A 50248-nucleotide genomic window follows, 5' to 3' on the forward strand; every position below is an offset into this window, starting at 1 on the left:
CCGCCGGCTTCGCGGCGAGCGCCGCCGGCGGTCGCGCGCGCCGCTGACGTCGGCGGGGCCGGATCGTCTGCCGCGCGGGCAAACTCGCTAGAATGAAGCCTTTCCCGCGCCGAGCGGGCGCGCGAGCCGCCGGCGAGCGGCGGCCGCGCGCCCGCCACGTCTCCACGATGACCACTGCCGACTACCGTTTCTGCCCGCGCTGCGCGCGCCCGCTGACCGAGCGCGCCGATCCCGAACACGAGGGCGGCCGCATCCGCCAAGCCTGCCCGGACGACGCGTGCGGCTACGTGCACTGGAACAACCCGCTGCCGGTCGTCGCCGCGATCGTCGAGCTCGACGGCAAGATCCTGCTCGCGCGCAACGCGGCCTGGCCGGAAGGGATGTTCGCGCTGATCACCGGCTTCCTCGAGAACGGCGAAACGCCCGAGGCCGGCATCGCGCGCGAGGTGTTCGAGGAAACCGGGCTGAAGGCCGAGCAGGTCACGCTCGTCGGCGTCTATGAATTCATCCGCAAGAACGAGCTGATCATCGCGTATCACGTGCGCGCATCCGGCGCGGTCGCGCTGTCGCCCGAACTGCTCGAATACAAGCTCGTCGATCCGCCGCTGCTGCGTCCATGGCGCGCCGGCACCGGCCACGCGCTCGCCGACTGGATGCGTGCGCGCGGCCTCGATTTCGAGTTCGTCGACCGGCCGGGGCAGTGACGCACCGGCCTGCACCGCGAATGCCGATATCGACCGCCGCGGGCCGCCGCGCCGCACGCGATCGCGATACGGCGGCTCGCGCGGCGCACCCCTGCGATACCGCAACACCGCCGCGTTTCCCGTTCTTCGTCCCGATACCGCTACCGACATGTCCGACAAACCGCAGCCGCGTCTTCGCGACGCGTACCGCCACTTCCTGCCGATCACGACGCGCTGGATGGACAACGACGTCTACGGACACGTGAACAACGTCGTCTACTACAGCTACTTCGATACGGTCGTGAACGAGTATCTGATCCGCGCCGGCGTGCTCGACGTCGAGCACGGACAGACGATCGGCCTCGTCGTCGAGACGCAGTGCAACTACTTCGCGCCGCTCGTGTTTCCGCAGGCGGTCGACGCGGGGCTGCGCGTCGCGAAGCTCGGCACGTCGAGCGTGCGCTACGAGATCGGACTGTTCGCGGCGGGCGCCGACGCGCCGGCCGCGCAGGGGCACTTCGTGCACGTGTACGTCGATCGCGGCACGCGCCGCCCGGTGCCGCTGCCCGACGCGCTGCGCGCGGCACTCGCGCCGCTCGCTGGCTGACGGGCATCGCCGCGATGCATACGTTCGCGCTCGACGCGTTCAACGGTCTGAGCTACGGCTTGCTGCTGTTCATGCTGTCGGCCGGCCTCACGCTGATTTTCAGCGTGCAGGGCGTGCTGAACTTCGCGCATGCGAGCTTCTACATGCTCGGCGCGTACGTCGGCTACGGCATCGCCGCGCGGGCCGGCTTCTGGTGCGCGCTCGTGTTCGCGCCGCTCGCGGTCGGGCTGATCGGCGCGGGCTGCGAGCGCTGGCTGTTGCGCCGCGTGCAGGCACGCGGCCACACGAGCGAGCTGCTGCTGACGTTCGGCCTCGCGTATCTGATCGGCGAGGGCGCGAAACTCGTCTGGGGGCTCGCGCCGCTGCCCGCGCCGGTGCCCGCGTGGTTCGACGGCGCGCCGGTCGTCGCGTTCGACGTCGCGCTGCCGCGCTACCGGCTGTTCATGATGACGATGTCCGCGACGATGCTGATCGCGCTCGGCGTGCTGCTGCGCGTGTCGCGCGTCGGACTCGTCGTGCGCGCGGCGCTCACGCATCGCGCGGCGGTCGAGGCGCTCGGCTACGACGTGCCGCGCGTGATGACCGGCCTGTTCGGCGCGGGCACCGCGCTCGCCGCGCTGGCCGGCGTGATCGGTGCGCCGCTCGCGGTGATCGAGCCGGCGCTCGCCGAGACGGTCGGCTCGGTGGTGTTCGCGGTCGTCGTGATCGGCGGGCTCGGTTCGCTCGGCGGCGCGTTCGTCGCGTCGCTCGCGGTCGGCTTCGCGCAGACCTTCGCCGCGTCGAGCGACACGTCGCTGCGCGAGCTCGCGCTGTGGGCCGGCGTCGCGCTGCCCGACGGCGTCGGCGCGATATCGATTGCGCAGCTCGCGCCGCTGGTGCCGTACCTGCTGCTGGTCGCGGTACTGGTCGCACGTCCGCGCGGCCTGTTCGGCGAGCGTGCCGATGCGTAGCCGCAGCGGGTCCGGCATCGTCCGCTGGGCGCTGTTCGCGGCGTGCGTCGCGCTGCCCGCATGGCTGTGGCCGCACGGCGCGGTGCTCGGCTATCTCGCGCAGACGGCTGCGCTCGTCGTGCTCGCGCTGTCGTACAACCTGCAGCTCGGCACGACGGGCCTGCTGTCGTTCGGACATGCGGCATTCGCCGGTCTCGGCGCGTTCGCGGCCGCGCACTGGTTCAACCGCTTCGGCGGTCCGCTGCCGCTGCTGCCGCTCGTCGGCGGCGCGGCCGGCGCGGGCTTCGGCTTCGTCGCGGGCCTGCTCGCGACGCGGCGCGCCGGCACCGCGTTCGCGATGATCACGCTCGGCCTCGGCGAATGCGTGGCGGCCGCCGCGTGGAGCGTGCCCGCGTGGTTCGGCGGGATCGGCGGCGTGCCGATCGACCGCGCGAGCGGCACGCCGTGGGGCGGCTGGCATTTCGGCGCGCCGGCGCACGCGTATGCGGTGATCGCCGCGTGGTGCATCGCGTCGGCCGTCGCGATGCATGCGCTCACGCGTACGCCGTTCGCGCGCCTCGCGAACGCGGTGCGCGACAATCCCGCGCGCGTCGCGGCGCTCGGCACCGATCCGCGCCGCGTGCGGCTCGCGATGGTCACGTGCGCGTCGTTCTTCGCGGGGATTGCCGGCACGCTGACGCTGATCGACGTCGAGATCGCGACGCCCGACAGCGTGTCGATGGCGCGTTCGGCGACCGTGCTGATTGCCGCCGTGATCGGCGGCACCGGCTCGTTCTTCGGGCCCGCGGCCGGCGCCGCGGTGCTGACCGCGCTGAGCGTCGTCGTCGCGAGCGTGTCGCGCGCATGGGCGCTGTATGTCGGCGTGCTGTTCGTCGCGATCGTCGTCGCGGCGCCGCACGGGCTGGCAGGCATCGCGGCGGCTATCGCGCACGCGCTGCGCCGCGGCGCGCCGGCCGTCGAGCGGTGGCGCCTGCTGTGCGGCGTCGCCGCCTGCGCGTTCTGGGGCGTCGCGCTCGTGTGCGCGGCCGAACTCGGCTACGCGCTGCGCTTCGCGCAGGACGGCGGGGCCGGGTTCGCGTTCGGTGCGGCGCGCATCGACGCGGACACGCCGCTCGGCTGGGCCGTCGCCGCGTGCGCGGCCGGCATCGGCACGCTGCTGTGGAGCTGGCGCACGCGGCTCGCGCACGATGGGCGGCATGCGCAGCGTGACGAGCGGGAGCGCATCCGATGAACGGCAACGCGATCGCGCTGCACGGCATCGTGCAGCGCTTCGGCGCGCAGACGGTGCTCGACGGCGTCGATCTCGGCGTCGCGGCCGGCGAGCGCCACGCGCTGATCGGACCGAACGGCGCCGGCAAGTCGACGCTGTTCGGCGTGATCGCCGGCGCGATCCGGCCGACGCGCGGCCGCGTCGTGCTGCACGGCGTCGAGCTGCGCGGGCGCGGGCCGGTCGTCGCGAGCCGGCTCGGCATCGGCCGCAGTTTTCAGCAGACGAGCGCATTCGCGCGGTTGACCGTGTTCGACAACCTGCGCTGCGCGGCGCTGCATGCGCCGGACGAGCGGCGGCGCTGGTGGAGCCGGCTGCGCGAATCGGCGTCGGTCGATCGCGCGGCCGCGCGCGTGCTGCACGACATCGGCCTCGACGCGCAGCGCGACACGCCGGCCGGCGAACTCGGCTATGCGGAGCAGCGCGCGCTCGATCTCGGGATCGCGCTCGCGAGCGGCGCGCGCACGCTGCTGCTCGACGAGCCGACGGCCGGCATGAGCCGCGCGCAGGCGGCGCGGATGATCGCGTTGATCCGCGCGACGACGCAAGGCCGCACGGTGCTGATGATCGAGCACGACATGGACACGGTGTTCGGCTTTGCGGAACGCATCACGGTGCTCGTGCGCGGCGCGGTGGTCGCGAGCGGCGCGCCGGACGCGATCCGCGCCGATCCGGCGGTGCGCGCCGCGTATCTCGGCGAGGGCCGCCGATGAGCGCGCTGCTCGACATCCGCGGGCTGCGTGCGTGGTACGGCGCGCAGCCGGTGCTCGACGGCGTCGATCTCGCGCTCGCGCCGGGCGAGACGCTCGCGCTGCTCGGCCGCAACGGCTCGGGGCGCTCGACGTTCGCGAAAGCGGTGATGGGGCTCGTGCGCACGGCCGGCTCGGTGCGCATCGCCGGCGCCGAATGCGCGGGCGCGCGCCCGTTCGAGATCGCGCGGCGCGGCGTCGCTTACGTCGCCGAAAGCCGCGACGTGTTCCCGCTGCTGACGGTGCGCGACAACCTGCGGCTCGGCTTGCGCGGTTTGCGCGGCGCGGCCGAGCGCGCGGCGCTCGAGCGGCTGTTCGCGCGCTTTGCGCTGCTCGCCGCACGCGCGGACGTGAAGGCGGGACGGCTGTCGGGCGGCGAGCAGCAGGTGCTCGCGCTGGTGCGCGCGCTCGCCGGCGGCCCGTGCGTGCTGATCGTCGACGAACCGGCCGAAGGGCTCGCGCCGCTCGCGGTCGACGAAGTCGGCGCGTGCCTCGCCGCGCTGCAGGCCGACGGCGTCGCGATCGTGCTGATCGAGCAGCGGCTGCAGCTCGCGCCGCGGCTGGCCGCCCGCGTCGCGGTCATGGGGCGCGGGCGGATCGTCTACGACGGATCGCTCGCGACGCTCGGCGGCGACGTCGCCGACGCGTGGCTGAGCGCCGGCTGACGGCCGGCCCGTCGATTGTTCGGCTGGCCGCGCCACTCAATTCGGCTCGGGCCGCTTTATCGCCGCTGCGCGAGCGCCTACATTTGCCAGCAACGCCGGTGCGCCGCACGCGCGGCATCCGGGGCCCATCCATCGAAAGTCTTCAGACTGAGGAATGAAATCATGAGCAAGCTGGCAGGCAAGGTCGCAATCGTCACGGGCGGATCCAAAGGCATCGGCGCCGCGATCGCGAAGGCGCTGGCCGCCGAAGGTGCGGCGGTCGTCGTCAACTATGCGAGCAGCAAGGCGGGCGCGGATGCGGTCGTCGGTGCGATCGTCGATGCGGGCGGCCGGGCGGTCGCGGTGGGCGGCGACGTGTCGAAGGCGGCCGACGCTCAGCGCATCGTCGACACCGCGATCGACACGTACGGCCGTCTCGACGTGCTCGTGAACAATTCGGGCGTCTACGAATTCGCGCCGATCGACGCGATTACCGAAGCGCACTACCGCCGCCAGTTCGATACGAACGTGTTCGGGCTGCTGCTCACGACGCAGGCCGCCGTCAAGCATCTCGGCGAAGGCGCGAGCATCATCAACATCAGCTCGGTGGCGACGAGCGTGACACCGCCGGCGAGCGCCGTCTACAGCGGCACGAAGGGCGCGGTCGACGCGATCACCGGCGTGCTCGCGCTCGAACTCGGCCCGCGCAAGATTCGCGTGAACGCGATCAATCCGGGAATGGTGGTGACCGAGGGCACGCACACGGCCGGCATCGTCGGTTCGGATCTCGAGAAGCAGGTGCTCGCCGACACGCCGCTCGGCCGCCTCGGCGAGCCGGACGACATCGCGTCGGTCGCGGTGTTCCTCGCGTCGGACGACGCGCGCTGGCTGACCGGCGAGCGCATCGTCGCGAGCGGCGGCCTGCGCTGAGCGCGGCGCGCGACGCGATCGTGCGACAGCGTGCTGCGGTGGCGCCGCTACGCGATCAGTGCCGCCGCCTGCGCGCCGACGTGCCAGCGCAGGCTTTCGACGACGAGCGCGTGATTGCGCTCGGAGTCGAGCCCCGCGATCGTCATCGCGCCGACCATCCCGGCGCCGTCGAGCCGCAGCGGCACGCCGCCGCCGTCGAGCGCGTAGTCGTCGTCGGACAGCCCTTGCGAGCGCAGCGACCAGCCCGCGCGGCGAAACTGCGCGCCGACTTCGAGCGAACTGAGCCCGAAGCGCAGCACCGTGTTCTGCCGGCGCCGAATCGCGTCGCTGTCGGCCGCATCGCTGCCGTCGAGCGCGCAGTAGAACAGCGGCGCATGCCGGCCGACGATGCACACCGCGATCGGCAGCCCACGCCGCGATGCGACGTTGATCGCGATTTCGCCGAGCCGGCGTGCGACGTCCGCGTTGAAGCACGGCAGCGTCGGCTCCGACACGTCGCCGTCGAACGGCTCGTGTTCGATGCGCAGGAAGGTCGTCGCCATCGCAGCTCCGTATCGTTGCGTTCTCCGTTGCGTTCGTCGCGCGTCCGGCGTCGCGCGTCCGTTCATCGTGCGTTCAGCGCGTCGGCGCGTCAGCGAGCATCCATTCGTGCGCGGGATCGTTCTTGAACGCCCACGCACGGGTCGGCCCCGCCATCACGTTCAGGTAGTACAGGTTGTAGCCGTGCGGCGCGACGACCGGGTGATAGCCGCGCGGCACCATCACGACGTCGTGGTTCTCGATCGCACAGGCTTCGTCGAGGCTGCGGTCGTCCGTGTACACGCGCTGGAACGCGAAGCCCTGCGGCGGATCGATCCGGTGATAGTACGTTTCCTCGAGCGACGTTTCGTCGGGCGCCGCGTCGCGGTCGTGCTTGTGCGGCGGATAGCTGCTCGAATGGCTCGCGGGCGTGACGACTTCGACGACGAGCAGCCGATCCGCGGCCGGGTTGTCGCCCATCAGGATGTCGCACACGTAGCGCGTATTCGTGCCTTGCCCGCGCACCGAGCGGCGCATCCGCTCACCGTCGAGCCGCTGCACGGTCTTGTCGCCGCTCGCGTACGGCGCGGTGCACAGCGCGACTTCCGCGTCGCGCGACGCGACCAGCGTCACGCGCTTGCCGCCCGGCACGTACAGCGCGTCGGGCGACACGTCGTCGAATACGCTGTCGCGCCTGCCGAGCGCGTCGTACGTGCGGCCATCGACTTCGGCGCGCACGGTGCCCGTCAGCACGACGACGCACAGTTCGCGCGTGCCGGTGTCGACCGTTTCGGCGTCGCCGGCCTTCAGACGCAGCGCGCGAAAGCCGACGTGCTTCCAGCCGGCCGACTCCGGCGTCACGTTGCAGATCTCGCGGCCCGGCGAGGCCTTGACCAGCAGGGGAGAAATCGTCATGGGAAAGAGGCTCCGCAATGGGGAATCGATGGGAAACGGGCAGGGAACGGCCGCCGCATCATGCGCTCAGCCGGTCGACGATCGCGCGCAGCGACTCGTAGCCCTTCTTCGCATACTGATAGCTCGGCGCGACGGCCGGATCCTGTTCGGCTTCGACGACGAGCCAGCCTTCGTAGCCGGCGTCCTTCAGCGTGCGCAGCGTTGCGTCGTAGTCGAGCGCGCCGTCGCCGGGTACGGTGAACGTGCCGTTGATCACGCCGTTCAGGAAGCTCCAGCCGTCGTTGCGCGCCTGCGTGACGACCTGCGGCCGCACGTCCTTGCAGTGCACGTGCACGACGCGCGACACGTGCTTCTTCAATAGCGCGACCGGATCGCGCGCGCCGCCGAAATACGCGTGGCCGGTGTCGAACAGCAGGAACACCTTCGCCGGGTCGGTCAGCGCCATCAGGCGGTCGACGTCGTCCGGCGATTCGACGTACGCGCCCATGTGATGGTGATACGCGAGCTTGATTCCGTACGTGTCGAGCAGATGCGCGCCGAATGCGTCGAGCCGCGCCGCGTAGCGCTGCCACGCGGCATCGTCGACGAAGCGCGGCCGCTTCGCGACCGGCGTGTCGATGCGCCCCTGGATCGTGCCCGCGCATTCGCCGTAGACGACGACCTTCACGTCGTTGTACTGCAGCTTCGTCATGTGCGCGCGGCAGCGCTCGATCTCGGCCGCGACTGCATCGTCGTCGGTCATGCCGGGCGCGACTTCCGCGAGAAAGCCCGAATACCAGCCGGACACGCACACGAGGCCGAATTCCGCGAGCTTCGCCTTCAGCTCGGGGCCTGTCTTCGGAAACTTGTTGCCGAGCTCGAAGCCCGCGTAGCCGATTTCGGCGCCTTCCTTCAGCGCCGTCTCGAGCGGCGTTTCGCCGCCGAGCGACGGCAGGTCGTCGTTCATCCACGACAGGGGATTGATACCGATGCGAACGTTCCAGCTCATGTCAGGCTTCCTCGATGTTGTTGTCGCGTGCGTGCGGGCGGGCCAGGGCGGCGCGGCGTCAGCGCCGCTGCCGCGTCTTTTCGTCCAGATAGCGGCGATGCGCGTGCTCGACGTCGGGCCGCGCGGACACTTCCGGCACCGCGACTTCCCACCACGCGCCGCCGTCGTCGGTCGTGCGCCGATGCGTGGTGTCGATCACGAGCACCTGGCTCTTCTTCGCCGCGCGTGCGCGCCGCATCTCGGTGCGCAGCTCGGCGACGTCGCGCACGTGCACGGCTTCGGCGCCCATCGCGCGCGCATGCATCGCGAAGTCGATCGTCGAGCGTTCGCCGCCTTCCGGCACGCAATCGTCGAGCATGTTGTTGAAGCTCGCGCCGCCGCAGTTCAGCTGCAGCCGCTCGATGCAGCCGTAGCCGCGGTTGTCGAGGATCACGACGATGATCTTGCGGCCGAGCATCACGGACGTCGCGAGCTCCGCGTTGAGCATCATGTACGAGCCGTCGCCGACGATCACGATCACTTCGCGCTCGGGCCGCGCGAGCTTCGCGCCGAGCCCGCCCGCGATTTCGTAGCCCATGCACGAGTACGCATAGTCCATGTGATAGTTGCCCGGCACGCCGCTGCGCCACAGCTTGTGCAGCTCGGCCGGCAGCGTGCCGGCCGCGCAGACGACCAGATCGTCGCGCGCGCTGTCGCGCCCCGCATCGGCGGCCGAGTCGCGCACCGCGCCGATCACGTCGGCGTCGTACGGCAGCGTGTCGTTCGGCACGCGCGTCGTCAGTTCGGTCACGCGCGCGTTCCAGGCGGCGGCCTGATCGCGGTTCGCGGCCGTCCATCCGGCGTCGGCCTGCCAGCCCGCGAGCGCGGCCGACAGCTGGCCGAGGCCGGTGCGCGCGTCGGCGACGAGCTGCCGGCCGCGTTTCTTGCCCGCGTCGAACGGCTGCACGTTCAGGCTCAGCAGCGTCGCGTGGCCGAACAGCGCGTGCGAGCCCGTCGTGAAGTCCTGCAGCCGCGTGCCGACCGCGAGCACGACGTCGGTCTGCGCGGCCGCGCGGTTCGCGGCGGGCGATCCGGTCACGCCGATCGAGCCCAGGTTCAGCGGGTGATCCCACGCGAGGCTGCCCTTGCCGGCCTGCGATTCGGCGACGGGCACGCCGTGCGTATCGGCGAACGCGCGCAGCGCGTCCCATGCCTGGCTGTACAGCACGCCGCCGCCGGCCACGATCAGCGGCTTCTTCGCGGCCTTCAGCACGTCGAGCGCATCGGCGAGCTCGAGCGCGTCGGCCGGCGGCCGGCGCATCCGGATCAGCGGCGGCGCGAAGAAATCCTCGGGCCAGTCGTACGCGAACGTCTGCACGTCCTGCGGCAGCGCGAGACAGACCGGCCCGCACTGCGCGGGATCGGTCATCACCTGGATCGCGCGCGGCAATGCGACGAGCAGCTGCTCGGGCGACGTGATGCGGTCGAAGTAGCGGGTGACCGGACGGAAGCAGTCGTTCGCGCTGACGTCGCCCTGCTCGAAATCCTCGACCTGCTGCAGCACCGGATCGGGCAGCCGCGACACGAACACGTCGCCGGGCAACAGCAGCAGCGGCAGCCGGCCGACGTGCGCGAGCGCGGCCGACGTCAGCATGTTGGTCGCGCCGGGGCCGATGCTCGACGTCGCGGCCATCATCCGCTGCCGGAAATTCGCTTTCGCGAAGGCGATGGCCGCATTGGCCATCCCTTGCTCGTTGTGCGCGCGGTACGTCGGCAGCCGGTCGCGTTCGGCGTGCAGCGCCTCGCCGAGGCCGGCCACGTTGCCGTGGCCGAAGATCGCGAACACGCCGCCGCAGTACGGCAGGATCTCGGTGCGTCCGTCGGGCTGCGCGACTTCGGCGCGCAGCGCGGCCAGATAACGGACCAGCGCCTGGCTGACGGTCAGTCTTACGGTTTGGGTCATCGTCGTTCGAGGAAAAGGAGTCGAATGGATGCGCGGGCCGCGCGTCAGGCCGCGGCGGCGCGCGCCGCGTCGCGGCGGCCGAGCCACGCGTCCACCAGCTGCGCGAAGTTGCCGGCGACTTCGTCGATCAGCGCCTGATCGTCGATGCGGCCGGCGAGCCAGTTCAGCGACGCGTCGGCCCACAGCGTGCGGCCGACCATGAAGCCCTTGACGATCGGGTTCGTCGCCGAGCGGAAGCTGTCGACCAGATACTGCAGCGGCTGGTTCAGCCCGAGGATCACCGCGCCGCGGCAATGGCGGTCGCGTTCGGCGACGAGCGCCTGGAGCCGCGCCCAGCCGTCGGCGCTCATCGGCGCGAGCTTCCACCATTCGGGCATCACGCCGAGGTTGTAGAAGCGCGCGACCGTGCGCAGCACCGCGTCGTCCTCGGTGCCGGCCGGCGTGACCGCGCGCGGCGGAATGATCTCGAGCAGCAGCTCGTTGCCGGTTGCGCGCGTGGCTTCCCACAGTTCGAGCACGCGCTGCTCCTGCGCGACGCGCAGGTCGACGTCGTCGTCCGGGTGATAGTGGACGAGGCACTTCACGACCTGCTCGGTCGGCCAGTGCACGAGCGCGGAGCCGACCGAGCGCGTTTCGTCGAAGCGCAGCGGCCGCGAGCCGGGCAGCTCGACCGGGCGGCCGACCCACCAGCCGCGTCCGGTCGCCGACGCGAGCGCGTCGCGCCCGTATGCGCCGCCGTCGATCAGCACGCCGACGTGGCCTTCGATCCGTCGGTCGCGCTCGACCTGTTCGGCCGCGCGCACGAGCAGACGCTTGAGCGTCTTGATCCGCGCTTCGTCGGCGCCGGCCTGCACCGCGAGTTCGTAGAACTGGCTGCGATGGTCGAACGCCATCACGCACAGGTCGTCCCATTCGCGGCGCGGCACCGTCACGCGATGCAGATGCGCGAGCGTGCGGTCGGCGTCGACCTGCGGGTTGCGGCTGCCGCCGAACCAGTGCGCGAGCTCGGTCGGCGTCGGCATCGCGGCCGAGCATGCGTGGCGCGACACGACGATCGCGCCGCACGCGTTCGCGATGCGCGTCGATTCGGCCCAGTCGCGGCCGCGCAGCAGCCCCGACAGCAGCCCGGACAGGAATGCGTCGCCGGCGCCGAGCACGTTCAGCACCTCGACGCGTTCGCCATGGAACGTCGGCGCATCGTCGATGCGCGCGGGAACGTCGCGTTCGATCACGCAGCAGCCGAGCGCGCCGCGCTTGACGACCAGCACCGCGCCGCTCACGCGGCGCACGGCCTGCAGCGACGCGATCAGGTCGTGCGGCACGCCGCCCGCGATCAGGAATTCCTCCTCGGTGCCGACCAGCAGGTCGAACTCGCCGAGCACCTGCTGCAGCTGCCGCGTGACCTCCGCATCGGGCACGTAGCGGTTCTCGCCGGCGCCGCGTGCGGTGAGCCCCCACAGCACCGGCCGGTAGTCGATGTCGAGAATGCGCACGACGCCGTGGCGGCGCGCGTAGCCGAGCGCGGTCAGCGACGCTTCGCGCGTGCCGGGCGTCGACAGGTGCGTGCCGGTGATCGCCAGCGCGCGGCAGCGGGCGATGAAGTCCTCGCGGATTTCGTCGGCGCGCACGGCCATGTCCGCGCAGTTTTCGCGCACGAACAGCAGCGGGAACGTGTCGCGATCCTTCAGCCCGAGCAGCACCAGCGCGGTCAGCCGCTCCGGATCGGTCTGCAGCTGGCTCGTGTCGCAGCCTTCGCGCTCGAGCGTCTCGCGCACGAAGCGGCCCATCTGCTCGTCGCCGACGCGCGAGATCATCGCGGTCTTCAGCCCGAGCCGCGCGACGCCGAACGCGACGTTGCCCGACGAGCCGCCGAGATACATCTGGAACGTGCGCGCGTCCTCCAGCCGGCTGCCGTACTGCTGCGCGTAAAGATCCACGGCGACGCGGCCGAGGCAGGCGAGATCGATGGGGCGGTCACTCGGAAAGTTCAACGGGCTCATAGACGGTTCACGCTCGCGGCCGGCGTTCGGCGCTGCCGGCTGATTGGGGACCGATTCGCGGCGACGTCGGCGGACCGCGCTTGCACGACGCACGCGCGCCCGCCGCACGGGAATCGGGCTACGGACGCAGTCTAGTATTTTTGGAAATCCAGTTCCCTAGGTGAAATCACGTAGAAATAAATTTCCACATCGTCGACGAAGTGTTCTACAGTTTCATCCGGATGCTGCAGTCGGTATCGGACTCGGCACGACGGCGCGCAACGCGCCGCTTTCCGCCCCCGGAGATGAGGAGACAGATCGATCATGAAGACCAAGCTGATGGCCGTCGCGGCCGCCGCGATCCTGGCGATGCCGCTCGCGCATGCCGAGAAGATCGGCGTGACGATGGCGTCGTTCGACGACACGTTCCTGACCATCCTGCGCAACAGCATCGCGGACGCGGCGAAGAAGGACGGCGCGACCGTGCAGATCGAGGATGCCGGCAACGACGTCGGCAAGCAGTTGAGCCAGGTGCAGAACATGATCGCGCAGAAGGTCGACGCGATCGTCGTGAACGCCGTCGACACCGACGCGACGCCGAAGATCACGAAGATGGTGACGGCCGCTAAGATCCCGCTCGTCTACGTGAACCGCAAGCCGGTCGATTTCGACAAGCTGCCGGCCGGCGTCGCGGTGGTCGCGTCGGACGAGAAGCAGTCGGGCACGCTGCAGGCGCGCCAGGTGTGCAAGCTGCTCGGCGGCAAGGGCGACATCCTGGTGCTGATGGGCGAGCTGTCCAACGAATCGGCGCGCGCGCGCACGAAGGACATCGAGGACGTGATCGCGACGAAGGACTGCTCGGGCATGCGCATCGTCGACAAGCGCGAAGGCAAGTGGAGCCGCACGCAGGGCCAGGACATCACGATGAACTGGCTGAGCTCCGGGACGAAGTTCGACGCGATCGTGTCGAACAACGACGAAATGGCGATCGGCGCGATCAACGCGCTGAAGGCCGCGCGCAAGCTGACGCCGAAGACGATCGTGGCCGGCATCGACGCGACGCCGGACGGGCTCGCCGCGATGAAGAACGGCGAGCTGAAGGTGTCCGTGTACCAGAACGCGTCGGGCCAGGGTTCGCAGGCGGTCGCCACCGCGCTGAAGCTCGCGCGCAAGCAGAACGTCGAGCGCTACGTGAACGTGCCGTTCGAGCTCGTGACGCCCGAGAACATGAACCAGTACGCCAAGCACTGACCGGCGATCCGATGAACTGCGCAGGCCCGGCGCGTGCCGGGCGCGCGTGCGATTTTCGAGGAACGTCCATGTTTACAGCCAGGATGGCGCGCCCGCCGGCCGGCGAGGCCGCGCCGGGTTCGTCCGGCCCGGCGGCTCCCGGCGACTGCGTGCTCGAGGTGCGCGGCGTCGGCAAGTCGTTTCCCGGCGTCGTCGCGCTCGACGGCGTGCAGTTCCGCGTGCGCCGCGGCACCGTTCATGCGCTGATGGGCGAGAACGGCGCGGGCAAGTCGACGCTGATGAAGATCATCGCGGGCGTCTATACGCCCGACAAGGGCGAGATCCTGATCAACGGCGAGCCGGTCGTGCTGAACGGCCCGCTCGACGCGCTCGAGCGCGGGATCGCGATGATCCATCAGGAACTGAACCTGATGCCGTACATGACGGTCGCGGAGAACATCTGGATTCGCCGCGAGCCGAAGAACCGCTTCGGGCTGATCGATCATGCGGAACTGCGCCGCCGCACCGCCGCGCTGTTCGAACGGCTGTCGATCGACATCGATCCGGAAGCCGACGTGCGCACGCTGACCGTCGCGAGCCGGCAGATGGTCGAGATCGCGAAAGCCGTGTCGTTCGATTCCGACGTGCTGATCATGGACGAGCCCACGTCCGCGCTGACCGACAAGGAAGTCACGCACCTGTTCCGGATCATTCGGCAGCTGCGCGAGCAGGGCAAGGGCATCGTCTACATCACGCACAAGATGAACGAGCTGTTCGAGATCGCCGACGAGTTCTCGGTGTTCCGCGACGGCAAGTACATCGGCACGCATGCGTCGGCCGACGTCACGCGCGACGACATCATCCGGATGATGGTCGGCCGCGAGATCACGCAGATGTTCCCGAAGGAGACGGTGCCGATCGGCGACGTCGTGCTGTCGGTGCGCAATCTCGGCGTCGACGGCGTGTTCCGCGACGTGAGCTTCGATCTGCGCGCCGGCGAGATTCTCGGCGTCGCGGGCCTCGTCGGCTCGGGGCGCTCGAACGTCGCCGAAGCGCTGTTCGGCGTCGTGCCGGCCACGTCCGGCGAAATCCGCATCGACGGCAAGCCGGTGCGCATCGCGACCCCCGCGCAGGCGATGAAGCACGGGATGGCGTTCCTCACCGAGGACCGCAAGGACACCGGCTGCTTCCTGAACCTCGACCTGCTCGCGAACATGGAAGCGGCGGTGCTGAGCCGCCGCTACGTGAAGTTCAACTTCGTCCGGCATGCGCAGCTCAAGCGCGACTGCGACGAAATGAGCCGGATGCTGCGCGTGAAGGCGCCCGGGCTGCACGAGGAAATCCAGAACCTGTCGGGCGGCAACCAGCAGAAGGTGCTGATCGGCCGCTGGCTGCTCACGCAGCCGCGCATCCTGATCCTCGACGAGCCGACGCGCGGCATCGACGTCGGCGCGAAGGCCGAGATTCACCGGCTCGTCAGCGCGCTCGCCGGCAAGGGCGTCGCGGTGCTGATGATCTCGTCGGAGATGCCGGAAGTGCTCGGCATGAGCGACCGCGTGATGGTGATGCACGAAGGGCGGATGACCGGCATCGTCGATCGCAAGGACGCCGACCAGGTCCGCATCATGGACCTCGCATCGCGCTGAGCGGCAACAAGCATGGAGACAACTGAAATGGGCAATCTGAATCCGGTCGCCGATGCGCAGACCATGACGATCAAGACGCGGCACGCGAAGTGGCCGCCCGAGCTGAGCATCTTTCTCGTGCTGGTGGGCATCAGCCTGTTCTTCGAGGCGATCGGCTGGGTCGTGGTCGGCCAGAGCTTCCTGTTCAACGCGGAGCGGCTCGAGATCATCGTGCTGCAGATGGCGGTGATCGGCATCATCGCGGTCGGCGTGAACCTCGTGATCATCACGAGCGGGATCGACCTGTCGTCGGGGTCCGTAGTCGCCGCGGCGGCGGTCGTGTCGGCGAGCCTCGCGCAGGTGTCCGATTTTCCGCGCGCGGTGTTTCCGCATCTGACCGACCTGCCGGTGATCTGGCCGGTGCTCGCCGGCGTGTGCGTCGGCTTGCTGGTCGGGCTGCTGAACGGCTCGCTGATCGCGCTGACCGGCATTCCGCCGTTCATCGCGACGCTCGGCACGATGGTCGCCGCACGCGGGTTCGCGAAGTGGTTCACGAACGGGATGCCGGTGTCGATGCTCACCGACCAGTTCGCGGCGATCGGCGCGGGTGCGAACCCGGTGATCGTCTTCGTCGTCGTCGCGGCGATCTTCCACGTCGTGCTGCGCTATACGCGCTTCGGCAAATACACGTATGCGATCGGCGCGAACCGCCATGCGGCCGTCGTGTCGGGCATCAACGTCACGCGTCACCTGGTGTTCGTGTATGCGATCGCCGGGCTGCTGAGCGGCATCGCGGGCACCGTGACCGCCGCGCGCGCGATCTCCGGCCAGTCGGGGATGGGCGTGATGTACGAGCTCGATGCGATCGCGGCCGTCGTGATCGGCGGCACGTCGCTGTCCGGCGGCCTCGGGCGCGTGACCGGCACGGTGATCGGCGTGCTGATCCTCGGCGTGATGACGTCGGGCTTCACGTTCATCCGCATCGACGCGTACTACCAGGAGATGGTCAAGGGCGCGATCATCGTCGCGGCCGTGATCGCCGACCAGTATCGCAACAAGAAAGGGCGCCGCTGACCGGCGGCGACGATTCCGAACGACGAGGAACGCGCACACGACATGAAGATCGCTCTCGATCCGTACATGATCCGCCACCTGCCGCTCGACCGGCTGCCGCACGCGGTCGCCGAGCTCGGCTACGACCAGATCGAGCTGTCGCCGCGCAGCGACTTTCTCGACTGGTGGGTGATGCCGCGCGCGACGCGTGAACGCATCGCCGCGTTCCGGCATGCGCTGCGCGCGGCCGGCGTCGGCCTCGCGTCGCTGCAGCCGATGTACCGGTGGGCGAGCCCGTTCGAGGACGAGCGGCAATGGGCGGTGCGCTGCTGGAAGAAGGCGATCGAGGTCGCGCTCGAGATGGAGTGCGCGCTGATGGTGTCCGAGTTCGGCCGCGGCGCATCGCCGGAGCGGTCGGTCGGCGAGCGGCCCGGCGCGAATCCGAAGGAAATGTGCGAAGCCGCGTGGTTCCGCTCGATGGACGAGCTGCTGCCGATTCTCGAGCGCGAGCGCATCGTGCTGTCGGTCGAACCGCATCCGGAGGACTGGATCGAGCAGCTGCAGCCGGCGATCGACATCGTCACGAACCTCGGCTCGCCGGCGCTGCGGCTGTCGTACATCGCGCCGCACACGTTCTACTACGGCGACGACATGGCCGCGATGATCGCGCAGGCCGCGCCGATTCTCGCGCACGTGCGCGTGGCCGACACGTTCGATCACCGCAAGAGCAGCCAACTGCGCTACATCGTGAATCCGCCCGGCTCGAACCAGATCCGCGTGCACCAGCATCTCGACATCGGGCAGGGCGAGATCGACTGGGACGTGTTCTTCCGCGCGCTCGGCGACGCGGGCTTCGACGGCGTGATGTCGTCGTGCGTGTTCGCGTGGGAAGACCGCGCGGACGCGTCGTCGCGCTACATGCGCGAGACGATCCAGCGCTACGTCGACCGCCATTTCCTGCCGCGCAGCGCGCACTGAAAACCTTGTGAGCGGCGCGGCCCGCCCGCGCCGTCGATGACCGACTGGAGACCCAGATGACTTTGCAAATCGGCGTGATCGGCTGCGGCGCGATCGGCCAGGACCATATCCGCAGACTCACCCGCACGCTGTCCGGCGCGCGCGTCGTGGCCGTCAACGACATCGACGCGCAGCACGCGCGCGATGCGGTCGCGAAATACGCGCCCGACGCGGAGATCTACGCGGACGGCCACGACGTGATCGCGGCCGCCGACGTGCACGCCGTGCTCGTCACGTCGTGGGGGCCGACGCACGAGGCGTTCGTGCTCGATGCGATCGCGCACGGCAAGCCGGTGTTCTGCGAGAAGCCGCTCGCGGTGACGGCCGACGGCTGCATGCGGATCGTCGAGGCCGAAATCGCGCACGGCAGCCGGCTCGTGCAGGTCGGCTTCATGCGGCCGTACGACGAAGGCTATCGCGCGCTCAAGCGCGTGATCGACAGCGGCGAGATCGGCGCGCCGCTGATGCTGCATTGCGCGCACCGCAACCAGTCGGTCGGCGAGCGCTACACGACCGACATGGCGATCACCGATACGCTGATCCACGAGCTCGACGTGCTGCGCTGGCTGCTCGGCGACGACTACGTGAGCGCGCAGGTCGTGTATCCGAGGAAGACGCGCCATGCGAGCGCGCATCTCGCCGATCCGCAGATCGTGCTGCTCGAAACCGCGCGCGGCGTGCGCATCGACGTCGAGATCTTCGTGAACTGCCAATACGGGTACGACATCCAGTGCGAGGTGGTCGGCGAGAACGGCATCGCGAAGCTGCCCGATCCGCCGGCGGTCGCGATCAAGCACGCGGCGCGGCATGCGGTCGAGATCATGACCGACTGGAAGGAGCGCTTCATCGCGTCGTACGACGTCGAGCTGCAGGCGTTCATCGACGGCGTGCGGCAGCGCGCGCTGACCGGCCCGTCGGCATGGGACGGCTACGCGGCCGCGGTCGCGGCCGACGCGTGCGTGCGCGCGCAGAAGAGCGGGGCGGTCGAGCCGATCGCGATGGCCGAACGTCCGGCGTTCTATCGCGCGTGAGCTGCGGCAGCGGCGCCGCACACGCGGCGCGCTGCTTTTTACGGGGACCGACATGACGATGAAGATAGGCTGCGCGCCGTGCTGCTGGGGCGTCGACGACGTGAAGAACCCGCACCTGCCGCCGTGGCGGCACGTGCTCGCCGAAGCGTCGGCGGCCGGGTATTCGGGCATCGAGCTCGGCCCGTACGGCTACATCCCGCTCGAGCTCGACGTCGTGCGCGCGGAGCTGGAGCGGCGGCGGCTGAGCATCACGGCCGGCACGATCTTCGACGATCTCGTGTCGCCCGGAAACCTGCCGAACCTGCTGCGCCAGACGCGCGACATCTGCACGCTGATCACGCAGTTGCCGAAGCTGCCGACGCAGCCCGGGCAGCGCTACGCGGCGCCGTATCTGGTCGTGATGGACTGGGGGCACGACGAGCGCGATTACGCGGCCGGCCATTCCGAACGCGCGCCGCGTCTCGCGCCCGAACGCTGGGCGCGGATGGTCGACCATATCGCGCAGATCGCGACGCTCGCGCGCGACGCGTTCGGCGTGCGCGCGGTGGTTCATCCGCATGCGGGCGGCTATATCGAATTCGCGGACGAGATCGACCGGATCGTCGCGGACGTGCCGGCCGACACGGCCGGGCTGTGCCTCGATACGGGCCACCTGTACTACTCGGGCATGGATCCGGCCGACTGGCTGCGCCGCCACGCGGCGCGGATCGACTACGTGCACTTCAAGGATATCGACGCGTCGGTGTACGACGCGGTGATGGGCGAGCACATCGCGTTCTTCGCCGCATGCGCGCGCGGCGTGATGTGCCCGATCGGCCGCGGCGTGCTCGACTATCGCGCGATCAAGCGCACGCTCGACGACATCGGCTACGCCGGCTACATCACGATCGAGCAGGAGCGCGATCCGCGCAACGCGGGCACGAGCCTGCGCGACGTCGCCGCGAGCCGTGCGTTTCTCGCGTCGGCCGGGTTCGCTTGAGCGACGCAACGCGCGAATGCACGAACGCGCGAAAGCATGAATGCACGAATGCGAATTCGAAGCACTGAAACCGGACACCTGAATACGAACTGAGGAACACGACACCATGATCGACGGACAGATTGTGCTGGGACATTCGATTCCGTGGGGAATGGTCGGCGGCGGGCTCGGCAGCCAGATCGGCTACAGCCACCGGTCGGCCGCGCTGCGCGACGGCAGCTTCCGGCTCGTCGCCGGCGCGTTCGACATCGATCCCGAGCGCGGCCGGCAGTTCGGCGTGAAGCTCGGTGTCGACGCCGAGCGCTGCTATCCCGACTACCGGACGATGTTCGAAGCCGAAGCGGCACGCGCGGACGGCATCCGCGCGGTGTCGATCGCGACGCCGAACAACACGCACTTCGAGATCTGCCGCGCCGCACTGAACGCGGGGCTGCACGTGGTGTGCGAGAAGCCGCTGTGCTTCACGACCGACGAGGCCGAGGCGCTGCAGCGGCTGTCGATCGACAGGAACCGGATCGTCGGCGTCGCGTACGGCTATTCCGGCCACCAGATGATCGAGCAGGCGCGCGAGATGATCGCGCGCGGCGACCTCGGCGAGATCCGCATCGTGCAGATGCAGTTCGCGCACGGCTTTCACAGCGACGGCGTCGAAGCCGCGAGCGCGGCCGCCCGCTGGCGCGTCGATCCGAAGTTCGCTGGGCCGAGCTACGTGCTCGGCGACATCGGCACGCATCCGCTGTACATCTCCGAAGTGATGGCGCCGGCGCTGAAGATCCGCCGGCTGATGTGCTCGCGGCAGAGCTTCGTGAAGAGCCGCGCGCCGCTCGAGGACAACGCGTTCACGATCATGGAGTACGACACCGGCGCGATCGGCTACGTGTGGTCGAGCGCGGTGAACGCAGGCTCGATGCATGGCCAGAAGGTGCGCGTGATCGGGTCGAAGGCGAGCGTCGAATGGTGGGACGAGCATCCGAACCAGTTGCGCTACGAAGTGCAGGGACAGCCCGCGCAGGTGCTCGATCGCGGGATGGGCTATCTGCATCCGAACGCGCTGCGCGACGATCGCATCGGCGCCGGACATCCGGAAGGGCTGTTCGAAGCGTGGTCGAACCTGTATGCGCGTTTCGCGCTCGCGATGGACGCGGCCGACCGCGGCGACACGGCGGCGCTGAAGAACATCCGCTTTCCCGACGTCCATGCGGGCGTCGAAGGCGTACGATGGGTCGAGAATTGCGTACGTTCCGCGGATGCGGGCGGCGTGTGGGTCGACTATCGCTGAGCATGCCGGGCCGCAGCGGGCGCGGCATGCTCGGCGCGTCGCACGCCGCACGGCCGGCATCGGTACACGCCCCGATATTGGCGGCGTGTCGCGGCGTCGGAGAATCGTTCCGGCTGCCGCCGTCGACCGTATGCGAGCGACGATCGAGCGCGTGGGAGCGAGCGTGCGGCGCGGGCCGTGCCGCAAACGTGATTAAATTCGCCCTTCACGCATGTATCCAGCCGAGTCCCGGGCCGCGTTCTGCTGCATCGCGCGCACCGGGACCGCCAACTTCGCGCTATCCGATGAGCTCATCCGAGAAACCGCCTGCCACCGTCGAGCAGTTCCTGCAGCGTCTGACGCAGGAGTACGACGGCCTCAGCAATCGCCTGAAGGCCATAGCGCGCCACGTCGAAACGCATCGGGACGGGCTCGGCCTCGAAGGAATCCAGTCGCTCGCCGACGCGTGCGGCGTCCAGCCGTCGGCCGTCGTGCGCTTCGCGAAGCATTTCGGGTTTTCCGGCTTCTCGGAGATGCAGCGGCTGTTTCGCGAAGGGCTCGCGCAGCAGATCGCGCCGGGCCGCGCTTACAGTCTGCGGCTGCGCGACGTGATCGAATCGGGCTCGTCGAGCCTGCAGCCCGAGCAGATCGCCGACGAGTTCATCAAGGGCAGCATCGCCGGGATGCAGCAGCTGCGGCAGACGCTCGATACGACCGCGCTCGCGCACGCGGTCGACCTGCTGGCCGATACGCAGGCGATCTGGATCGCCGGTTCGCGCCGCGCGTTTCCGATCGCCGTGTATCTCGACTATGCGCTGCAGCACACCGACAAGCGCGTCGGACTGTTCAGCGCGCTCGGCAGCATGCAGCTCGGGCAGATCCGCTCGGTGCGCGCCGGCGACGTGATGATCGTCATCTCGTTCATGCCGTATGCGGAAGAAACGGTGCAGGTCGCGCAGCAGGCGGTGCAGCGCGGCGCGCGGCTGATCGCGATCACCGACAGCCGCATGAGCCCGATCGCGCGCGACGCGGAGGTGACGCTGATGGTGCAGGAAAGCGCGACGTTCGGGTTCCGCGCGCTGACCGCGACGATGGGCCTCGCGCAGAGCCTGTTCGTCGCGCTCGCGTACCGGCTCGAGCTGTCGTACATGCCGACGTCGGGCGGCGCGCACGGGACGAAGGCCGCGGGCTAGCGCGTGAACGGGCGCTGACGCAACGCGCGCGGCCCGCGAGCCGCGCGCGTGCGGCGATTACTTCGCGGTCGGCATCGCGAATTCGGCGCCCTTGCCGATGCTCGACGACCAACGCTGCATCACCGACTTCTGCCGCGTGTAGAAGCGCACGCCTTCCTCGCCGTAGGCGTGCATGTCGCCGAACAGGCTCTTCTTCCAGCCGCCGAATCCGTGCCACGCCATCGGCACCGGAATCGGCACGTTGATGCCGACCATCCCGACCTGGATGCGCTGCGCGAATTCGCGCGCGATCCCGCCGTCGCTCGTGAAGCACGACACGCCGTTGCCGAATTCGTGCGCGTTGATCAGATCGACCGCTTCGCCGAAATCCTTCACGCGCACGCAGCCGAGCACCGGCCCGAAGATCTCTTCCTTGTAGATCCGCATGTCGGGCGTCACGTGGTCGAACAGCGTGCCGCCGGTGAAGAAGCCTTCCTCGCGGCCCGGCACGCGCAGCCCGCGGCCGTCGACCACCAGCTTCGCGCCTTCGCGCACGCCTTGCTCGATATAGCCTTCGATGCGCTTCAGCGCTTCGCCGGTCACGATCGGACCCATCTCGACTTCGGGCGACATGCCGTCGCCGATCACGAGCTTGCGCGCGCGCTCGGCGATCATCGGCACGATCCGGTCCGCGACGTCGCCGACCAGCACCGCGATGCTGATCGCCATGCAGCGCTCGCCGGCCGAGCCGTACGCGGCGCCGATCAGCGCATCGACCGCCTGCTCGATGTTCGCGTCCGGCATCACGACGAGGTGGTTCTTCGCGCCGCCGAGCGCCTGCACGCGCTTGCCCGACTGCACCGCGCGCTGCTGCACGTATGCGGCGATCGGCGTCGAGCCGACGAAGCTGACAGCCTGTACGTCCGGATGATCGAGCAGCGCGTCGACCGCGCCCTTGTCGCCCTGCACGACGTTGAACACGCCGGCCGGCAGCCCGGACTGCGTGAGCAGGTCGGCAATGAACAGCGCCGCCGACGGATCGCGCTCGCTCGGCTTCAGCACGAACGTGTTGCCCGCCGCGATCGCGACCGGGAACATCCAGCACGGCACCATGCACGGGAAGTTGAACGGCGTGATGCCGGCGACGACGCCGAGCGGCTGACGCATCGTCCAGTTGTCGATGCCGGTGCTGACCTGGTCGGTGTAGTCGCCTTTCAGCAACTGCGGAATCCCGCACGCGAATTCGACGATGTCGATGCCGCGCGCGACTTCGCCCTGCGCGTCGGAGAACACCTTGCCGTGCTCGGCCGTGATGATCGCCGCGAGCGTATCGCGGTGCTCGTTCAGCAGCTGCAGGAAGCGGTGCAGCACGCGCGCGCGGCGAATCGGCGGCGTCGCGGCCCAGGCCGGAAACGCGGCGTGCGCGGACGCGACCGCGCGATCGACTTCGCTGCCGTCGGTGAGCGCGACGCGGCGCACCGCGCGGCCGAGCGCCGGATTGAGGACGTCCTGAAAGCGGCCGCTGCGGCCGGCGACGGGCGCGCCGTCGATATAGTGGCCGACGTCGGCGTCGGACGTGTACGCGGGAACCGGATTCATCGTGTCTCCTTGGGGTTTCGAGGCAGGGAAGGTCCTCAGTCTAGGCAAACGCGCGGCCGCGGAGAAGGTCGGTCAGCTTGATTCACTGTTCAGAATTTTGAATAATCGCCGGATGAACCAGCAAAATGTCCAGGCGCTCTGGCCGCATATCCATTCGCTGACGGTGCTCGCGGCGGCAGGCAGCTTCACGGCCGCCGCGCAACGGCTCGGGATCAGCAAGGCCGCGATGAGCCAGCGCATCGCCGATCTCGAAAAGGCGGCCGGCGTGCCGCTCGTGCGTCGCACGACGCGCAGCGTGCGGCTCACCGACGCAGGGCAGACGCTGGTCGACAGCACGCGCGACGCGTTCGAGTCGATCGGGCAGCACTTCGCGCGCGTGAAGGAACTGGCCGGCGAGCCGCGCGGGCTACTGCGCGTGACGGCGCCGGTCGCGCTCGGACGGCAGCAGATCGTCCCGCATCTGCCCGATTTCCTGCGCCGGCATCCGGGCGTGAACATCGAGCTCGACCTGTCCGATCGGCTGCATTCGCTGACGCAGGAAGGGTTCGATCTCGCGATCCGCCACACGACGACCGCGCCGCAAACGCACGTCGCGTGGAAGCTGTGCGACACGCGTTCGCTGCTCGTCGCGAGCCGCGACTATCTGGACGCGCGCGGCGCGCCGCGGCATCCGGCCGAACTCGTCGATCACAGCTGCCTGTGCTACCTGCGCGACAACGAACCGACCGCATGGAGCTTCGAGCCGCACGGCCGGCGCCGCGAGCGCGTGAGCGTGCCGGTGCGCGGCAGCTTCGCGGCGAACAACAGCGAGGCGATGCGCGAGGCCGCGCTCGGCGGGCTCGGCATCGCGCTGCTGCCCGATTTCAGCGCGCGGCGCGATCTCGACGCGGGCCGGCTCGTCGCGCTGCTCGACGGATGGCGCCCGTCCGGCGCGTTCGGCGACCACATCTTCGCGATCCGGCCGTACAGCCCGGTCGTGCCGAGCGCGGTGCGCGCACTCGTGCGGCATCTGCGCGAGCGGCTCGCCGGCGGGTTTTCCGGCGCGTGACGGCGCGCCGCCCGCCGCGCGGCGGCCCGGCAGCTGCCGGGCGCGTGCGGCGGCGCTGCGGTAAAATCGCGGCTTCCTCCCGCGCCGGCATGGCGCGTCATTCGAAGGTCGACAGCCGATGCAGATTCACAAGGAAGTGGACGCGCGCGGGCTCAATTGCCCGTTGCCGATCCTGCGTGCGAAGAAAGCGCTCGCCGATATGGAGAGCGGGCAGATCCTCAAGGTGCTCGCGACCGATCCCGGCTCGCAACGCGATTTCGCCGCGTTTGCGAAGCAGACGGGCAACGAGATCGTCGAATCGACGACGCAGGACAAAACCTTCGTGTTCCTGATGCGCCGTCGCTGACGGTGCGCATCGTGCCCGCCGCCGTCGCGGCGCGCGCCTTCGGCGCCCGGTTCTCGCCCGGACGCGCCTGTCTGACAATTCTTAAACCTTGCGCCGCGGCCGGCTGCGTATACTGACCCGGCCGGTCGTCCGCGCTTGACGGATGCATCGGCCGCGGTACGTCGTACAGGGCGGGCACGGGGGCCATGCCTGACGCTACCGCCGTACAACGGGGAAAGGACATGCCCTTCAGACCAGGGACCATTCGAAGTCCGTCCGGAGCGGAATGCATCGCGCCCGCACGCGCGGCAGGGCCGGGCCGTATCGAGCTCGACCCGCAACAGGATCGCCACGCGCGTGCCGCGCTGGAAGCCTACGCGGATTCGGCTGCAGCGGAGATGCCGTGGCTCGCCGAATGGCTCGATGAACGGTTGCGCGACGCGGCGCAGGATGACGACGAGGCCGGTATCACGTATTGCGGCGCGACGGTCGAGCGTGTGTTCGATCTCGCGCATGCGTGGGCGGCAGGCCAGCCCGATTACGCGGCCGCGGCGTGGGAAAACGTGCGCGGCCAGTTGCACCGGATGCTCGGGCAACGGCGCGTGCGCGACGACGATTTCGCCGAGCCGATGGCCGGCATCGCAGGCACCGATTAGGCGCGCAATTGCGCGACCCGGACGATTATTCGAACAAAGGACCGTATTCCGCGCAATTTCTTGGTGAATTTCATACTACTATGATGAAATCGCCGGTTCGTCCGCGCCCCGTTTTTGAGATATTCGTCGCGGGGCGCTGTATCGCGCACGTTGCGCGGCGATGAAAGACGCTCGCCGGCCGGAAGGTTGCCGTGCGCATGTTGCGCGGCGATCAGCGCGGTGGCTTAACTGGACGAATCGCTTTCGATTTGCGGGGTGCTATGAGAATTGCTGTACTGGATGACGATCCGGCCCAGACGGATTTCGTCAGTCAAACGCTGACGGCCGCCGGCCACACGTGCTATGCGTTCAAGGAAGGCAAGGCCCTGAAGAAGCGTCTGCAACGCGAGACGTTCGATCTGCTGGTGCTCGACTGGAACGTGCCGGACATGTCCGGCGAGGAAGTGCTCACGTGGGTGCGCGCGAATCAGACCGAGCACAGCCTGCCGATCATCTTCATGACGAGCCGCGACGACGAAGCGGGGATCACGCAGATCCTGAACGCCGGCGCCGACGATTACGTCGTCAAGCCGGTATCGGGCCCGATCCTGCGCGCACGCATCGGCTCGCTGCTGCGCCGCGCGTATCCGGTCAACGCCGAGGCGGCCGTGCGCGAATTCGACCAGTTCCGCTTCGACGTGAACCTGAAGCAGGCGTATGTCGGCGACAAGGCCGTGAGCCTCACGCAGAAGGAATTCGAACTCGCGCTGCTGCTGTTCCAGCATCTGGATCGGCCGCTGTCGCGCGCGCACATCCTCGACCTCGTGTGGAAGCAGGCGACCGACATTCCGTCGCGCACGATGGACACGCACATCTCGATGCTGCGCACGAAGCTCGGGCTGCGGCCGGAGAACGGCTACCGGCTCGCGCCGATCTACGGCTACGGCTACCGGCTCGAGCGCGTGAGCCAGGGAGAACCGGAGTGACCGCGGCCGCCGTACGTCGCGCGGCCAGCCTGCCCACCGCCGTCGTGCGCGCAGCGGGCGCGCTCGCGCTCGCGTTCGCCGGACATGCCGCCGCGCAGCCGCCGGCCGCCGCGGGCAAGACGGTCGTCTATCGCACGCACGCGGGCGACACGCTGTACGACGTCGCCGCGCGCTACCTGCAGGGGCCCGACGACTGGCAGCTGCTGCAGCGGATCAACGGCGTGCCCGCGCCGAAGCATCTGCAGCCCGGCGTCGCGCTGAAGCTGCCCGTTGCGCGGCTGCGCAAGGAAAAGCTCACGGCGCGCGTGATCGCCGTGCAGGGAAGCGCCGAGCTTGCGTCCGGCGGCGCCTACGCGCCGCTCGCGAACGACGCGACGCTTGCCGAGGGCGACCGCGTGCGTACGGGCGCGAACGGCTTCGTGACGATCGAACTCAGCGACGGCACGCACATGAGCCTGCCGCCGGACAGCCAGCTCGATGTGAAGACGCTGCGCCGTACGGTGCTGACCGGCACGCTCGATCGCGAGTTCGAGCTCACGCGAGGCTCGGTCGACAGCGAAGTCACTCATCTGAAAAAGCGCGACGACCGTTTCCAGATCCGTTCGCCGTCGGTCGTGGCCGGTGTGCGCGGCACGCGATTTCGCGTGAACTACGACGCGGCCGGCAGCGCGGCGACGCGCATCGAGGTGCTCGATGGCATCGTCGGCGTTGCAGGCCATCGGCGGCCGGCCGGCGCGACGCTCGTGCATGCGAGCTTCGGCAGCGTCGCGACGTCGTCGGGCGCGGTCGGCGCGCCTGTGCAACTGCTGCCGGCGCCCGCGCTCGCGCATCCGGACAAGGTGCAGGACGATCCCGACGTCGCGTTCGACGTCGTGCCGGTCGCGAACGCGCGTGCGTATCACGTGCAGCTCGCGCACGACGCCGGCATGCTCGACCTGTTCCGCGAAACGCGCACCGACTCGACGCGTGCGGTGTTCCGCGACGTGCCGAACGGAACGTACTTCGTGCGCGTCGCTGCGATCGACGAAAACGGTCTCGAAGGGATGCCGCGCGTGTATGCGTTCGAGAGGCGTCTGATGGGGCTCGACGCGAGCGCGTCGCCCGGCGCGTACGGCTACCAGTTCCAGTGGTCGCCGAACGGCGCGGCCGACGGTGCGCGCTACCGGTTCGTGCTGTCGCGCTCGAAGGATCTGAGCGCGCCGATCGTCGATCAAGTCGGGCTGCGCACACGCAAGATCACCGTCGCGCACCTGCCGCCGGGCGACTATTTCTGGGCCGTGACCGTCGAAGCGTTCGACGGCGGCAAATTCTACGAGAAGACCGGTCCTGTCAACGCGTTCACGTTGTCGCGCTGACCGGCCGCGCATGAAACCCGACTCCGTGTCCCCGCGGCGGCGCCTCGGCCGCCGCTTCCTCATCGAGTGGATCGCGATCGGCTGCCTCGGGATCGCGGTGATCCTCGCGTGCGCGCTCGGGCGCGTGTCGTCGAGCGTCGACGGGCTCATCTACGATCGGCTGCTGATGCTGCGCACGCTGCCGCTGTCGCCCGACGTCGTGGTCGTCGACATCGACAATCAGAGCGTGTCGGCGCTCGGCCGCTGGCCGTGGCCGCGCGACGTGCATGCGCGGCTGCTCGACGCGCTCGCGCGCGCGCAGCCGGCGGCCGTCGTCTACGACGTGCTGTTTACCGAGCCGTCGCCGGAAGATCGCGCATTCGCCGACGCGATGACGCGCGTGCCGACGTTCCTGCCGGTGCTGCTGAGCCCCGAGCAACCGGACGGCATGCGTACCGTCGATCCGCCGGTGCCCGCGCTCGCCGCGCGCGCGATGGGGCTCGGCCACATCAACCTCGAAGTCGATCCGGACGGCATCGTGCGCAGCGTCGCGCTGTTCGAGAGCGACGGACGCGTGCGCTGGCCGCAGCTGATGGTGCCCGTGTATCGCGCGATCGTGGCCGGCAAGCTGCATCCGGCCGGCGGCGCGCCGGGCGCGCACGCGCACGATCTGTCGCGCGATGCGTCCGGCGACGGCCGCTACCTGATTCCGTTCAGCCGCAGCACGCCCGCGTATCCGACGCTGTCGTTCGACGACGTGCTCGAAGGGCGCGTGAAGCCGGACGCGCTGCGCGGCAAGATCGTCGTCGTCGGCGTGACGGCGTCCGGGCTCTACGACCGCTTCGCGACGCCGGTGTCCGGCGACTTCGGCCCGCTCGCGGGCGTATACATCCACGCGAAAGTGCTGGACATGCTGACGACCGGCAGTGCGATCACGCCGGCGTCGCGCGTCGCGCTGTTCTTCGCGTCGCTGCTGCCGCTCGCCGTGCTGCTCGGCGGCTTCCTGATGCTGTCGCCGTGGCGCGCGCTGCTGCTCACGCTGAGCCTCGCGGCGCTCGCCGTCGTCGCGAGCATGGCGCTGCTGTTCCAGGCGCGCGTGTGGCTGTCGCCGGCGCCCGCGATCTTCGGGCTGATCGCGGTCTATCCGATCTGGAACTGGCGGCGCCTCGAGATGACGATGTCGTATCTGCGCCGCGAACTGCAGCGGCTCGCCGACGAGCCGCATCTGCTGCCCGAGGCGCCGCGCACGCGCGACGTCGGCGGCGACGTGCTCGAGCGGCAGATGGCGCTGATGGCGCAGGCCGCGCAGCGCGTGCAGGACATGAAGCGCTTCGTATGGGACAGCCTCGACAGCATGCCCGAGCCGATCTTCGTCACCGATCTCGCCGGCACCGTGCTGATCGCGAACCATGCGGCGAAGCGCTACGGCGCGCGGCTCGCGCTGCCGTTGCCGGAAGGCCGGCCGCTGCGCGCGGCGCTCGGCGAGCTGACGTTTATGAAGACCGTCGACGGCAACGTCGATCACGATGCGGCGATTCGTGCGCACTGGCCGGCCGCGCTCGATCCGACGCTCGCGGCCGAGCACGACGCGATGGCGCGCGGCATCGAGGTGCGCGACCGGGACGGGCTCGATCATCTGTTACGCTACGCCCCGTGCACGAACGCGCAGGGCCGCGTGACCGGCTGGATCGCGGGCCTCGTCGACGTGACCGAGCTGCACGCGGCCGAGCGGCATCGCGAAGAGGCGCTGCATCTGCTGTCGCACGACATGCGCTCGCCGCAGTCGTCGATCCTCGCGCTGGTCGAGATCGAGCGCGAGCGCGTCGAGTCCGACGCGGTGCGCGGGTTGCTCGCGCGGATCGAGCGCTACGCGCAGCGCGCGTTGTCGCTCGCCGACGAGTTCGTGCAGCTGGCGCGCGCGGAATCGCAGACGTATCAGCTCGAGCCGACGAGTCTCGTCGACGTGCTGATCGACGCGAGCGACGAAGTGTGGCCGCAGGCGCAGGCCAAGCGGATCCGCATCGACACCGACGTCGGTACCGCAATGTGCTGGATTCGTGCGGAGCGCTCGCTGATCACGCGCGCATTCGTGAACCTGTTGAACAATGCGGTCAAGTACAGTCCGTCCGACACGACGATCACGTGTACGCTGACGGTCGAGCCGGCATCGAAACGGCTGTTCTGCACGATCCGCGATCAGGGGTACGGCATTGCGCCGGAAGATCAGCGGCATCTGTTCGAGCGTTTCAAGCGGTTCCATGCCGGCGATCGGCCCGAGATTCCGGGCTCGGGGCTCGGGATGGCGTTCGTGAAGACGGTCGTCACGCGCCACGGCGGCAGCGTGTCGGTCGACAGCGAAGTGGGCGTCGGCACCGCGGTGACGGTGTCGTTGCCCGCGATCGACGAGCCGTCCGCCTGACAGGGCCGGGCGCGGCGGCGCGCATTTGGGGAAAGTCATGAGAAAGCAATGGGCAGCCGCCGCGCTGACGGCGGCGCTGTTGACGGGTTGCGCCGGTGTCACGACCGGCGTCAGCGCGCTCGGGCAGCCGGACGCGTTCGCGTCCGGCGCGCGCGGCTACGAGTTCGTGCGCACGGCCGCGCAGGCCGACGATGCCGAATATCGGCGGATCGAGACGCTGGTGCGCGACGAGCTCGCGCGCCGCGGCTTCGACGTGCGGCCGCAGAACGCCGCGCGCTATCGGCTGTCGATCGCGTACGCGACGCAGCCGGCCGACGTTGCGGCGATCGCCGACCGGTGCGCGGGCGCGAGCAGCGCGTGCGTGACGGTCGACGGGCCGGCGCCGTTCGCGCTGCCGTTCGCGGGCGCCGTGTACCGGCACGTGCTGACGCTGCGTTTCGTCGATGCGAAATCGGGCGCGGACGTCTATCGCGTGTCGGCGTCGCTGCGCGACCGCGATGCCGGCACGCAGCAGGCCGCGCCGGCGCTCGTGAAGAGCGCGCTCGCGAAGATGCCGTTCGGCACGGGCGAGGGCTGGCTGGTCAAGACGAAAAAAGACGACGCGGGCGGCATGCCGGGCGTCGTCTCGGTAAAGCCGGTCGCCGCGCGCTGAGCGGCGGCGACGATGTGACCGGATCGCGGCCGGCGCGCGGCCGCGATCCGTTGCGTTGCGGCGTCAGACGGTCGGCTGCGCGCCGTCGCGCGAGCGCAGATACGCGTCGAATTCGGTGCCGACTTCCGGGTGGCGCAGCGCGAATTCGACCGTCGCCTTCAGATAGCCGAGCTTGCTGCCGCAGTCGTAGCGCGTGCCCTGATACTTGTACGCGAGCACCTGCTCGTCGGCGAGCAGCGCCTCGATCGCGTCGGTGAGCTGGAGCTCGCCACCGGCGCCCGGCTTCAGCGCGCGCAGATGTTCGAAGATCCGCGGCTTCAGCACGTAGCGGCCGACCACGCCGAGATTCGACGGCGCGACGTCCGGCGCCGGCTTCTCGACGATCGCCGACATCTTGATGATCGACTCTTCCCATTCCTTGCCGTCGACGATTCCGTACGACTTCGTCTCCGTCGGCGGAATCTCTTCGACGCCGATCACCGAGCTGTGATAGTGGTCGAACACGTCGACCATCTGCTTCATCACCGGCGGGTTGCCGTCGAGCAGGTCGTCAGCAAGGATCACCGCGAACGGATTGTCGGCAACGAGTTTTTCTGCGCACAGCACCGCGTGGCCGAGGCCGAGCGCTTCCGGCTGACGTACGTAGAAGCAGTCGACGTGGCTCGGCTTGATGCTGCGCACGAGCTCGAGCAGCTTCTCCTTGCCGCGCGCTTCCAGCTCGGCTTCGACCTCGTACGACTTGTCGAAGTGATCCTCGATCGCGCGCTTGCTGCGCCCGGTCACGAAGATCATCTCGGTGATGCCCGCCGCGATCGCTTCCTCGACCGCGTACTGGATCAGCGGCTTGTCGACGACGGGCAGCATTTCCTTCGGGCTCGCCTTCGTTGCAGGGAGGAACCGCGTGCCGAGGCCGGCGACGGGGAATACCGCCTTGGTGACTTTCAACATGATCGAACCTTTGTTCCTGTAATCGACTTGTCAGACAGCTTATGTTCACGTTCCGATTATAGTGAACGCAAACAGCCTTACCGTTTGTTACGCGGGCAACCGTTCGAGCTGCGCGCGCAGCTTGTCGAGCGTGCTCTGGAACTCGGCGGCGCGCTTTTGCTCCTGTTCGACCACGGCCGGCGGCGCCTTCGCGACGAACGCGTCGTTGCCGAGCTTCGCGTTGCATTTCGCGATTTCGCCGGTCAGGCGCGCAATTTCCTTCGACAGACGCTCGCGCTCGGCCGCGACGTCGATTTCCACCTTCAGCACCAGCTTGTTCGGGCCGACGATCGCGATCGGCGCACCGTGCGCTTCCTTGTCGAGCGCCGCTTCGTCCGCGAGGATCTGCACGTCGGACAGGCGCGCGAGGGCCTGAACGTACGGCGCGAACGTGCGCAGACGCGCGGCGTCGCCGGCCGCGAGCAGCGGCACCTTCGTCGCCGGCGACAGGTTCATCTCGCCGCGCAGGTTGCGGCACGCGTCGACGATCGCTTTCAGGTCGGCCGTCCACTGTTCCGACGCTTCGTCGATTTTCTTCGGATCGGCGATCGGGTATGCCTGCGTCATCAGCGACGCTTCGCCTTCGGCCTTGCCGTGCGGATAACGGCCGGCGAGCGGCGCGACTTTCTGCCAGAGCGCTTCGGTGATGAACGGAATGATCGGGTGCGCGAGGCGCAGCACCGTCTCCAGCACGCGCAGCAGCGTGCGGCGCGTCGCGCGCTGCTGTTCGGGCGTGCCGTTCTGGATCTGCACCTTCGCGAGTTCGAGATACCAGTCGCAGTACTCGTCCCACACGAACTTGTAGATGCTGGTCGCGATGTTGTCGAAGCGGTAATCGGCGAAACCCTTCGCGATGTCCGCCTCCGTGCGCTGCAGCAGCGACACGATCCAGCGGTCGGCCGCCGAGAAGTCGAGGTAGCCGCCGGGGCCGCAGTCGCCCGCGCCGCATGCCTGCTTGTCGAGCCCGCAGTCGTGGCCTTCGCAGTTCATCAGCACGAAGCGCGTCGCGTTCCACAGCTTGTTGCAGAAGTTGCGGTAGCCTTCGCAGCGCGCGAGATCGAAGTTCACGTTGCGGCCGAGCGTCGCCATCGACGCCATCGTGAAGCGCAGCGCATCGGTGCCGAACGCGGGGATGCCGTCGGGGAATTCCTTGCGCGTCTTCTTCTCGATCGTCGCGGCCTGCTTCGGATTCATCAGGCCCGTCGTGCGCTTCGCGACGAGCGCTTCGAGATCGATGCCGTCGACGATGTCGATCGGGTCGAGCGTGTTGCCCTTGCTCTTCGACATCTTCTGGCCTTCCGCGTCGCGCACGAGGCCGTGCACGTACACCGTGTGGAACGGCACCTTGCCGGTGAAATGCGTGGTCATCATCACCATCCGGGCGACCCAGAAGAAGATGATGTCGAAGCCGGTGACGAGCACGGACGACGGCAGGAAGTGCTGCAGCTCCGGCGTTTCATTCGGCCATCCGAGCGACGAGAACGGCACGAGCGCCGACGAGAACCACGTGTCGAGCACGTCCTCGTCGCGCTTGAGCGCGCCCGTGTAGCCCTTCGCCGCCGCCTGCGCGCGCGCTTCTTCGTCGTTGCGCGCGACGAACACCTCGCCGTTCTCGCCGTACCACGCCGGAATCTGGTGACCCCACCACAGCTGGCGCGAGATGCACCAGTCCTGGATGTTCTCGAGCCATTGATAGTAGGTGGTCGTCCAGTTCTCCGGCACGAACTTGATCTGCCCGTTGCGCACGACGTCGAGCGACACTTCGGTGATCGACTTGCCCGGATGGAACGTGCCTTCCGGCGCCGGCTTCGTCATCGCGACGAACCACTGGTCGGTCAGCATCGGCTCGATCACGACGCCGGTGCGGTCGCCGCGCGGCACCATCAGCTTGTGCGGCTTCACGGATTCGAGGAAGCCCTGCGCATCGAGATCGGCGACGATCGCCTTGCGTGCGTCGAAGCGGTCGAGGCCGCGATACTGCGCGGGCGCGTTGTCGTTGATCTTCGCGTCGAGCGTCAGGATCTCGATCGGTTCGAGGCCGTGACGCAGCCCGACCTGATAGTCGTTGAAATCGTGCGCGGGCGTGACCTTCACGACGCCGGTGCCGAACTCGCGATCGACGTAGTCGTCGGCGATCACCGGAATCTCGCGGCCCGTCAGCGGCAGCGTGACGCGCTTGCCGATCAGGTGCGCGTAGCGCTCGTCTTCCGGATGCACCATCACCGCGACGTCGCCGAGCATCGTCTCCGGCCGCGTGGTCGCGACGGTCAGCGAGCCCGAGCCGTCGACGAGCGGGTAGCGGATGTGCCACAGGTGGCCGTTTTCCTCTTCGCTGACGACTTCGAGATCGGACACGGCCGTGAGCAGCACGGGATCCCAGTTCACGAGCCGCTTGCCGCGGTAGATCAGCCCCTGTTCGTACAGCTTGACGAACACGTCGCGCACGGCGGCCGACATCTTGTCGTCCATCGTGAAGTATTCGCGCGACCAGTCGGTCGACGCGCCGAGACGGCGCACCTGGCCCGTGATCGTCGAGCCCGACTTCTGCTTCCATTCCCACACGCGTTCGACGAATTTCTCGCGGCCGAGATCGTGGCGCGACACGCCCTGCGCATCGAGCTGGCGCTCGACGACGATCTGCGTCGCGATCCCCGCGTGGTCGGTGCCCGGCACCCACAGCGTGTTCTCGCCGAGCATCCGGTGATAGCGGGCGAGGCCGTCCATGATCGTCTGGTTGAACGCGTGGCCCATGTGCAGCGTGCCGGTCACGTTCGGCGGCGGCAGCTGGATCGCGAAATCGGGGCGGGCCGGATCGAATGCCGGCGCGGCGTAGCCGCGTTTTTCCCACTCCGGCCCCCATTGGGATTCGATCGTGTGGGGCTCGAAACTCTTCGCCAGCGTGTTGTCGCTCATGGTGGAAATTTGCCGAAAAATGCGTGAATTGAATGCGGAATCCGTCAATTATAAATGGATGCACATCGGCCAGCCATCGCTCGGCCGGCGCGCGCCCGTCGCGAGGCGCGCGCCGCGCGAGCGATGCGCGGCCGAACGGAGCGGAAACGGCATCGCGCGCGACGGACTTATAATGGCGGGTCCGCATTTTCTCGCCCGTCCGCTGCCGCTCCATGCCCGATCTGCTCGCCAACCTCAACCCCGAACAATACGCCGCCGTCACGTTGCCGAACGAACCGGCGCTGATCCTCGCGGGCGCGGGCAGCGGCAAGACCCGCGTGCTGATTACGCGTATCGCGTGGCTGATCCAGCAGGGCTACGCGTCGCCGGCCACCGTGCTCGCGGTCACGTTCACGAACAAGGCCGCGCGCGAGATGATGGCGCGCCTGTCGGCGATGATGCCGATCGACACGCGCGGCATGTGGATCGGCACGTTCCACGGGCTGTGCAACCGGATGCTGCGCGCGCATTACCGCGACGCCGGCTTGCCGCAGACGTTCCAGATCCTCGATACGGCCGATCAGCTGTCGGCGATCAAGCGGCTGATGAAGACGCTGAACGTCGACGACGAAAAATATCCGCCGAAGAACGTCCAGTACTTCATCAACAACGCGAAAGAGCAGGGGCTGCGCCCGGACAAGGTCGACGCGTCCGACAACTTCAACCGCAAGTTCGTCGAGCTGTACCAGGCGTACGACCAGCAATGCCAGCGCGAGGGCGTCGTCGACTTCCCCGAACTGCTGCTGCGCTGCTACGAGCTGCTCGCGTACAACGCGCCGTTGCGTGCGCACTATCAGGCGCGGTTCCGGCACATCCTCGTCGACGAGTTCCAGGACACCAACAAGCTGCAGTACGCGTGGCTCAAGATGCTCGCGGGCGGCCAGAACGCGATCTTCGCGGTCGGCGACGACGACCAGTCGATCTACGCGTTCCGCGGCGCGAACGTCGGCAACATGCGCGATTTCGAAGACGAATTCCGCGTGCGCAACCTGATCAAGCTCGAGCAGAACTACCGCTCGCACGGCAACATCCTCGACGCGGCGAACCAGCTGATCTCGAACAACGCACACCGTCTCGGCAAGAACCTGCGCACCGATGCCGGCCACGGCGAACCCGTGCGCGTGTACGAGGCGAGCACCGATGCGCAGGAGGCCGGCTGGATCGTCGAGGAGATCCGCTCGCTGATCAACACCGGGCTGTCGCGCAGCGAGATCGCCGTCCTGTACCGCAGCAACGCGCAGTCGCGTGCGATCGAGCACACGCTGATGACGTCGGGCATTCCGTACCGCGTGTACGGCGGCCTGCGCTTCTTCGAGCGGCAGGAAGTGAAGCACGCGCTCGCGTACCTGCGGCTGATCGACAACCCGAACGACGACACCGCGTTCGCGCGCGTCGTCAACTTCCCGACGCGCGGAATCGGCGCGCGCTCGATCGAGCAGCTCGCCGACGCCGCGCGGCTGTACGGCTGCTCGATGGCCGCTGCGATTCCGTACGTGACCGGCAAGGCCGGTACGAGCCTCGGCGCGTTCGCGAACCTGATCGCGAAGATGCGTGCGGAAACGCAGCAGATGAGCCTGCCCGAGACGGTCGAGTACGTGGTGCGCGCGAGCGGCCTCGCCGATTTCTATCAGGGCGAGCGCGAAGGGCAGGACCGCCTCGAGAACTTGCAGGAACTGGTGAACGCGGCCACCGCGTTCGTCAGCGAGGAAGGCTACGGGCTCGATACGCCCGCGCGGTCGATTCCGCTGCGCGCGGGCGCGATCGCCGCGCCCGAGCTCGGCGTGGCAGCCGACGATGCGTCGGCCGACGTGCTCGCGCCCGCATCGCTCGACGACCCCGCGCAGAACCCCGACACGATGACGCCGCTCGCCGGCTTCCTGTCGCATGCGTCGCTGGAAGCCGGCGACAACCAGGCGCAGGCCGGCCAGGACGCGGTGCAGCTGATGACCGTGCATGCGGCGAAGGGGCTCGAGTTCACGGCCGTGTTCATCACCGGCCTCGAGGAAGGGCTGTTCCCGCACGAGAACAGCGTGCTCGAGTCGGACGGCCTCGAGGAGGAACGCCGGCTGATGTACGTCGCGATCACGCGCGCGAAGGAGCGGCTGTATCTGTCGTTCGCGCAGAGCCGGATGCTGCACGGTCAGACGCGCTACAACGTGCGCTCGCGCTTTTTCGACGAGTTGCCGCAGCACGTGCTGAAGTGGCTGACGCCGAAGGTCGAAGCCGGCGCGCGCTGGGGCGGCCGCTCGGACAACGCCGGCTGGGGACGCGACTGGTTCGCGCGGCCCGGTGCCGGGCGCGAGCAGATCGTCGACGCGGCGGTATCGGCGCCGCTGCCCGCATTCGCGAACCAGCAGCGCGCGGCCGACGCCGGGTTCCGCGTCGGCCAGCAGGTATTTCACACGAAGTTCGGTGAAGGGACGGTGACCGCGCTGGAAGGCAACGGTGCGGACGCGAAGGCGCAGGTGAAGTTCAAGCGGCACGGCGAGAAATGGCTCGCGCTCGCGGTCGCGAAACTGCAGGCGGTGGAATGACGAACGTCGACATGGTTGCGGCCGCAACGACGCGCCCGCTCGGCATTCTCGCCGCATTGCCCGAGGAACTCGGCGATCTGATCGCCGCGATGCGCGCCGACGGCACGATGAGGACGGTCACGCTCGGCCGGCGCGACTATCACGTCGGCACCGTGCATGGCGCGGCGTGCGTCGTCACGCTCGCGCGCGTCGGCAAGGTGGCCGCCGCCGCGACGGTCAGCGCGCTGATCCACGTGTTCGGCGTGTCGGGCGTCGTGTTCACCGGCGTCGCGGGCGGCGTGTCGCGCACGGTGCGGGTCGGCGACGTGGTCGTCGCCGATTCGCTGCTGCAGCACGATCTCGATGCGTCGCCGCTGTTTCCGCGTTACGAGGTGCCGCTGCTCGGCATCACGCGCTTTGCGACCGACGCCGAGCTGACCGCGCGGCTGAAGGCGGCATGCACGCTGTTCGTCGCGGAAGAGGGCGCGCAGGTCGCCGAGCGTTTCGGGCTCGCCGGCGCGACGCTGCACGGCGGGTTGATCGTCAGCGGCGACCGCTTCGTGTCGAGCGAGCGCGAAGTCGTCGCGCTGCGCGACGCGCTGCCGGATGCGCTCGCGGTCGAGATGGAAGGTGCCGCGATCGCGCAGGTGTGTGCGGAGCACGACGTGCCGTTCGCGCTCGTGCGCACGATCTCCGATACGGCGGACGATCACGCGACGCAGTCGTTCTCGCACTTTCTGTCGGCGATCGCGAGCAGCTATTCGTCCGGCATCCTCAAGCGGTTCCTGACGCTGCATGCGACGACGGCGGCCTGAGCCGCCGTCGTTTTCCGCTGGTTTTCGTTCGTTTTCAGCCGAAGCGGCCGCCGCGGCGCGCCGGCCGGGACCGCTGAATCACGCGCGCTTGCGCCCGCTGCTTTCCATGTTCGGCAGGAATACCGTCAGCACGCCGATCAGCGGCAGGAACGAGCACACCTTGTAGACGAACGCGATGCTCGTCGCGTCGGCAAGCTGGCCGAGCACGGCCGCGGCGACGCCGCCGAGCCCGAACGCGAAGCCGAAGAACAGGCCCGCGACCATCCCGACCTTGCCCGGCATCAGCTCGGTCGCGTAGACGAGAATCGCGGCGAACGCCGACGCGAGCACGACGCCGATGATCACGGTCAGCACGCTGGTCCAGAACAGGTTCGCGTACGGCAGCAGCAGCGTGAACGGCGCGACGCCGAGAATCGACACCCAGATCACGTATTTGCGGCCGATCCGGTCGCCGACCGGTCCGCCGATCAGCGTGCCGGCCGCAACCGCAGCGAGGAACACGAACAGGTGAATCTGCGCGGCCTGCACCGACAGATGGAACTTGTCGATCAGATAGAACGTGAAATAGCTGTTGATGCTCGCGAGATAGAAGTACTTCGAGAACACGAGCAGCACCAGCACGCCGACCGCGCCGAGCACGCGGCCGCGCGACAGCGTCGGATGACCGGTCGCCGCGGCCTTCTTCTTCATCGACGGATGCTTCTTGTACCAGTGGCCGATCTGCGTGAGCACGACCATCGCGACGAGGGCGGCCGCGGAGAACCACGCGATGCTGTGCTGACCGTGCGGAATGATCACCAGCGCGGCGAGCAGCGGACCGAGCGCGGAGCCCGCGTTGCCGCCGACCTGGAACAGCGACTGTGCGAGCCCGTGCTGGCCGCCCGACGCCATCCGCGCGACGCGCGACGATTCCGGATGGAACACCGACGACCCGCAGCCGACCAGCGCGGCCGCGACGAGCAGCATCGGGAAGTTCGGTGCGACCGACATCAGCAGCAGCCCGGACAGCGTGAAGCCCATCCCGACCGGCAGCGAGTACGGCTTCGGACGCTTGTCGGTATAGAGCCCGATCAGCGGCTGCAGCAGCGACGCGGTGATCTGGTACGTGAGCGTGATCAGGCCGATCTGCGCGAACGACAGCGCGAACTGGCTCTTGAGCATCGGATAGATCGCGAGGATCAACGACTGGATCATGTCGTTGAGCATGTGCGAGAAGCTGATGGCGCCGAGCACCGGATACACGGTGCGCGGAGCGGGCGGAGCAGACGTCTGGGCGGCGGCGGCCGTGCCGGCGGTGCCCGTATCGAGGCGGGTTTCCATGTGAGCTGAGCGAGTTGAGGTGACGGGACGCGCTCTGATGGGGATCGGCGCGTTCGAATCGTTGTTGCGTCAAAGGAGTGTAATGTGGCGCATCGAGAATGTCAGGCCAACTTTTGTCGTGAATCGGACATTGATATGACGATCGCGCTCGCCGGTTTTTTGGCCGGGTATAACGCTCGCCATGGGGCACGGCGTGGCGACGCGGCATGACCGGGCGGGTTCGCGTTTTTCCGGACTCAAGGAACGCCGACGGCCGCCGTAGAACGACACAACGACAACCCAGGCGCGTCGCGCCCGGCGCCGGCCACGAGCCGGGCCGGCGTCGCGGCCATGCCGGAGCGCCGGCCGCCGGAACCGACCTTTACGGCAGCGTGATCAATACGGGGACTTATCGATGAAAGCAGCATCTTTGCATCCGCAGGCAGGCGCGGCCGCCGCCGCATCCGACGTGGCCGCCGCTCGCGCGGCCCGGCGTCCGCGCGCCGCGCCGCGCGCGCGCCGGCCGTGGACCGTCAAGGCGACGTTGCGTGCGGCGTTCGCGATCCTGCTGGTCGGCACGCTCGCGATCGGCGTGTTCTCGCTGTGGCAGATCAGCCGGCTCAACGCGTCGATCGCGTCGGTCTACGAGCAGGGCCACGTCGCGAGCCGCGCGGCGGCCGAAGTGCGGGCCGAGCTGCTGCGCGCGAGCCGTGCGCAGAAGATGCTGCTGACCGCGACGACCGCGAAGGAGCGCGACGATCTCGGCGCCGACATCACCGCCGGGCTCGCATCGATCGGCCGCGCACTGGACACGCTGCAGCGCTACGCGGATCCCGCGGATGCGGACGATTCCGCGCGGCTGCGCGCATTCTCGACCGCAGTCGGCGCGTGGAGCGGCCATCTGCGCGATTTCGTCGCGCTGGTGCGCGCGCAGCCGCTCGATTTGTCGCAGATGAACTGGCAGGTCGGCACGCAGGACGTGTCGCTGCTGGTCGAAACCGGCAAGCTCGAAAAGCTCGTCGCCGATCTCGTGAAGACGCGCGGCGAGAAGTCGAAGGCGACGCTCGATGCGTCCGCAACGATCTTCTCGTCGTCGTTCGCGATGATCGCGGCGATGACTGCCGCACTGATCGTGCTCGCGATCGTGATCGCCGAGCGCGTCGTGCGTCGCCTCGCGTCGCAGCTCGGCGGCGAGCCGGTCTACGCGAAGGCGATCGCGGCCGACATCGCGCGCGGCGATCTCACGCGTTCGATCGAGCTGAGCCGCGGCGATCGCGACAGCATGGTGCGCGCGCTGGCCGACATGCAGCGCGGGCTTGCCGCGACGGTCGGCGAGATCGCCGTCAGCGCGGAAGCGATCGCCGCCGCGTCCGGCGAGATTTCGACCGGCAACCTCGACTTGTCCAGGCGTACCGAGCAGCAGGCCGTCGCGCTCGAGCGCACCGCGGCCAGCATGGAGCAACTGACGTCGACCGTGCGGCAGAACGCGGAGAACGCGCGGCAGGCGAGTGCGCTCGCGACGAACGCGTCGGCCGTCGCGGAGGCGGGCGGCGACGTGGTCGGGCGCGTGGTCGCGACGATGAGCGAGATCGACGACAGTGCGAAGAGCATTCGCGAAATCATCGGCACGATCGAGGGAATCGCGTTCCAGACCAACATCCTCGCGTTGAACGCGGCGGTCGAGGCCGCGCGCGCCGGCGAGCAGGGGCGCGGCTTCTCGGTCGTCGCGGGCGAGGTGCGGCTGCTTGCGCAGCGCTCGGCGACCGCGGCGAAGGAAATCCGCGCGCTGATCGGCGCGTCGGTCGAGCGTGTCGCGAACGGCGCGGCGCTCGCCCACGACGCGGGCCGCACGATGGACGACGTCGTGCGCGCGGTCAAGCGCGTGACCGACATCATCGGCGAGATTTCGGCGGCCTCGGACGAGCAGAGCGCGGGCATCGACGAGATCGGCCGCGCGATCACGCAGATGGATGCCGGCACGCAGCAGAATGCGGCGCTCGTCGAGCAGGCGGCCGCCGCGGCGAACGCGCTCGACGAGCAGGCGCAGGCGCTCAAGACGCTGGTCGGACGCTTCCGTATCGCCGCGTGAGCGCGTGCCCGGCGATCAGGACTTCTTCTGCCGGTCCGGATCGATGATCACCGTGCACGTCGTGCCGGCCGACAGCACGACGTCGGACGGCACTTCGTCGATCCGGATGCGCACCGGCACGCGCTGTGCCAAGCGCACCCAGTTGAAGGTCGGGTTCACGTCCGCGACGAGGTCGCGGCTTTGCGGGTTGTCGCGATCGTAGATGCCGCGCGAGATGCTCTCGACGTGGCCTTTCAGCACGCCGCCGCTCATCAGCCGCATCTCGGCCGGCGCGCCGATCTTCACGCGCGGCAGCTTGGTTTCCTCGAAGTAGCCATAGACCCAGAACGAGTGGCTGTCGACGATCGCGAGCTTCGCCTGCCCGGCCACCGCGTAGTTGCCCTTGAACGTCTGCAGGTTCGTGATGTAGCCGTCGACCGGCGCGACCACGCGCGTGCGCTCGAGGTTCAGCTTCGCGGCGTCGAGCGCGGCGAGCGCCTGCTGGTACTGCGCTTCGGCGCTCGATGCGCTGTGTGCGGCGTTCTCGCGGCTTTCCTTCGACACGACGAGCGCATCGAGGTCCGCGCGGCGCGCCGCATCGTCGCGGCGCATCTGCAGTTCCGCGCGGCGCGCGGCTACGGCGGCCTGCGCCTGCTCGACCGCGATCCGGTAGTGCGACGGGTCGATCTGCATGATCAGGTCGCCCTTTTTGACGAACTGGTTGTCATGCACGGGCAGCTCGACGATCGCGCCCGACACGTCCGGCGCGACGTTCACGATCTCGGCGCGCACGCGCCCGTCGCGCGTCCACGGATCGTCCATGTAGTGCACCCACAGCGAGCGCCCGATCAGGATCGCGACGAGAAGAATGACGGCGGTCGCGACGAAGCCGAAGAGTTTTCTGAGAATCATGGTGGTTGGGGTTCAACGATAGACGGCAAGACTCAGTCCGCCGCAAATGCACACGAGAAGGCACGCGCGGAACAGCGACGGGTGCCACACGACACGGTAGAGGCCCGTATACGCGAGCACGCGGTCGACGGCCCACGTGGCGAGCGCGCCGACGACGAACATCAGCACCACCGTGGGCATGTAGGCATCGAGAATGGCGATTTCACGCGGCATCATGACGAAGCTCCTGGTTGGGGATGCGCGGGGCGATTGCGATTGAGCGCGGCAAGCGGCGATTCCGGATCGAGCAGCGCGGTGCGCACGAAATGCAGGTGGCTCAGGATTCGCTGCAGCCGGTGGCGTTCTTCGCGCGACGGCGTGAACGCATCGAGCGCGCCACGCGTCGCGTCGATCGCTGCGTTCGCCGCGGCGAGCGTCGCGTCGAAGCGCGCGGCATCCGGCTTCGCGAACAGCGCGGACAGCGCGGTGCGCATCGCGTCGATCGCGCGTCGCCACGGCATCGTCGGCGCGTAGCGCGGCTCGGCCGGCAGCGTTGCAAGCTCGGCGCGCAGGTCGATCGCCGCGTTGCCGGCTTCGAGCACCGCGAACATCCAGCGCAGCGCGTCGCGCTGCACGTCCGGCTGATCGGCCGACAGCGTGTGCGCCTGATGCATCAGATCGCGCGCACCGCTCTCGAAGCGCGTGCGCAGCCCGGCGAGCCGCGCGTGACACGCGGCGACCACCTGGTCGCGCAGATCGGCGAGCAGCCGCTTCTTGAGCCACGGCGCGGTCGGCGGGAACAGCACCGCGAACGCGATCGCCGACACCAGCATCGACAGCACCAGCGCGAGCGCATCGTTCATGAAGCTCGACGGATCGTAGTGGGTGACGTTGTCCGGGCCGGCGAGGAAGCTGAAGAAGATCAGGTAGCCCATTCCGTAGCCGGCGAGCTTCGGCTTCAGCGTCATGAAGATGCCGATCGCGAGCAGCGGCGCGAGCGCCGCGCACAGCAGCGGGAACCCGTCGATCCGCGGATAGATGCCGAACGTCAGCAGCAGCCCCGTGCAGACGGCCAGCGCGGTGCCCACGCCCATCTGTGCGGACATCGCGGTCGGGCGCGGCGTCGACGACGCGAGTGCACAGGTCGCGGCCGCCGTCAGCGTCAGCGTGACGCCGCTCGGCCATGCGGTCTCGATCCAGAACCAGCCGAGCACGAGGATTACCGCTGCGGTGCGGATTCCCGCGATCACGGACGCCGTCACGTTCGTGCGCGGCTCGTAGCGCTCGATCCAGCGTTCGCGCTCGTGCGTCGCCGTCGCGAGCGATGCGTAGGTCGCCGCATATTCGTGCAGGTCGGTGATGAAGCGGTACAGCAGCTCGGCGGCGGTGTCGAAGTCGAGCAGCGGGAAGTCCGGCTGCGTCTCGAGTTCGGCGCGCGTCGCGCGGATCCGGCGCGGCAGCGCGTCGCGCCACACGAGCAGCTGCTCGGCCGCGTGCGCGGCGTCGGCCGACGAGCGCACCGGTTCGCCGTTGCGCGTGAGCAGCGGCGCGATTTCGCGGAAGTACGGCTCGATCGCGTCGATCGCGGCCTGCGCGCCGGCCGCGCGCAGCCGGTTCATCAGCTGATGCAGCGCATGAAAGCGGCTCGATGCGTGCATGAACTCGCTGTTCAGCCGCGCGAGGCGGCCGCTGCGCATCCGCGTGTCCGGATTCTCGAACACGGCCATGCTGCGCGCGGCTTCGAAGCCGACCACGTCGGCGACGAAGCGCGCGTGAATCGTCTCGATGTGCGCGCGATCGAGCCGGCCCGACAGCGCCGCCGCGACGTAGTCGACGAACGTGCCGAAGCGCCGGCGCACCGTCGTGCGCATCTGCTCGCCGGTGTACTGCGGAAACACGAGCGCGCTGACGACGCCGGCCGACACGATGCCGACGACGATCTCGGCAACCCGCGTCATCGCACTCATGAACGCGCCGTCCGGATGCTGCGACGCGGGCAGCCCGATCAGCGCGGTCGTGTAGCCCGCGAGCAGGAAGCCGTAGCTGCGGAAGTTGCGGTTGCGCGCGGCGCCTGCCGTGCACAGCGCGACCCACAGCGCGACGGCGAGCAGGAACAGCAGCGGCTGCTGCGGAAACAGCGCGACGAAGGCCAGCGTCGCGACGAGCCCGAAGATCGTGCCGGCCACGCGGTAGAAGCTCTTCGCGAGCACGGCGCCGCTTTGCGGCTGCATCACGATGAACACCGTCGTCAGCGCGGTCTTCGGCGCGGGCAGGTCGAGCCGCATCGACACGCCGATCGCGATGAACGCCGCGAGCAGCGCCTTGAACAGATAGAGCCACGACGCGCCGTCGGTGCGCGCCCAGTCGTCGAACGCGGCGTACCACGCGGCGAGCGGGCCGCCGGCATGCGGGGAAGCGGGGGAGGAGACTGACATCGCTCGCGCTCCGCGTTACCGTGCCGCCGGCGTGCCGCGCGCGGCGCCGGCTGCCGTGGATGCAGACCGATCGAGCCGTGCGACCGTCGCGGCGGACCGCGTCGCCGCCACATCGCGCGCATGTGCGCCGTCGGCCGGCGATGCGCCGTCGTGCTGACGACGATCGTCTGGCCCGTCGTCGCCGGTCTCGACGCCGCCGCCGAGCGCGGCCATCAGCTGCGCGTGCGCCGCGAGGCGTTCCGCGTCGATGCGCGCGGCTGTCTCCTGCGCACGCAGCAGCTGCTGCTGCGCGATCAGCACGTTCACGTAGTCGGTCAGCCCGCGCCGGAAGCCCTCGCGCGACAGCTCGTAGCTGCGGCGGTTCGCGGCCACCGAGCGCGCGGCGTCCCGCTTCTGCGTGTCGAGCGAACGGATCCGCACGACCTGATCGGCGATGTCCTTGAGCGCGCCGACGATCGTCCGGTTGTAGCGCTCGACCGCCTGGTCGTAGCCGGCCGTCGCCGCGCCGAGCTGCGCGCGCAGCCGGCCGCCTTCGAAGATCGGCAGCGACAGCGCGGGCCCGGCCGTCCAGCCGCCGTTCATCGCGCGCAGGAAGTCGGTGAACGGCGCGGTCACGCCGAAGCCGCCGACCGTCGCGAGCAGGTCGATGTTCGGGTAGAACGCGGCCTTCGCGACGTCGATGCCGCGCGCTTGCGCGTCGACCGCCCAGCGTGCCGCGACGACGTCCGGACGGCGGCCGAGCAGATCGGCCGGCAGCGCCGACGGCAGCCCGGCCGGCGCGTCGAGCGACAGCTGCGGCCGCTTGATCGCGTCGCCCGCGCCCGGGCCCTTGCCGGCGAGCGCGGCAAGCTGATGACGGGCCAGCGCGATCGCTTCTTCGTAGCTGTCGATCTGGCGCTCGTAGTCGGGCAGCGTCGATTCGGCCTGACTCACTTCGAGCTGCGTGCCGAGGCCCGCCTGCAGCCGCTTGCGCGCGAGATCGGCGAGCGCGCGCTGGCGTTCGAGCGTTTCGTGCGCGAGATCGAGCAGCGCGTAGTTCATCGACATCCCGACATACGCGCGCACGACGTTCACTTCGAGTTCGAGCTTCGCCGCCCGTGCGTCGGCCGCGGCCGCGTGCGCGGTATCGAGCGCGCGCTCGGTCGCGTTCTTGTCCTTGCCCCACAGATCGACGTGATACGACAGGCCGAGCGTGCCGGTGTTGTTCCACGTGTCGGTATCGGCGAGCGGGCCCGGTCCGTAGTACACGTTGTCCGGCCAATGCTGACGCATCAGCGACAGATTGCCGTTGATCTGCGGCAGCTCGGCGGAACGCGCGACGCGCGCCAGCGCCTGCGCTTCGCGTACGCGGGCCTGCGCGGCGGCGAGCGTCGGGTTGCCGGCTTCCGCGGCGGCGATCCACGCGTCGAGCTGCGGATCGCGATACGCGCGCCACCAGTCCGACGCGGGCCAACCGGCATCGCGGTCGGCGGCCCGAATCGCTGCGCCGGCATCGAGCGCGTTCGCTTCGATCCGCGTCGATCGCGGCTGGCTGTCGCCCATGCTCGCGCATCCGGCCATTATTAATGAGACTGCAAGAACCGCGAGTGCGAGCGTCCCTTTTGGTGCCGGAGACTGCACGATTTTCTCCCTTTTCGTATATAGACGAGTCGGAAGCGATTATATTTTTCAGCGATTCCTGAATAAATGGACAACGGTGCAACGGATTTTTACGGATCTTGAGATAATATTCCGGCGCACGTGTGCAACAATCCGTCCGGATTCAAACGGGTAATCGGATGGATACGTTACAAAACATGCGGGTATTCGTCCGCGTGGTCGACGCGGGGAGCTTTACCGCGGCCGCCCAGCAGATGAATTCGACGACCGCATACGCATCGCGCGCCGTCTCGGATCTCGAGGCGCATCTGCGCACACGCCTGCTGAACCGCACGACGCGGCGGATCGCGCTGACCGAAGCCGGCGAGCGCTATCTGCAGCGCTGCGAGCAGATCCTCGCGTACGTCGACCAGGCCGAAGCCGAAGCGGGCGACGCGCACGCGCGCCCGTCGGGCAAGCTGAAGGTGCATTGCTTCACGAGCCTCGGCCAGCACTATCTGGTGCCGGCGGTCGCGCGCTATCGCGAGCGCTATCCGGACGTGCACGTCGAACTGACGCTCGCGCAGCGGATGCCCGATCTGCTCGACGAAGGCTACGACGTCGCGATCGTCGTCGGCCGCGAGCTGCCCGATTCGGGACTCGTATCGCAGCGGCTCGGCGAGAGCTACAGCGTGCTGTGCGCATCGCCGGGCTACGTCGACGCGCACGGAATGCCGCTGCGATCCGCGGATCTCGCGCAGCACGTGTGTCTCGGGATGGTCGCGCCCGGTTTCCACTACGACGAATGGACGCTGTCCGGGCCGAACGGCGACGAGACCGTTCCGATCGCGGCGCCGCCGTTTCGCGTAAACGTCGCCGAGGCGCTGGCGGTGGCCGTGCGCGAAGGGATGGGGATCGGCGGGCTGCCGCTCTATTCGGCGATCGGCGGGCTGCGCAGCGGCCAGATCGTGCGCGTGATGCCCGAGTATCGATCGCACGTGATGAACATCTATGCGCTGTATCCGTCGCGTCAGTACCTCGACGCGAAAATCCGCACGTGGGTCGATTTCCTGCGCGACGAACTGCCGGTCACGCTGGAAGCGGACGAAGCCGCGCTCGAGCAATACACGCGGGCGACGTAGCCGCGCGGATGCGCACGATCTGACGAGATTTGTCGTTCGCGCAACATTTTTTTACGAACGCGCGCCGGACAGTTTGCTACTGTTCGAAACATCACCCTGTGCACGCCCGGAGTCGCAATGGATACGTCCCTGATGATCGGCCTTGGAGTTCTGCTCGGCATCGCCGCAGCCGCCGCGGCCACGCGCGATATGCTGCGCGCGATGAAAGACCGGATGAAGCCGGCGCCGATCCGCGTGCGCGCATCGCGTCGCATCGATCGCTGAACGGCCGGCAATCCGGCTGCAATGCCGCCGCCGTCGCGGAATTTGCAGAGCCGCGCCGGCTCGCCGTGTGCGGCGCTCAGCCGAGCGTGACAATCTTGTCCCACTCGAACGCGGTATTTTCGCGTTCGCCGGTTCGCCGGTGGATGTAGCCGCGCGGATTGCACACGACGCGCGTGCCGCCGTCCGCGACGTAATCGAACGACGTGTGCGTATGGCCGTGGATCCACAGGTCCACCGGCGGCCGCACCAGGGTCGGCAGCGCCGTGACGAATCCCGCCGACGCGGCGTCTTGCGCATAGCGCGGCGCGAGCGAGCGCACGTGCGGCGCGTGATGCGTGACGACGATCGTGCGGCCCGCGAACGGCGCGGCGAGCTGCGCTTCGAGCCACGCGCGGCTTTGCCGATGCAGCGAGATCGCATCGGCCGGCGTGAAGTCCCGCTCCGCTTTCCCCGTCGCACGATGCAGTACCGCGTCGTGCGGCCACGTCACCTGAATCAATCCCTTGAAATCGAGCATCACGCGCTGCGCGGCGTCGATCGCGCGCGCAACGCTCGCGTCGTCGGCGCCGAACAGCGTGAAGTCGGCCCACAGCGTCGTGCCGAGCACGCGAAAGCGCCGCTGCGGGTCGACGTAGACGTCGTTGTTCAGGTAGTGCACATGGTCGATCGCGCGTGCCGCATCGCGCATCGCCGTCTCGAGCGCGCCGAATTCGCCGTCGTAGTACTCGTGGTTGCCCGGCACGTATATCACCGGCACCGCCGGGTCGAACGTTTCGGCGGCCCAGCGCAGGCCTTCCGCATGATTGTGGATGTCGCCGGCCAGCACGACGAGATCGGCGTCGGCATGCGCGATCGCGTCGGGCTGGTCGCTTTCGAGATGCAGGTCGGACAGGACGCGGACTTTCACGGGCATCGCTCCGGTGGAGGGTTTCAGCGCAGCACCTTGCCGGGATTCATCAGCCCGCGCGGGTCGAGCGCGGCCTTCAGCGTGCGCATCAGCGCCGTCTCGACCGGCGACTTGTAGCGCTGCGCGTCTTCGATCTTCAACTGGCCGATCCCGTGCTCCGCGCTGATCGTGCCGTGATGGCGATGCACGTTGTCGTAGACGATCCGGTTGATCGGCGCCTGGAATTGCGCGAGGAACGCCTTCGGGTCGCCGCCTTCGGGCGTCTGCACGTTGTAGTGCAGGTTGCCGTCGCCGAGGTGGCCGAACGTGACCATTCGCGCGCCGGGCGCTGCCTGCTGGATCGCCGCGTCCGTTTCGTCGATGAAGCGCGCGATCGACGAGATCGGCACCGCGATGTCGTGCTTGATGTTGAGCCCTTCGTCGGCCTGCGCGAGCGGGATGTGCTCGCGCAGATCCCAGAACGCGCGCGACTGCGCGAGATTCTCGGCGACCACCGCATCGACCACGAGCCCCGCGTCGAACGCCTGCTCCATCAGGTTCTCGAACAGCGCCCGCGCGTGCGCTTCGCTTTCGTTGTCCGACAGTTCGAGCAGTACCGTCTGCGCATGCGTCTGCGCGAACGGATAGCGCAGCTGCGGGTAGTGCTTGCCGACGAGCTGCATGCAGAAATCCGACATCAGCTCGAAGCCCGTGAGCAGCGGCCCGGCCGCGCGCTGCGCGAGCGCGAGGAAATCGAGCGCCGCATGCGGCGACTCGAGCGCGGCGAGCGCGGTGACCTGCGCGGCCGGCAGCGGGTGCAGCTTCATCACGGCCGCGGTGATGATTCCGAGCGTCCCTTCGGCGCCGATGAACAGATCGCGCAGATCGTAGCCGGTATTGTCCTTGCGCAGTCCGCGCAGGCCGTCCCAGATCTCGCCTTGCGGCGTCACGACCTCGAGGCCGAGGCACAGCTCGCGCGCGTTGCCGTAGCGCAGCACCGCGGTGCCGCCCGCATTCGTCGACAGGTTGCCGCCGATCGTGCAGCTGCCTTCCGCCGCGAGGCTCAGCGCGAACAGCCGGCCGCCTTCGCGCGCGCGCGCCTGCACGTCGGCGAGGATCACGCCGGCTTCGACGGTGATCGTGTTGTTGTGCGCATCGAGCGCGCGCACGCGGTTCAGCCGCGTCAGGCTCAGCACGGCCTGGGTGCCGCTCGCGTCGGGCGTCGCGCCGCCGGCGAGGCCCGTGTTGCCGCCCTGCGGCACCAGCGCGACGCCGTGCGCGTTCGCGAGCTTCACGAGCGCGGCCACTTCAGCGGTGTTCGCGGGTTTCAGCACCGCGCATGCGGCGCCCTTGTAGCGGCGGCGCCAGTCGGTCAGGAACGGTTCGATGTCGTGCGGGGCGGTCAGCACGTGATCGGCGCCGATCGCGTCGCGGCACGCGGAAACGAAGGTTTCGGAGGACGTCATCATGGTGTCGCGAGGTCGCGTAAGGGTCAGGGCGCGGCGCGCTGCCGCTTTGCCGCGCGTTTGAACGGCGCGACGTACGCGAGCGCGGCCGCGAAGAAGCCGACGGCAAGCACGGTCTCGCACCAGCCGAGCGTCGCGGACAGCCCGCGGTCCGACATGCCGCGCACGATGCCTTCGGCGAAATAGGCGAGCATCAGCATGCTCGCCCACTGCATCGTGTAGATGTTACGCCGCCAGACGCCGGGCAGCGCGAGCGCGAGCGGCACGGCCTTGAGCATCAGCGCGGAGCCGCCCGGGCGCAGCGGCGCGAGCCACAGCTCCCACGCGAGCGACAGCGCGATCAGCGCGACGAGGCACGCGGCGGCAGCCAGCGCGTAGCGCGGCCGCGCGGCGACGGCGGGCGGCGGCCAGGCGGG

Annotated in this window: 43 protein-coding genes; 27 read left to right on the top strand and 16 right to left on the bottom strand. The window is 69.0% G+C overall.

The window, feature by feature from the left end:
* Nucleotides 1-167 precede the first annotated feature (167 nt).
* The 7 genes from BUB20358_RS19135 to BUB20358_RS19165 all read left to right on the top strand — a co-directional run bounded on the left by BUB20358_RS19135 (nucleotide 168) and on the right by BUB20358_RS19165 (nucleotide 5830).
* On the top strand, nucleotides 168-704 hold the full coding sequence (locus BUB20358_RS19135) for an NUDIX domain-containing protein (protein WP_006764563.1): 537 nt from the start codon (nucleotides 168-170) through the stop codon (nucleotides 702-704).
* A gap of 148 nt (nucleotides 705-852) precedes the next feature.
* Nucleotides 853-1290 (top strand): acyl-CoA thioesterase, encoded by a 438-nt coding sequence (locus tag BUB20358_RS19140; protein ID WP_035972557.1) that lies wholly within the window; start codon nucleotides 853-855, stop codon nucleotides 1288-1290.
* A 14-nt stretch (nucleotides 1291-1304) separates the two neighbouring features.
* Nucleotides 1305-2240, top strand: a complete 936-nt coding sequence (locus BUB20358_RS19145) for a branched-chain amino acid ABC transporter permease (RefSeq protein WP_035972556.1) — start codon at nucleotides 1305-1307, stop codon at nucleotides 2238-2240.
* Entirely contained in the window at nucleotides 2233-3471 is a 1239-nt protein-coding gene (locus tag BUB20358_RS19150; RefSeq protein WP_035972555.1) for a branched-chain amino acid ABC transporter permease, read from the top strand. Before BUB20358_RS19145 ends, BUB20358_RS19150 begins: the two co-directional genes overlap by 8 nt.
* A complete protein-coding gene (locus tag BUB20358_RS19155) occupies nucleotides 3468-4220 on the top strand; it encodes an ABC transporter ATP-binding protein (protein WP_035972554.1) in 753 nt (250 codons plus the stop codon). The genes BUB20358_RS19150 and BUB20358_RS19155 overlap by 4 nt, the downstream gene beginning before the upstream one ends.
* Nucleotides 4217-4921: an ABC transporter ATP-binding protein gene (locus tag BUB20358_RS19160; RefSeq protein ID WP_035972552.1), complete on the top strand. Its 705-nt coding sequence runs from the start codon at nucleotides 4217-4219 to the stop codon at nucleotides 4919-4921. The genes BUB20358_RS19155 and BUB20358_RS19160 overlap by 4 nt, the downstream gene beginning before the upstream one ends.
* Before the next feature lie 162 nt (nucleotides 4922-5083).
* The gene (locus tag BUB20358_RS19165; protein ID WP_006764559.1) at nucleotides 5084-5830 is read left to right on the top strand and encodes a glucose 1-dehydrogenase; all 747 of its coding nucleotides are present in this window, start codon (nucleotides 5084-5086) and stop codon (nucleotides 5828-5830) included.
* 47 nt (nucleotides 5831-5877) lie between these two features.
* Here the strand turns inward: BUB20358_RS19165 and BUB20358_RS19170 are convergent, their stop codons facing one another.
* The 5 genes from BUB20358_RS19170 to BUB20358_RS19190 form a co-directional block, all read right to left on the bottom strand.
* A complete protein-coding gene (locus tag BUB20358_RS19170; protein ID WP_006764558.1) occupies nucleotides 5878-6372 on the bottom strand; it encodes a heme-degrading domain-containing protein in 495 nt (164 codons plus the stop codon).
* Between the two features lie 73 nt (nucleotides 6373-6445).
* The gene (gene iolB, locus BUB20358_RS19175) at nucleotides 6446-7264 is read right to left on the bottom strand and encodes a 5-deoxy-glucuronate isomerase (protein WP_006764557.1); all 819 of its coding nucleotides are present in this window, start codon (nucleotides 7262-7264) and stop codon (nucleotides 6446-6448) included.
* A 58-nt stretch (nucleotides 7265-7322) separates the two neighbouring features.
* Complete coding sequence (gene iolE / locus BUB20358_RS19180; RefSeq protein ID WP_006764556.1) at nucleotides 7323-8252, bottom strand: myo-inosose-2 dehydratase; 930 nt, start codon at nucleotides 8250-8252, stop codon at nucleotides 7323-7325.
* A gap of 58 nt (nucleotides 8253-8310) precedes the next feature.
* On the bottom strand, nucleotides 8311-10194 hold the full coding sequence (iolD, locus tag BUB20358_RS19185; protein ID WP_035973367.1) for a 3D-(3,5/4)-trihydroxycyclohexane-1,2-dione acylhydrolase (decyclizing): 1884 nt from the start codon (nucleotides 10192-10194) through the stop codon (nucleotides 8311-8313).
* A gap of 44 nt (nucleotides 10195-10238) precedes the next feature.
* Nucleotides 10239-12194, bottom strand: a complete 1956-nt coding sequence (locus BUB20358_RS19190) for a bifunctional 5-dehydro-2-deoxygluconokinase/5-dehydro-2-deoxyphosphogluconate aldolase (protein WP_035972549.1) — start codon at nucleotides 12192-12194, stop codon at nucleotides 10239-10241.
* 303 nt (nucleotides 12195-12497) lie between these two features.
* Between BUB20358_RS19190 and BUB20358_RS19195 the strand changes: the two genes are divergently transcribed.
* From BUB20358_RS19195 to BUB20358_RS19230, 8 genes are all read left to right on the top strand, one after another.
* Nucleotides 12498-13424: a sugar ABC transporter substrate-binding protein gene (locus BUB20358_RS19195; RefSeq protein WP_006764553.1), complete on the top strand. Its 927-nt coding sequence runs from the start codon at nucleotides 12498-12500 to the stop codon at nucleotides 13422-13424.
* A gap of 68 nt (nucleotides 13425-13492) precedes the next feature.
* On the top strand, nucleotides 13493-15049 hold the full coding sequence (locus tag BUB20358_RS19200; RefSeq protein WP_006764552.1) for a sugar ABC transporter ATP-binding protein: 1557 nt from the start codon (nucleotides 13493-13495) through the stop codon (nucleotides 15047-15049).
* Between the two features lie 27 nt (nucleotides 15050-15076).
* A complete protein-coding gene (locus BUB20358_RS19205) occupies nucleotides 15077-16102 on the top strand; it encodes an ABC transporter permease (protein ID WP_006764551.1) in 1026 nt (341 codons plus the stop codon).
* A 42-nt stretch (nucleotides 16103-16144) separates the two neighbouring features.
* Nucleotides 16145-17059, top strand: coding sequence for a sugar phosphate isomerase/epimerase family protein (locus tag BUB20358_RS19210; RefSeq protein WP_006764550.1), 915 nt, complete (start codon nucleotides 16145-16147; stop codon nucleotides 17057-17059).
* Between the two features lie 56 nt (nucleotides 17060-17115).
* Entirely contained in the window at nucleotides 17116-18129 is a 1014-nt protein-coding gene (iolG, locus tag BUB20358_RS19215) for a bifunctional inositol 2-dehydrogenase/D-chiro-inositol 1-dehydrogenase (protein ID WP_006764549.1), read from the top strand.
* 52 nt (nucleotides 18130-18181) lie between these two features.
* Entirely contained in the window at nucleotides 18182-19108 is a 927-nt protein-coding gene (locus BUB20358_RS19220) for a TIM barrel protein (RefSeq protein ID WP_006764548.1), read from the top strand.
* Between the two features lie 106 nt (nucleotides 19109-19214).
* Nucleotides 19215-20387 (top strand): Gfo/Idh/MocA family protein, encoded by a 1173-nt coding sequence (locus tag BUB20358_RS19225; RefSeq protein WP_006764547.1) that lies wholly within the window; start codon nucleotides 19215-19217, stop codon nucleotides 20385-20387.
* A gap of 284 nt (nucleotides 20388-20671) precedes the next feature.
* A complete protein-coding gene (locus tag BUB20358_RS19230; RefSeq protein WP_035972546.1) occupies nucleotides 20672-21559 on the top strand; it encodes a MurR/RpiR family transcriptional regulator in 888 nt (295 codons plus the stop codon).
* A 57-nt stretch (nucleotides 21560-21616) separates the two neighbouring features.
* Here the strand turns inward: BUB20358_RS19230 and BUB20358_RS19235 are convergent, their stop codons facing one another.
* On the bottom strand, nucleotides 21617-23137 hold the full coding sequence (locus BUB20358_RS19235) for a CoA-acylating methylmalonate-semialdehyde dehydrogenase (RefSeq protein WP_006764544.1): 1521 nt from the start codon (nucleotides 23135-23137) through the stop codon (nucleotides 21617-21619).
* Nucleotides 23138-23249: 112 nt separating this feature from the next.
* Here BUB20358_RS19235 and BUB20358_RS19240 point away from each other — a divergent pair, with 112 nt between their 5' ends.
* The 7 genes from BUB20358_RS19240 (at nucleotide 23250) to BUB20358_RS19270 (ending at nucleotide 30536) form a co-directional block, all read left to right on the top strand.
* Entirely contained in the window at nucleotides 23250-24185 is a 936-nt protein-coding gene (locus BUB20358_RS19240) for a LysR family transcriptional regulator (RefSeq protein WP_045552476.1), read from the top strand.
* Nucleotides 24186-24303: 118 nt separating this feature from the next.
* Nucleotides 24304-24531 (top strand): sulfurtransferase TusA family protein, encoded by a 228-nt coding sequence (locus BUB20358_RS19245; protein WP_006402122.1) that lies wholly within the window; start codon nucleotides 24304-24306, stop codon nucleotides 24529-24531.
* 221 nt (nucleotides 24532-24752) lie between these two features.
* On the top strand, nucleotides 24753-25166 hold the full coding sequence (locus BUB20358_RS19250; RefSeq protein WP_035972541.1) for a hypothetical protein: 414 nt from the start codon (nucleotides 24753-24755) through the stop codon (nucleotides 25164-25166).
* A gap of 260 nt (nucleotides 25167-25426) precedes the next feature.
* Complete coding sequence (locus BUB20358_RS19255) at nucleotides 25427-26131, top strand: response regulator transcription factor (RefSeq protein WP_035972539.1); 705 nt, start codon at nucleotides 25427-25429, stop codon at nucleotides 26129-26131.
* Nucleotides 26128-27486: a FecR family protein gene (locus tag BUB20358_RS19260; RefSeq protein WP_035972538.1), complete on the top strand. Its 1359-nt coding sequence runs from the start codon at nucleotides 26128-26130 to the stop codon at nucleotides 27484-27486. The genes BUB20358_RS19255 and BUB20358_RS19260 overlap by 4 nt, the downstream gene beginning before the upstream one ends.
* 10 nt (nucleotides 27487-27496) lie before the next feature.
* Nucleotides 27497-29884 (top strand): CHASE2 domain-containing protein, encoded by a 2388-nt coding sequence (locus BUB20358_RS19265; RefSeq protein WP_006764540.1) that lies wholly within the window; start codon nucleotides 27497-27499, stop codon nucleotides 29882-29884.
* Between the two features lie 37 nt (nucleotides 29885-29921).
* Nucleotides 29922-30536: a DUF4136 domain-containing protein gene (locus BUB20358_RS19270; protein ID WP_006764539.1), complete on the top strand. Its 615-nt coding sequence runs from the start codon at nucleotides 29922-29924 to the stop codon at nucleotides 30534-30536.
* Between the two features lie 63 nt (nucleotides 30537-30599).
* Here BUB20358_RS19270 and galU read toward each other — a convergent pair whose 3' ends face one another.
* A complete protein-coding gene (gene galU, locus BUB20358_RS19275; protein WP_006764538.1) occupies nucleotides 30600-31484 on the bottom strand; it encodes a UTP--glucose-1-phosphate uridylyltransferase GalU in 885 nt (294 codons plus the stop codon).
* Nucleotides 31485-31571: 87 nt separating this feature from the next.
* On the bottom strand, nucleotides 31572-34436 hold the full coding sequence (locus BUB20358_RS19280; protein WP_006764537.1) for a valine--tRNA ligase: 2865 nt from the start codon (nucleotides 34434-34436) through the stop codon (nucleotides 31572-31574).
* 212 nt (nucleotides 34437-34648) lie between these two features.
* Here BUB20358_RS19280 and BUB20358_RS19285 point away from each other — a divergent pair, with 212 nt between their 5' ends.
* Complete coding sequence (locus tag BUB20358_RS19285; protein WP_006764536.1) at nucleotides 34649-37009, top strand: UvrD-helicase domain-containing protein; 2361 nt, start codon at nucleotides 34649-34651, stop codon at nucleotides 37007-37009.
* Nucleotides 37006-37803, top strand: a complete 798-nt coding sequence (locus BUB20358_RS19290) for a 5'-methylthioadenosine/adenosylhomocysteine nucleosidase (RefSeq protein WP_035972534.1) — start codon at nucleotides 37006-37008, stop codon at nucleotides 37801-37803. The genes BUB20358_RS19285 and BUB20358_RS19290 overlap by 4 nt, the downstream gene beginning before the upstream one ends.
* Before the next feature lie 78 nt (nucleotides 37804-37881).
* Here BUB20358_RS19290 and BUB20358_RS19295 read toward each other — a convergent pair whose 3' ends face one another.
* Nucleotides 37882-39123, bottom strand: coding sequence for an MFS transporter (locus tag BUB20358_RS19295; protein ID WP_006764534.1), 1242 nt, complete (start codon nucleotides 39121-39123; stop codon nucleotides 37882-37884).
* Nucleotides 39124-39517: 394 nt separating this feature from the next.
* Between BUB20358_RS19295 and BUB20358_RS19300 the strand changes: the two genes are divergently transcribed.
* On the top strand, nucleotides 39518-41191 hold the full coding sequence (locus BUB20358_RS19300) for a methyl-accepting chemotaxis protein (RefSeq protein WP_035972533.1): 1674 nt from the start codon (nucleotides 39518-39520) through the stop codon (nucleotides 41189-41191).
* A gap of 15 nt (nucleotides 41192-41206) precedes the next feature.
* Here BUB20358_RS19300 and BUB20358_RS19305 read toward each other — a convergent pair whose 3' ends face one another.
* Genes BUB20358_RS19305 through BUB20358_RS19320 form a run of 4 tightly spaced genes read right to left on the bottom strand, consistent with a single transcriptional unit; the run spans nucleotide 41207 to nucleotide 46116 of the window.
* The gene (locus tag BUB20358_RS19305) at nucleotides 41207-42082 is read right to left on the bottom strand and encodes an efflux RND transporter periplasmic adaptor subunit (protein WP_006764532.1); all 876 of its coding nucleotides are present in this window, start codon (nucleotides 42080-42082) and stop codon (nucleotides 41207-41209) included.
* Nucleotides 42083-42094: 12 nt separating this feature from the next.
* Nucleotides 42095-42298, bottom strand: a complete 204-nt coding sequence (locus BUB20358_RS19310) for a DUF1656 domain-containing protein (RefSeq protein ID WP_006764531.1) — start codon at nucleotides 42296-42298, stop codon at nucleotides 42095-42097.
* Complete coding sequence (locus tag BUB20358_RS19315; RefSeq protein WP_035972532.1) at nucleotides 42295-44496, bottom strand: FUSC family protein; 2202 nt, start codon at nucleotides 44494-44496, stop codon at nucleotides 42295-42297. Before BUB20358_RS19315 ends, BUB20358_RS19310 begins: the two co-directional genes overlap by 4 nt.
* A gap of 15 nt (nucleotides 44497-44511) precedes the next feature.
* On the bottom strand, nucleotides 44512-46116 hold the full coding sequence (locus BUB20358_RS19320; RefSeq protein ID WP_035972531.1) for an efflux transporter outer membrane subunit: 1605 nt from the start codon (nucleotides 46114-46116) through the stop codon (nucleotides 44512-44514).
* A gap of 158 nt (nucleotides 46117-46274) precedes the next feature.
* Here BUB20358_RS19320 and BUB20358_RS19325 point away from each other — a divergent pair, with 158 nt between their 5' ends.
* On the top strand, nucleotides 46275-47216 hold the full coding sequence (locus BUB20358_RS19325; RefSeq protein WP_035972530.1) for a LysR family transcriptional regulator: 942 nt from the start codon (nucleotides 46275-46277) through the stop codon (nucleotides 47214-47216).
* A gap of 117 nt (nucleotides 47217-47333) precedes the next feature.
* Nucleotides 47334-47480 (top strand): hypothetical protein, encoded by a 147-nt coding sequence (locus BUB20358_RS19330; RefSeq protein ID WP_165802978.1) that lies wholly within the window; start codon nucleotides 47334-47336, stop codon nucleotides 47478-47480.
* Nucleotides 47481-47556: 76 nt separating this feature from the next.
* Here the strand turns inward: BUB20358_RS19330 and BUB20358_RS19335 are convergent, their stop codons facing one another.
* The 3 genes from BUB20358_RS19335 to BUB20358_RS19345 form a co-directional block, all read right to left on the bottom strand.
* Complete coding sequence (locus BUB20358_RS19335; protein WP_035973366.1) at nucleotides 47557-48387, bottom strand: metallophosphoesterase; 831 nt, start codon at nucleotides 48385-48387, stop codon at nucleotides 47557-47559.
* A gap of 23 nt (nucleotides 48388-48410) precedes the next feature.
* Nucleotides 48411-49832, bottom strand: a complete 1422-nt coding sequence (locus BUB20358_RS19340) for an FAD-binding oxidoreductase (protein WP_035973365.1) — start codon at nucleotides 49830-49832, stop codon at nucleotides 48411-48413.
* 26 nt (nucleotides 49833-49858) lie between these two features.
* Nucleotides 49859-50248, bottom strand: a 390-nt coding sequence (locus BUB20358_RS19345; protein ID WP_254593971.1) for a DUF2069 domain-containing protein, incomplete at its 5' end; no start/stop codon positions are given.

This window comes from Burkholderia dolosa (genome assembly GCF_902499135.1).
Classification (GTDB): domain Bacteria; phylum Pseudomonadota; class Gammaproteobacteria; order Burkholderiales; family Burkholderiaceae; genus Burkholderia; species Burkholderia dolosa.

Coding starts and splice junctions, on each gene's coding strand:
- iolB (WP_006764557.1), bottom strand. CDS start 7,264: ATGACGATTTCTCCCCTGCTGGTCAAGGCCTCGCCGGGCCGCGAGATC.
- BUB20358_RS19230 (WP_035972546.1), top strand. CDS start 20,672: ATGAGCTCATCCGAGAAACCGCCTGCCACCGTCGAGCAGTTCCTGCAG.
- BUB20358_RS19135 (WP_006764563.1), top strand. CDS start 168: ATGACCACTGCCGACTACCGTTTCTGCCCGCGCTGCGCGCGCCCGCTG.
- iolD (WP_035973367.1), bottom strand. CDS start 10,194: ATGACCCAAACCGTAAGACTGACCGTCAGCCAGGCGCTGGTCCGTTAT.
- BUB20358_RS19280 (WP_006764537.1), bottom strand. CDS start 34,436: ATGAGCGACAACACGCTGGCGAAGAGTTTCGAGCCCCACACGATCGAA.
- BUB20358_RS19160 (WP_035972552.1), top strand. CDS start 4,217: ATGAGCGCGCTGCTCGACATCCGCGGGCTGCGTGCGTGGTACGGCGCG.
- BUB20358_RS19225 (WP_006764547.1), top strand. CDS start 19,215: ATGATCGACGGACAGATTGTGCTGGGACATTCGATTCCGTGGGGAATG.
- BUB20358_RS19220 (WP_006764548.1), top strand. CDS start 18,182: ATGACGATGAAGATAGGCTGCGCGCCGTGCTGCTGGGGCGTCGACGAC.
- BUB20358_RS19245 (WP_006402122.1), top strand. CDS start 24,304: ATGCAGATTCACAAGGAAGTGGACGCGCGCGGGCTCAATTGCCCGTTG.
- BUB20358_RS19285 (WP_006764536.1), top strand. CDS start 34,649: ATGCCCGATCTGCTCGCCAACCTCAACCCCGAACAATACGCCGCCGTC.
- BUB20358_RS19340 (WP_035973365.1), bottom strand. CDS start 49,832: ATGACGTCCTCCGAAACCTTCGTTTCCGCGTGCCGCGACGCGATCGGC.
- BUB20358_RS19305 (WP_006764532.1), bottom strand. CDS start 42,082: ATGATTCTCAGAAAACTCTTCGGCTTCGTCGCGACCGCCGTCATTCTT.
- BUB20358_RS19270 (WP_006764539.1), top strand. CDS start 29,922: ATGAGAAAGCAATGGGCAGCCGCCGCGCTGACGGCGGCGCTGTTGACG.
- BUB20358_RS19170 (WP_006764558.1), bottom strand. CDS start 6,372: ATGGCGACGACCTTCCTGCGCATCGAACACGAGCCGTTCGACGGCGAC.
- BUB20358_RS19195 (WP_006764553.1), top strand. CDS start 12,498: ATGAAGACCAAGCTGATGGCCGTCGCGGCCGCCGCGATCCTGGCGATG.
- BUB20358_RS19315 (WP_035972532.1), bottom strand. CDS start 44,496: ATGTCAGTCTCCTCCCCCGCTTCCCCGCATGCCGGCGGCCCGCTCGCC.
- BUB20358_RS19205 (WP_006764551.1), top strand. CDS start 15,077: ATGGGCAATCTGAATCCGGTCGCCGATGCGCAGACCATGACGATCAAG.
- BUB20358_RS19155 (WP_035972554.1), top strand. CDS start 3,468: ATGAACGGCAACGCGATCGCGCTGCACGGCATCGTGCAGCGCTTCGGC.
- BUB20358_RS19255 (WP_035972539.1), top strand. CDS start 25,427: ATGAGAATTGCTGTACTGGATGACGATCCGGCCCAGACGGATTTCGTC.
- iolE (WP_006764556.1), bottom strand. CDS start 8,252: ATGAGCTGGAACGTTCGCATCGGTATCAATCCCCTGTCGTGGATGAAC.
- BUB20358_RS19295 (WP_006764534.1), bottom strand. CDS start 39,123: ATGGAAACCCGCCTCGATACGGGCACCGCCGGCACGGCCGCCGCCGCC.
- BUB20358_RS19265 (WP_006764540.1), top strand. CDS start 27,497: ATGAAACCCGACTCCGTGTCCCCGCGGCGGCGCCTCGGCCGCCGCTTC.
- BUB20358_RS19330 (WP_165802978.1), top strand. CDS start 47,334: ATGGATACGTCCCTGATGATCGGCCTTGGAGTTCTGCTCGGCATCGCC.
- BUB20358_RS19150 (WP_035972555.1), top strand. CDS start 2,233: ATGCGTAGCCGCAGCGGGTCCGGCATCGTCCGCTGGGCGCTGTTCGCG.
- BUB20358_RS19290 (WP_035972534.1), top strand. CDS start 37,006: ATGACGAACGTCGACATGGTTGCGGCCGCAACGACGCGCCCGCTCGGC.
- BUB20358_RS19165 (WP_006764559.1), top strand. CDS start 5,084: ATGAGCAAGCTGGCAGGCAAGGTCGCAATCGTCACGGGCGGATCCAAA.
- galU (WP_006764538.1), bottom strand. CDS start 31,484: ATGTTGAAAGTCACCAAGGCGGTATTCCCCGTCGCCGGCCTCGGCACG.
- iolG (WP_006764549.1), top strand. CDS start 17,116: ATGACTTTGCAAATCGGCGTGATCGGCTGCGGCGCGATCGGCCAGGAC.
- BUB20358_RS19145 (WP_035972556.1), top strand. CDS start 1,305: ATGCATACGTTCGCGCTCGACGCGTTCAACGGTCTGAGCTACGGCTTG.
- BUB20358_RS19235 (WP_006764544.1), bottom strand. CDS start 23,137: ATGAATCCGGTTCCCGCGTACACGTCCGACGCCGACGTCGGCCACTAT.
- BUB20358_RS19190 (WP_035972549.1), bottom strand. CDS start 12,194: ATGAGCCCGTTGAACTTTCCGAGTGACCGCCCCATCGATCTCGCCTGC.
- BUB20358_RS19325 (WP_035972530.1), top strand. CDS start 46,275: ATGGATACGTTACAAAACATGCGGGTATTCGTCCGCGTGGTCGACGCG.
- BUB20358_RS19200 (WP_006764552.1), top strand. CDS start 13,493: ATGTTTACAGCCAGGATGGCGCGCCCGCCGGCCGGCGAGGCCGCGCCG.
- BUB20358_RS19210 (WP_006764550.1), top strand. CDS start 16,145: ATGAAGATCGCTCTCGATCCGTACATGATCCGCCACCTGCCGCTCGAC.
- BUB20358_RS19300 (WP_035972533.1), top strand. CDS start 39,518: ATGAAAGCAGCATCTTTGCATCCGCAGGCAGGCGCGGCCGCCGCCGCA.
- BUB20358_RS19310 (WP_006764531.1), bottom strand. CDS start 42,298: ATGATGCCGCGTGAAATCGCCATTCTCGATGCCTACATGCCCACGGTG.
- BUB20358_RS19250 (WP_035972541.1), top strand. CDS start 24,753: ATGCCCTTCAGACCAGGGACCATTCGAAGTCCGTCCGGAGCGGAATGC.
- BUB20358_RS19240 (WP_045552476.1), top strand. CDS start 23,250: ATGAACCAGCAAAATGTCCAGGCGCTCTGGCCGCATATCCATTCGCTG.
- BUB20358_RS19140 (WP_035972557.1), top strand. CDS start 853: ATGTCCGACAAACCGCAGCCGCGTCTTCGCGACGCGTACCGCCACTTC.